At 69.4% G+C, this 57671-nt stretch carries 54 protein-coding genes and 1 pseudogene (1 of these 55 running past the window's edge); 26 read left to right on the top strand and 29 right to left on the bottom strand.

All coding sequences use genetic code 11. The features are described from left to right. Window positions 1–461, bottom strand: partial view of a WS/DGAT/MGAT family O-acyltransferase gene (locus TU34_RS02810; RefSeq protein ID WP_045821329.1) — the beginning only. Its footprint begins 943 nt before the window's first position; 461 of the gene's 1404 nt are visible here — the first part of the coding sequence; the start codon lies at window positions 459–461; its stop codon lies beyond the left edge, outside the window. 85 nt (window positions 462–546) lie between these two features. On the opposite strand from TU34_RS02810, the gene TU34_RS02805 reads away from it, so the two are divergent. The 4 genes from TU34_RS02805 (at window position 547) to TU34_RS02790 (ending at window position 4651) form a co-directional block, all read left to right on the top strand. Then, a complete protein-coding gene (locus TU34_RS02805; protein ID WP_045821328.1) occupies window positions 547–1326 on the top strand; it encodes a deoxyribonuclease IV in 780 nt (259 codons plus the stop codon). A 200-nt stretch (window positions 1327–1526) separates the two neighbouring features. After that, window positions 1527–3359, top strand: coding sequence for an acyl-CoA dehydrogenase (locus TU34_RS02800; RefSeq protein WP_045821327.1), 1833 nt, complete (start codon window positions 1527–1529; stop codon window positions 3357–3359). 125 nt (window positions 3360–3484) lie between these two features. Beyond that, window positions 3485–3739, top strand: coding sequence for a TetR/AcrR family transcriptional regulator C-terminal ligand-binding domain-containing protein (locus TU34_RS24535; RefSeq protein ID WP_045821326.1), 255 nt, complete (start codon window positions 3485–3487; stop codon window positions 3737–3739). A gap of 15 nt (window positions 3740–3754) precedes the next feature. Beyond that, on the top strand, window positions 3755–4651 hold the full coding sequence (locus TU34_RS02790; RefSeq protein ID WP_045821325.1) for a LysR family transcriptional regulator: 897 nt from the start codon (window positions 3755–3757) through the stop codon (window positions 4649–4651). An 18-nt stretch (window positions 4652–4669) separates the two neighbouring features. On the opposite strand, the gene TU34_RS02785 is transcribed toward TU34_RS02790, so the two are convergent. Further along, the gene (locus tag TU34_RS02785) at window positions 4670–5758 is read right to left on the bottom strand and encodes an alcohol dehydrogenase catalytic domain-containing protein (protein WP_045821324.1); all 1089 of its coding nucleotides are present in this window, start codon (window positions 5756–5758) and stop codon (window positions 4670–4672) included. 217 nt (window positions 5759–5975) lie between these two features. Between TU34_RS02785 and TU34_RS02780 the strand changes: the two genes are divergently transcribed. After that, window positions 5976–6758, top strand: a complete 783-nt coding sequence (locus TU34_RS02780) for an alpha/beta fold hydrolase (RefSeq protein WP_045821379.1) — start codon at window positions 5976–5978, stop codon at window positions 6756–6758. Window positions 6759–6771: 13 nt separating this feature from the next. Here TU34_RS02780 and TU34_RS02775 read toward each other — a convergent pair whose 3' ends face one another. From TU34_RS02775 to TU34_RS02760, 4 genes are all read right to left on the bottom strand, one after another. Next, window positions 6772–7548, bottom strand: coding sequence for an SDR family NAD(P)-dependent oxidoreductase (locus tag TU34_RS02775; RefSeq protein WP_045821323.1), 777 nt, complete (start codon window positions 7546–7548; stop codon window positions 6772–6774). A gap of 72 nt (window positions 7549–7620) precedes the next feature. After that, on the bottom strand, window positions 7621–8352 hold the full coding sequence (locus tag TU34_RS02770; RefSeq protein ID WP_150116359.1) for a class I SAM-dependent methyltransferase: 732 nt from the start codon (window positions 8350–8352) through the stop codon (window positions 7621–7623). Continuing rightward, a complete protein-coding gene (locus TU34_RS02765; protein WP_045821322.1) occupies window positions 8339–9028 on the bottom strand; it encodes a TIGR04282 family arsenosugar biosynthesis glycosyltransferase in 690 nt (229 codons plus the stop codon). Before TU34_RS02765 ends, TU34_RS02770 begins: the two co-directional genes overlap by 14 nt. Next, a complete protein-coding gene (locus TU34_RS02760) occupies window positions 9025–9723 on the bottom strand; it encodes a glycosyltransferase family 2 protein (RefSeq protein ID WP_045821321.1) in 699 nt (232 codons plus the stop codon). Before TU34_RS02760 ends, TU34_RS02765 begins: the two co-directional genes overlap by 4 nt. 134 nt (window positions 9724–9857) lie before the next feature. Between TU34_RS02760 and TU34_RS02755 the strand changes: the two genes are divergently transcribed. Further along, a complete protein-coding gene (locus TU34_RS02755; RefSeq protein WP_238981141.1) occupies window positions 9858–11246 on the top strand; it encodes a hypothetical protein in 1389 nt (462 codons plus the stop codon). A 12-nt stretch (window positions 11247–11258) separates the two neighbouring features. Here the strand turns inward: TU34_RS02755 and TU34_RS02750 are convergent, their stop codons facing one another. Then, window positions 11259–12287, bottom strand: a complete 1029-nt coding sequence (locus TU34_RS02750) for an NAD-dependent epimerase/dehydratase family protein (protein ID WP_045821320.1) — start codon at window positions 12285–12287, stop codon at window positions 11259–11261. Beyond that, window positions 12284–13108 carry an S-methyl-5'-thioadenosine phosphorylase gene (locus TU34_RS02745; RefSeq protein ID WP_045821376.1) on the bottom strand — a complete coding sequence of 275 codons (825 nt, stop codon included), beginning with the start codon at window positions 13106–13108 and terminating at the stop codon, window positions 12284–12286. Before TU34_RS02745 ends, TU34_RS02750 begins: the two co-directional genes overlap by 4 nt. Window positions 13109–13172: 64 nt before the next feature. Here TU34_RS02745 and TU34_RS02740 point away from each other — a divergent pair, with 64 nt between their 5' ends. Together TU34_RS02740 and TU34_RS02735 are read left to right on the top strand one after the other, a co-directional pair. Beyond that, the gene (locus tag TU34_RS02740) at window positions 13173–15050 is read left to right on the top strand and encodes a glycosyltransferase (RefSeq protein ID WP_045821319.1); all 1878 of its coding nucleotides are present in this window, start codon (window positions 13173–13175) and stop codon (window positions 15048–15050) included. Between the two features lie 41 nt (window positions 15051–15091). Beyond that, complete coding sequence (locus TU34_RS02735; protein WP_238981140.1) at window positions 15092–15307, top strand: hypothetical protein; 216 nt, start codon at window positions 15092–15094, stop codon at window positions 15305–15307. Window positions 15308–15317: 10 nt separating this feature from the next. Here the strand turns inward: TU34_RS02735 and TU34_RS02730 are convergent, their stop codons facing one another. After that, complete coding sequence (locus TU34_RS02730) at window positions 15318–16202, bottom strand: polysaccharide deacetylase family protein (protein WP_045821317.1); 885 nt, start codon at window positions 16200–16202, stop codon at window positions 15318–15320. A gap of 87 nt (window positions 16203–16289) precedes the next feature. Between TU34_RS02730 and TU34_RS02725 the strand changes: the two genes are divergently transcribed. After that, entirely contained in the window at window positions 16290–17270 is a 981-nt protein-coding gene (locus TU34_RS02725) for an ABC transporter substrate-binding protein (RefSeq protein WP_045821316.1), read from the top strand. Window positions 17271–17277: 7 nt separating this feature from the next. On the opposite strand, the gene TU34_RS02720 is transcribed toward TU34_RS02725, so the two are convergent. From TU34_RS02720 to TU34_RS02690, 7 genes are all read right to left on the bottom strand, one after another. Beyond that, on the bottom strand, window positions 17278–19074 hold the full coding sequence (locus TU34_RS02720; protein WP_045821375.1) for an ABC transporter ATP-binding protein: 1797 nt from the start codon (window positions 19072–19074) through the stop codon (window positions 17278–17280). After that, on the bottom strand, window positions 19071–20819 hold the full coding sequence (locus TU34_RS02715) for an ABC transporter ATP-binding protein (RefSeq protein WP_045821374.1): 1749 nt from the start codon (window positions 20817–20819) through the stop codon (window positions 19071–19073). The genes TU34_RS02720 and TU34_RS02715 overlap by 4 nt, the downstream gene beginning before the upstream one ends. Window positions 20820–20929: 110 nt before the next feature. Next, window positions 20930–21727: an ABC transporter ATP-binding protein gene (locus TU34_RS02710; RefSeq protein ID WP_045821315.1), complete on the bottom strand. Its 798-nt coding sequence runs from the start codon at window positions 21725–21727 to the stop codon at window positions 20930–20932. Further along, window positions 21724–22815, bottom strand: coding sequence for a FecCD family ABC transporter permease (locus tag TU34_RS02705; protein ID WP_238981139.1), 1092 nt, complete (start codon window positions 22813–22815; stop codon window positions 21724–21726). The genes TU34_RS02710 and TU34_RS02705 overlap by 4 nt, the downstream gene beginning before the upstream one ends. Before the next feature lie 11 nt (window positions 22816–22826). Continuing rightward, window positions 22827–23885 (bottom strand): FecCD family ABC transporter permease, encoded by a 1059-nt coding sequence (locus TU34_RS02700; RefSeq protein WP_408068661.1) that lies wholly within the window; start codon window positions 23883–23885, stop codon window positions 22827–22829. Window positions 23886–23891: 6 nt separating this feature from the next. Then, a complete protein-coding gene (locus tag TU34_RS02695) occupies window positions 23892–24770 on the bottom strand; it encodes a siderophore-interacting protein (RefSeq protein ID WP_045821314.1) in 879 nt (292 codons plus the stop codon). A gap of 190 nt (window positions 24771–24960) precedes the next feature. Beyond that, complete coding sequence (locus TU34_RS02690; RefSeq protein WP_045821313.1) at window positions 24961–26277, bottom strand: acetyl-CoA C-acetyltransferase; 1317 nt, start codon at window positions 26275–26277, stop codon at window positions 24961–24963. A 137-nt stretch (window positions 26278–26414) separates the two neighbouring features. Between TU34_RS02690 and TU34_RS02685 the strand changes: the two genes are divergently transcribed. The 4 genes from TU34_RS02685 (at window position 26415) to TU34_RS02670 (ending at window position 30528) form a co-directional block, all read left to right on the top strand. After that, window positions 26415–27770, top strand: a complete 1356-nt coding sequence (locus TU34_RS02685) for a 3-oxoacyl-ACP reductase (protein WP_082079775.1) — start codon at window positions 26415–26417, stop codon at window positions 27768–27770. Between the two features lies 1 nt (window position 27771). Beyond that, on the top strand, window positions 27772–28650 hold the full coding sequence (locus tag TU34_RS02680; RefSeq protein ID WP_045821311.1) for a MaoC/PaaZ C-terminal domain-containing protein: 879 nt from the start codon (window positions 27772–27774) through the stop codon (window positions 28648–28650). A 187-nt stretch (window positions 28651–28837) separates the two neighbouring features. Next, a complete protein-coding gene (locus TU34_RS02675) occupies window positions 28838–29470 on the top strand; it encodes a CsbD family protein (RefSeq protein ID WP_150116358.1) in 633 nt (210 codons plus the stop codon). 86 nt (window positions 29471–29556) lie between these two features. Further along, window positions 29557–30528 (top strand): aldo/keto reductase, encoded by a 972-nt coding sequence (locus TU34_RS02670; RefSeq protein WP_045821310.1) that lies wholly within the window; start codon window positions 29557–29559, stop codon window positions 30526–30528. A gap of 11 nt (window positions 30529–30539) precedes the next feature. On the opposite strand, the gene TU34_RS23445 is transcribed toward TU34_RS02670, so the two are convergent. The 3 genes from TU34_RS23445 to TU34_RS02660 are packed head-to-tail and all read right to left on the bottom strand — an operon-like array spanning window position 30540 to window position 33798. Continuing rightward, entirely contained in the window at window positions 30540–32279 is a 1740-nt protein-coding gene (locus tag TU34_RS23445) for a hypothetical protein (RefSeq protein ID WP_150116357.1), read from the bottom strand. Beyond that, window positions 32276–32983, bottom strand: coding sequence for a hypothetical protein (locus tag TU34_RS23440; RefSeq protein WP_150116356.1), 708 nt, complete (start codon window positions 32981–32983; stop codon window positions 32276–32278). Before TU34_RS23440 ends, TU34_RS23445 begins: the two co-directional genes overlap by 4 nt. Continuing rightward, window positions 32980–33798, bottom strand: a complete 819-nt coding sequence (locus TU34_RS02660; RefSeq protein WP_150116355.1) for a hypothetical protein — start codon at window positions 33796–33798, stop codon at window positions 32980–32982. Before TU34_RS02660 ends, TU34_RS23440 begins: the two co-directional genes overlap by 4 nt. A gap of 259 nt (window positions 33799–34057) precedes the next feature. On the opposite strand from TU34_RS02660, the gene TU34_RS22180 reads away from it, so the two are divergent. Then, window positions 34058–36580, top strand: coding sequence for an alpha/beta fold hydrolase (locus TU34_RS22180; protein ID WP_082079774.1), 2523 nt, complete (start codon window positions 34058–34060; stop codon window positions 36578–36580). Here TU34_RS22180 and TU34_RS02645 read toward each other — a convergent pair. Continuing rightward, window positions 36577–37086 (bottom strand): MarR family winged helix-turn-helix transcriptional regulator, encoded by a 510-nt coding sequence (locus TU34_RS02645; protein ID WP_045821306.1) that lies wholly within the window; start codon window positions 37084–37086, stop codon window positions 36577–36579. The genes TU34_RS22180 and TU34_RS02645 overlap by 4 nt on opposite strands. A gap of 73 nt (window positions 37087–37159) precedes the next feature. On the opposite strand from TU34_RS02645, the gene TU34_RS02640 reads away from it, so the two are divergent. From TU34_RS02640 to TU34_RS02630, 3 genes are read left to right on the top strand one after another with little or no spacing between them, the layout of a single operon-like run. Next, complete coding sequence (locus tag TU34_RS02640) at window positions 37160–39265, top strand: MMPL family transporter (protein ID WP_045821305.1); 2106 nt, start codon at window positions 37160–37162, stop codon at window positions 39263–39265. 10 nt (window positions 39266–39275) lie between these two features. After that, a complete protein-coding gene (locus TU34_RS02635; protein ID WP_052688658.1) occupies window positions 39276–40214 on the top strand; it encodes a glycosyltransferase family 2 protein in 939 nt (312 codons plus the stop codon). A gap of 51 nt (window positions 40215–40265) precedes the next feature. Next, window positions 40266–41096, top strand: a complete 831-nt coding sequence (locus TU34_RS02630) for an SDR family oxidoreductase (protein ID WP_045821304.1) — start codon at window positions 40266–40268, stop codon at window positions 41094–41096. Window positions 41097–41103: 7 nt separating this feature from the next. Here the strand turns inward: TU34_RS02630 and TU34_RS02625 are convergent, their stop codons facing one another. Next, entirely contained in the window at window positions 41104–41736 is a 633-nt protein-coding gene (locus tag TU34_RS02625; RefSeq protein WP_045821303.1) for a TetR/AcrR family transcriptional regulator, read from the bottom strand. Window positions 41737–41785: 49 nt separating this feature from the next. Beyond that, the gene (locus TU34_RS02620) at window positions 41786–42397 is read right to left on the bottom strand and encodes a TetR/AcrR family transcriptional regulator (RefSeq protein WP_052688656.1); all 612 of its coding nucleotides are present in this window, start codon (window positions 42395–42397) and stop codon (window positions 41786–41788) included. 127 nt (window positions 42398–42524) lie between these two features. Between TU34_RS02620 and TU34_RS23840 the strand changes: the two genes are divergently transcribed. Further along, window positions 42525–42692, top strand: coding sequence for a hypothetical protein (locus tag TU34_RS23840; RefSeq protein WP_160298498.1), 168 nt, complete (start codon window positions 42525–42527; stop codon window positions 42690–42692). Between the two features lie 56 nt (window positions 42693–42748). On the opposite strand, the gene TU34_RS02610 is transcribed toward TU34_RS23840, so the two are convergent. Beyond that, complete coding sequence (locus tag TU34_RS02610; RefSeq protein WP_045821368.1) at window positions 42749–43744, bottom strand: glycoside hydrolase family 3 N-terminal domain-containing protein; 996 nt, start codon at window positions 43742–43744, stop codon at window positions 42749–42751. On the opposite strand from TU34_RS02610, the gene TU34_RS24200 reads away from it, so the two are divergent. From TU34_RS24200 to TU34_RS02590, 4 genes are all read left to right on the top strand, one after another. Then, window positions 43728–43994 (top strand): hypothetical protein, encoded by a 267-nt coding sequence (locus TU34_RS24200; protein ID WP_150116354.1) that lies wholly within the window; start codon window positions 43728–43730, stop codon window positions 43992–43994. The genes TU34_RS02610 and TU34_RS24200 overlap by 17 nt on opposite strands. A gap of 78 nt (window positions 43995–44072) precedes the next feature. Next, window positions 44073–44573: a universal stress protein gene (locus TU34_RS02600; protein WP_045821300.1), complete on the top strand. Its 501-nt coding sequence runs from the start codon at window positions 44073–44075 to the stop codon at window positions 44571–44573. A gap of 24 nt (window positions 44574–44597) precedes the next feature. Continuing rightward, window positions 44598–44798 (top strand): DUF2613 domain-containing protein, encoded by a 201-nt coding sequence (locus TU34_RS02595; protein WP_045821299.1) that lies wholly within the window; start codon window positions 44598–44600, stop codon window positions 44796–44798. A gap of 13 nt (window positions 44799–44811) precedes the next feature. Then, complete coding sequence (locus tag TU34_RS02590) at window positions 44812–49143, top strand: alpha-(1->3)-arabinofuranosyltransferase (protein ID WP_045821298.1); 4332 nt, start codon at window positions 44812–44814, stop codon at window positions 49141–49143. 14 nt (window positions 49144–49157) lie between these two features. On the opposite strand, the pseudogene TU34_RS22825 reads toward TU34_RS02590, so the two are convergent. Further along, window positions 49158–50198 (bottom strand): annotated as a pseudogene (locus tag TU34_RS22825) (acyltransferase family protein); the annotation flags it as partial. A gap of 161 nt (window positions 50199–50359) precedes the next feature. Between TU34_RS22825 and pgfA the strand changes: the two are divergent. Further along, window positions 50360–51802, top strand: a complete 1443-nt coding sequence (gene pgfA / locus TU34_RS02585) for a cell envelope lipid trafficking protein PgfA (RefSeq protein ID WP_082079773.1) — start codon at window positions 50360–50362, stop codon at window positions 51800–51802. 29 nt (window positions 51803–51831) lie between these two features. Here the strand turns inward: pgfA and TU34_RS02580 are convergent, their stop codons facing one another. Then, window positions 51832–53184: a serine hydrolase domain-containing protein gene (locus tag TU34_RS02580; RefSeq protein WP_238981138.1), complete on the bottom strand. Its 1353-nt coding sequence runs from the start codon at window positions 53182–53184 to the stop codon at window positions 51832–51834. Window positions 53185–53299: 115 nt separating this feature from the next. On the opposite strand from TU34_RS02580, the gene TU34_RS02575 reads away from it, so the two are divergent. Continuing rightward, complete coding sequence (locus TU34_RS02575; protein WP_082079772.1) at window positions 53300–53980, top strand: TetR/AcrR family transcriptional regulator; 681 nt, start codon at window positions 53300–53302, stop codon at window positions 53978–53980. On the opposite strand, the gene TU34_RS02570 is transcribed toward TU34_RS02575, so the two are convergent. Then, window positions 53945–54934, bottom strand: a complete 990-nt coding sequence (locus TU34_RS02570) for an LLM class F420-dependent oxidoreductase (RefSeq protein ID WP_045821296.1) — start codon at window positions 54932–54934, stop codon at window positions 53945–53947. The genes TU34_RS02575 and TU34_RS02570 overlap by 36 nt on opposite strands. Before the next feature lie 41 nt (window positions 54935–54975). Beyond that, window positions 54976–55722 carry an SDR family oxidoreductase gene (locus TU34_RS02565; protein WP_045821295.1) on the bottom strand — a complete coding sequence of 249 codons (747 nt, stop codon included), beginning with the start codon at window positions 55720–55722 and terminating at the stop codon, window positions 54976–54978. Between the two features lie 141 nt (window positions 55723–55863). Between TU34_RS02565 and TU34_RS02560 the strand changes: the two genes are divergently transcribed. Further along, window positions 55864–56697: a helix-turn-helix transcriptional regulator gene (locus TU34_RS02560; protein WP_045821294.1), complete on the top strand. Its 834-nt coding sequence runs from the start codon at window positions 55864–55866 to the stop codon at window positions 56695–56697. On the opposite strand, the gene TU34_RS23435 is transcribed toward TU34_RS02560, so the two are convergent. Further along, complete coding sequence (locus TU34_RS23435) at window positions 56687–57145, bottom strand: carbonic anhydrase (protein WP_045821293.1); 459 nt, start codon at window positions 57143–57145, stop codon at window positions 56687–56689. The genes TU34_RS02560 and TU34_RS23435 overlap by 11 nt on opposite strands. Between TU34_RS23435 and TU34_RS24195 the strand changes: the two genes are divergently transcribed. Beyond that, a complete protein-coding gene (locus TU34_RS24195; RefSeq protein WP_238981146.1) occupies window positions 57033–57545 on the top strand; it encodes a winged helix-turn-helix transcriptional regulator in 513 nt (170 codons plus the stop codon). The genes TU34_RS23435 and TU34_RS24195 overlap by 113 nt on opposite strands. On the opposite strand, the gene TU34_RS22820 is transcribed toward TU34_RS24195, so the two are convergent. Continuing rightward, on the bottom strand, window positions 57542–57671 hold a 130-nt coding region (locus tag TU34_RS22820), incomplete at its 5' end, for an integrase core domain-containing protein (RefSeq protein ID WP_045821292.1). The genes TU34_RS24195 and TU34_RS22820 overlap by 4 nt on opposite strands.

Genomic DNA, 57671 nt, shown 5'->3' with positions numbered 1-57671 from the left:
AGCTGCGCGAGGAGGTCGGCGGCCGAGACACCGTCGACGCCCGCGTGGTGCATGCGCAGCATGATCGCGATGTTGCCGTGGGGACGCCCCTCGATCACCCACAGCTCCCACAGCGGTTTGCTGCGATCGAGCGGGACCCCGGCGATGTGGGCACAGAACTCGGCGAGTTCGGTGTCGCCGCCGGAGTCCGGCAGGGCGACCCGGTGCACGTGCCGCTCGATGTCGAACGCGCGGTCCTCGATCCACACCGGGTGGTCGAGGTTGAACAGGGAGTCGTGCAGCTTGCGGCGGAAGGTCGGCATCGCGGTGATGCGACGGTCCATCTCCCGCAGCATGCGGTCGAACGACCACCCGCCGGGGACGGTCGAGGGGTCGATCTCGATCAGCCCCACCACCTGCATGAGCATCGAGCGCGTCTCCAGATAGAGGAACGACGCATCCAAACCACTCAGTCGTTCCATCGCCCGACCATCCTCTCGCCCGCCACCGCGCCCACGTGCACTCCGCCGGGTGTCTCCACTCTGGACTACTCCTATCGTGGGAGTCATGCGATTGGGAGCACACGTACGCACCGACACCGACCCGATCGGGACCGCCGAGGACATGGGCGCCGATCTGCTGCAGATGTTCGTCACCGATCCGCAGGACCGGAAGATGCCGAAGCCGGAACCGCACCCCGACACCGACCGCATCCGGTCGTCACCGATCGACGTCGTCGTGCACTCCTCGTACATCATCAACGTCGCCAGCCTGAACAACCGGCTACGGATGCCGTCGCGCAAGGCGGTCGAGCTCCAGGCCGCCGCGGCCGCCGACCTCGGCGCCATCGGCCTCGTGGTCCACGGCGGCCACCTCGGTGACGGCGAGGACGACGCTGAGGGATTCGCCAACTGGCGCAAGCTGTTCGAGCGTCAGGCCGACAAGGGCGGGTTCGCGGTGCCCATCTTCATCGAGAACACCGCCGGTGGAGACCACGCCATGGCCCGCACGCTGGGCTCGATCGAGCGGCTGTGGGACGCCGTCGGCGACTTCGACCAGGCGGGCTTCTGCCTCGACACCTGCCACGCATGGGCCGGCGGCGAGGATCTCGTGGGCCTCGTGGAGCGGATTCGCGACATCACCGGCCGCATCGACCTGGTGCACCTGAACAACTCGCGCGACGAGTTCGACTCCGGCCGCGACCGGCACGCCAACCTCACCGACGGGCACATCGGCTCGGAGGTCCTCGTGGAGGTCGCCCGCGCGGCCGCGGCGCCGGTCATCCTCGAGACGCCCGCCGAGGGCGTGGCCGATGACCTGGCCTTTCTCCGCGAACAGTTGGCCTGACCCCAACCTTGTCCACGGGCGACGGCAGCTCACATGGGAGCGCCCGGGGGATGTTGGACACATCGGTCACAAGGGAGTTGGCAGGCGCCGGGTCCGGTTGTATATTTGGCGTTATTACTCGCGGGTAACCTACCGATCGCTCGCTTGTAGACGCCTAGTTCGCGCGTCGACCCAGCCCCGTAGAACGAAGGAATTCCCTGATGGGCCATTACAAGAGCAACCTGCGAGACCTGGAGTTCAACCTCTTCGAGCTGTTCAAGCTCGACGAGGTCCTCGCCAGCGGCGACTTCGGTGACCTGGACCGCGAGACCGCGATCGACATGCTCAAAGAGGTCCGGACCCTCGCCGAGGGACCGATCGCCGAGTCGTTCGTCGATTCCGACCGCAACCCGCCGGTCTTCGACCCCGAGAACCACACCGTCACGCTGCCCGAGGCCTTCAAGAAGTCCTACAAGGCGTTCATGGACGCCGGGTGGGACAAGGTCGGCATCACCGAGGAGCTGGGCGGCATGCCCGCCCCGCGCACCCTGTTCTGGGCCATCAGCGAGATGATCCTCGGCGCCAACCCCGCACTGTTCATGTACGGCGCCGGCACCGGTTTCTCGGAGATCCTCTGGAACAACGGCACCGACGAGCAGAAGAAGTGGGCCGAGATCTGCGCCGAGCGCGGCTGGGGCGCCACCATGGTCCTCACCGAGCCCGACGCCGGCTCCGACGTGGGCGCCGCCCGCACCAAGGCCGTACAGCAGGACGACGGCTCGTGGCACATCGACGGCGTGAAGCGCTTCATCACCTCGGCCGATCAGGACATGACCGAGAACATCTTCCACCTCGTGCTGGCCCGCCCCGAGGGCGCACGCCCCGGCACCAAGGGACTGTCGCTGTTCTTCCTCCCCAAGTACCACTTCGACTTCGAGACCGGTGAGCTGGGCGAACGCAACGGTGTCTTCGTCACCAACGTCGAGCACAAGATGGGCCTGAAGGTCTCGGCCACCTGTGAGGTCACCTTCGGCCAGCACGGCATCCCGGCCAAGGGCTGGCTCGTCGGCGAGGTCCACGACGGCATCGCGCAGATGTTCGACGTCATCGAGCACGCTCGGATGATGGTGGGCACCAAGGCCATCGCGACCCTGTCGGCCGGTTATCTGACCGCCCTCGACTACGCCAAGCAGCGCGTCCAGGGTGCCGACATGACGCAGATGACCGACAAGGCCGCACCGCGCGTCACCATCACCCACCACCCCGACGTGCGTCGCGCACTGCTCACCCAGAAGGCGTACGCCGAGGGCCTGCGCGCGATCTACCTCTACACCGCATCGCACCAGGATCCGTCGTCGGCGCAGATCGTCTCCGGCGCCGACAAGGACATGGCGTTCCGCGTCAACGACCTGCTGCTCCCGATCGTCAAGGGTGTCGGCTCCGAGCGCGCCTACGGCACGCTGACCGAGTCACTGCAGACCCTCGGTGGATCCGGCTTCCTGCAGGACTACCCGATCGAGCAGTACATCCGTGACTCGAAGATCGACACCCTGTACGAGGGCACCACGGCGATCCAGGCGCAGGACTTCTTCTTCCGGAAGATCATCCGCGACAAGGGTCAGGCGCTCGCGCACGTGGCCGGCCAGATCAGCTCGTTCATCGACTCCGAGGCCGGCAACGGTCGCCTCAAGGGCGAGCGCGCGCTGCTGAAGACGGCCCTCGACGACGTGCAGGGCATGGCCGCCACCCTCACCGGCTTCCTCATGGGAGCCCAGGAGGACGCCACCCAGCTCTACAAGGTGGGCCTCGGCTCGGTGCGGTTCCTCATGTCGGTCGGCGACCTCATGATCGGCTGGTTGCTCCTGCGCCAGGCCGAGGTCGCGCTCACCGCGCTCGACAACGGCGCCACCGGTGCCGACAAGTCGTTCTACGAGGGCAAGATCGCGGTCGCCTCGTTCTTCGCGAAGAACATGCTCCCCCAGCTGACCTCCACCAAGGCCATCATCGACAACATCGACAACGATCCGATGGAGCTCGACGAAGCCGCGTTCTGATCTGACACACCTCGCGTCAGGCGCAGCTTCGTGAGCTCGGACCCGATGGAGCTCGACGAAGCCGCGTTCTGATCTGACACACCACGCACAGCGGGCCCGGTCCTCATGGACCGGGCCCGCTGTCGTTGTATCGGGCGTCGACGCGCGCCCACCGTTCGCACGCGCGCCCCGCACGCCGCGCGTTCGCACGGGCCACGCGCGTTCAGTGGGCCGACATCGAACTCGCCATGGACCTGCTGGCCGGGCCCGTCTACTGGCGGTCCGCGGTGCGCGCGCAGCCGGTGGATGCCGCCTACCTGGACTCGGTCAGCGATGCGATCGTCGCGATCGTGACCTCCGGCAGCCACAGAGATGACGAAATCGACGCGCGCGCTCGCTGACTATCATCGATCGTCATGGACATCTCGATCTCGGGCCTGCGGGTACTCCGCGAGGTCGCCGAGCGGGGCACCTTCACCGCCGCGGCGCAGGCCCTCGGTTACACCCAGTCCGGGATCTCCCGTCAGGTCGCCGCAGTGGAGAAGGCGGCGCGCACCCGGTTGTTCGACCGCGTGCCCGGCGGAGTGGTCCTGACGCCGGCCGGCTCGCGTCTGCTGCCCCACGCGGCGCGGGTTCTCGACGAGATCGACGCGGCCGAGCGCACTCTGAGTGGGCCGTCGACGACCGGCCCCGCGATTCGTCTCGGCATGTTCCTCAGTGCGGGAGCGGTTCTCGTACCGCGAGCCCTCGCCGCACTGGGCCGCCTTCGTCCCGATCTCGTGGTCACGACGCGTGAGGGGTCGTCGCCCGCGCTCGTGCGCGCGATCCGGGCCGGTTCCCTCGACGCCGTGATCGTGACATCGCGTCCACCGCACCGTCCGCTCGACTCCGAGTCACCCGATCTGGCCGTCACGACCATCGCCGAGGTCACCCTCATGGTCGCGGTCGCGGCCTCGGGGCCGCTGGGCGACCGTGAATCCGTCACCCGCGCCGAGCTGATGGATCAGCGGTGGATCGTCGCGCCGTCGCGCACCGAGGAACCCCTGCTCGGGGCGTGGCCGGCGCTACCGGGGAAGCCACACGTGGCGCACGTGGCCCGCGACTGGATGACCAAGTCGAGCCTCGTCGCGGCGGGGCTCGGGGTGACGACCGTGGCATCGAACATGGCCGACGTCCTGCCCGCAGGCGTCCGACTGCTCCGGGTGGACGACGGACCCACCGAATCTCGTCGTGTCGTCCTCGCACGCCGGGGCAGCCGGGTCGATCCTGCGATCGCTGCGATTATCGATGCGCTCCGGGGCACCGCAGGCTGATGCGGGCAACGCGGTGCATCACCGATCATGCGGCGTGAGAACGGTTCTCGTGAACGGGCCACCGTGGCTGGCGGCGTGCGCGATGGCGTCGTTCGTGCGGCCCAACGGGAAAGTGTGGACAGCGTCTTGATCCAGGTCGAGTAGACCGGCCCTGGCCAGTTCGATCAGGCGACCGTTCGCCTCACGCGGATACATCCACTGCCCGCGGACGGTCACCGAGTTCCGCATGAGCCAGGGGTAGGGCAGCGCGAGATCGGCACCGCCGAGCATTCCCACCCCGCCCATCAGGACGACGCGGCCGTACTCGCGGACCGTCATCGCCGCGGTGCGGACCACGCCCGCATCGACGGCAGGCGGAAGGATGTCGAGCACCACGTCGAGGGGACCGCCCCCGGCGGTGATCATCGCGGACCGGTCACGCTCGGCCTCACCGGTCAGGGCCACGGTGCGAACGCGGTCGCCGAGACGCACACGAAGGTCGTCGAGGACCCGCCGATCGCGCCCCACGGCCACCACCCGACTCGCCCCCATCGCGAGCCCGACCGCGACCGCTGCGCTGCCGAAGTTCCCCGTCGCACCACTGACCAGCAACGACTCGCCCGCCCGGACGTCGGCGGCGAGCAGGCCGCCGTACGGCACGAGGTAGACCCCCAGCGCCGACCACCGCGCCGCGTCCGCCTCGTCGACGTCCCCCAGGGGGTACACGCACTCGGTGGGCACCGACATCCGCTCGGCGAACGACCCGTCGTGGAAATGGCGCGACAACCGCAGACCACCGTCGCCCCGCGAACTCCATCCCTGCAGCGTGATGTCCGGCGTGTTCGCGTCGTCCCGCGAACGGACCGTCGCGTCACACCACACGAGGTCTCCCGGGGTCAGACGTGTCGCGTCGGGTCCCGTCGTCACCACCCGCGCGATCCCGCCAAGGCCCGGGATGACCGGGGTCTCCAACGGGTAGCGTCGCTCTCCCCCGAACACCTCGGACGCGTACGGCAGGACGCACGTGGCCAGGACGTCGACGACCACCTCGCCGGCACGCACACCCGGATCGGGTACCTCACGGACATCCAGCGGTGTGCCGAATTCATCCAGTACTGCGGCCAACATGGCAGTCCTCCTCTCGTGAAACCCTTCCTCTCCCACACGCTAACGACACCGGTGGCATGCGAAAAGCGACAGCGCTGCATACCCGCCATGAGATGGACGCATGATGGGCCGAGAAGTATCCGTGCGCAGCCGGTAGCGTCGAGGACACAGCCCTTTGGTGACGCACCAGTCGTCGCACCGGGATCTCCCATCAGAAGGGTCGTGCGCCATGTCAGGCGTGGCACTCCATTTCGATCGCCGCGGTAGCGGCACCCCACTGCTCCTGGTCCATGGCCTGGGCGCGAGCTGGGAGTCGTGGTCACCGATCCTCGATCAACTCGCGCAGCACCGCGACGTCATCAGCGTCGACCTCCCGGGATTCGGCGAGACCCCGCCACTCCCGGGTGAGGTGACGATCGCGTCGCTCACCGATGCGGTCTCGGATTTCATCGACACCCACGATCTGGCGGGCATCGACACGGTCGGCAGCTCGATGGGCGCACGTATGGTTCTCGAGCTCGCGCGACGTGGCGTCGGCGGCGACACCGTCGCGTTGGGTCCCGGCGGCTTCTGGAGCCCCGGCGAACTCCGCTTCTTCAGCACAGCCCTCAAGGCGTCGTTGCCGCTGGTCCTCGGGTTGCAGCCGGTGATGCCGGCGCTCACCGGCAACCCCGTCGGACGCACGGCGTTGCTGACGCAGTTCTCGGCGGCGCCGTGGAAACTGCCCGCGTCGGTGGCGCTGCACGAGATGCGCAGCTTCAAGAAGGCGACGTCGCTGCGCGAGGCGCTCGACGCTCTGGTCGACGGTCCGCTGCAGGAGGGCGCACCGGAGGGGACGACGCCGGGCCGGGTCACCATCGGTTGGGGCCGACAGGACCGCGTGACGCTGCCCAAGCAGGCCGCACGGGCGCACGCCGCGTTCCCCGGGTCGGAGCTGCACTGGTTCGACAAGTGCGGCCACTTCCCGATGTGGGATCAGCCGGCGCAGACCGTGGAACTCATCCTCGGCCGCACCGGCTGATCCATCGCGAGATCTACTTCGGGGGCATCCGGATGCCGCCGTCGACGCGGACGACCTCGGCGTTCATGTACGAGTTGGTGATCAGCTCGATGACCATCGACGCCAGCTCGTCGGGCTGTCCGAGACGGTTCGGGAACAGGACGCTCTGCCCGAGATGGGCCTTGAACTTCTCGGAGTCCTCGCCCTCGCCGTAGATCGGGGTGTCGATGAGACCCGGGGCCACGGTGTTGACGCGGATCTTGGCGGCCGCGAGGTCGCGGGCGACGGGCAGGGTCATGCCCACGACACCGCCCTTCGACGACGAGTACGCGACCTGCCCGATCTGGCCGTCGAACGCCGCGACGCTGGCCATCGAGACGATGGCGCCCTTCTCACCGGTGGCGGTCTCCTCGCCGCGGCTCATCGCGGTGGCGGCCAGACGGATGCAGTCGAAGGTGCCGATCAGGTTGATCGCGATGACTTTCTTGTAGTTGTCGAGGTTGAACGCCGAGTCGTACTCACCGTCGCGCCCGATGGTGCGCTGCGCCGAACCGATGCCCGCCGAGTTGACCAGCGCACGCAGGGGTCCCAGCTCGAGCGACTTGTCGACCGCGGCCTTGATCTGCTCGGTGTCGGTGACGTCGACGCTCACGAAGACGCCGCCGATCTCCTTGGCGAGGGCCTCGCCCTTCTCCGCCTGTAGGTCGGCGACGACGACGTGGGCGCCCTTCGCGGCGAGCTGCCGCGCGGCGGCCGCTCCGATGCCCGAGGCACCACCGGTGACGATTGCACTTGCTCCAGAGATATCCATGAACGCAGCCTACGAGCACCGTGCCGGCCGAACCCGGACACCCCGCCCGAGCGCTCGCTCAGGGGCTGGAGATCAGGGGCGGACGAGCTCGACGAGGTGTCGTCCGGAGATCACGTGGGCGGTGCCCATCTGCAAACCGGCGCGCTCGGCGATCTCGCGTGCGGCGCCCACCCCGACTCGTGCCCAGGGGAACCAGGGCCCGGCGACGTTGCGCGACTCGACGCGGACCGCACCCGACCAGACCGACCCGTTCCACCCCGGCGCCGAGCCGACACCGGACTCGAGTTCGACGATCACGGTGCCACCGGGCGCGACGAGGTCAGCCGCCCGACGCACCACCTCATGGGGGTCGCCGCCGATGCCGACGTTGCCGTCGATCAGCAGCGCGTGATGCCAGCCGCCCTCACCGGGCATGCGCTCGAAGATGCTGCGGCGCAAAGCGACACCGCCGCGCTTGCGGGTCATCGCGATGGCGCGGGCGCTGCGGTCGACACCGAGGGCGCACACGCCGTGCTCGATCAGCTCGCTCACCAGTCGTCCCGGGCCGCACCCGAGATCGATGGTGGGGCCCGAACACATCCGGGCGATGTGGCGGTCGAAGGCGGCGTCCTCATGATCGCCGCTCGTGCCCAACCACCGGGTCACCGGTAGGCAGGTCCGCGTGCCGTCCGCCAGACGCAGCCAACTGTTCTGCCCGCGTACGGCGTCGAGGAAGGCGTCGTCGAAATGCGGGATCTCGTCGGACAGGTCGACTGCGCCACGGCCGACATTCGCTTCCGGGGAGAACTCGTCAGGAACGCTCATGGGCCACCGCCGATCTCAGTTCGGCGGATATCCGCGCGAACGCGCTCGTCGGGGCACAGGTCTCGGCCACCTCGGTCACGTCCGCCGGATGGTCCACATCGGTCAAGGACTTCAGGAACGCCACGCTACATCCTCCACGCCGCAGCGCGTCGGCAGTCCGCTCACCGGTGTCCGACTGCGACATCGCCACACCGGGCAGCACGTGCGCCCCGCGGGCACCCGAGACGGCGAGTCCCCACCAGCCGCCGTCGGTGGCGAGGCCGAGCGCGGCGTCGTGGTCGTCGAGCGCATCGAGTCCACTGACCAGCAGTTCCACCGTCACCTGGGGGGTGTCCATCCCGATCTGCATCACCCGTCCGCCGCCCACCTGCGCGGCCGCGTCGCGATGAGCGCGGTCGAGGCGATCCCCCAGGGTGTCCCCGTGCTGTTCCACCACGGTGGTTCGAGACAGACGCGTGCGCAGATCGTCGGATCCGACGGCGTCGTCGATCACACCGGCCAGCGACACCACGACGATCGCCTCGGGCACCGACAGCGCCGTGTCGAGGGTGTCGAGCAGGGCCGCCGAGGCCAGCGTCGCGGCCTCGGTCGCGGAATACCCCGCCATGAGACGCGTCTTCACCAGCCCGGGCACGGGCGCCTTCGCGACCACCAGGATCGCGCGCGAGGCGCTCACGACCGTGTCCCCGAACTCAGTGCTCCGAGGAAATCGCGAGCGGCACGGGCCGATCCGACGAACGACCCCGACACCTTCGACGTCCCCGCGGTGCGCGGACGGTAGGACACGTCGGTCTCGGCGATCGTCCAGCCGGCGTCGGCGGCACGGGCCAGCAACTCCACCGGGTAACCGAAGCGCATGTCCTCGATGGTCAACTCCAACAGTCGGTTCCGGCGCGCGGCGCGCATCGGTCCGATGTCGTGGACGTCGATGCCGAGCGTGCGTCGCAAACGCCGCGCCGCCCAGAGCGTTCCGAGACGTGAGTGCAGCGGCCACACGCCGCGTTCGACCGGTTTGCGGCATCCGACGGCGAGGTCGGCGCCTCCCTCGAGGAGCGCGACGAGGGCTCTCAGGTCGGCCGGATCCATCGACCCGTCACCGTCGATGGTGCAGACGATGTCGGTGCCGGCGGCGAGCACGCCGGCGTGCACCGCGCTCCCGTAACCCGGAACCGGTTGATACACAACGACAGCGCCGTGTGCGGTGGCGACCTCGGCGGTGCCGTCGGTGCTGCCGTTGTCGACGACCAGCGGGTGGTAGCCCTCCGGCATCCGGGCCAACACATCGGGCAGGGAACGCGCTTCGTCGCGACACGGGATGACGACCGTGACCGTGGTCGCGACGGCAGGGGTCGTACAGGCAGGGGTGTCCATCGTGTCCGAGGCTATTGGCTCGGACCGGTGTCGCGCCGCGAAAAGACCATGGTCGAACCATAACGTGACCACCGCACACCTCGCTGCGGTGCCGTCGTGGCCGAATCGAGGCGCTCGATGCCTAGATTGGAACCGTGACGGCCACACAGAGCGACGAAACGGACATTCGCGAGGAGTTGCCGCGGGGTGCATCACCCGCCGGACGGCCGAGGTGGTTCCGCGACACCGCCGCCATCCTCGCCGCGGCCGCGCTGCTGCTCACGTCGATACTCGTCCCGTTCTACGGTTCGCCGGAACTCAAACTCAACATCTTCGTGCTCGCGCCGCCGCTGTTCGGTGGGGTGGAGCCGCACGGCAACTACAGCACCGCCGTCGCGGTGGCGATCGGGCTGCTGGTGATCGCGTTCGGCCCCTGGATCGCGCGCACGCTGCGCTGGCGGGCCCTGCTGGCGGTCACGTGGATCGTGGGCATCGCGTGGACCCTGAGCCTGGCCCTCATCGACGGGTGGACCCGCGGCATCTCCACCCAGCTCGACCGACCCGACGAGTACCTCCCCACCGCACGCGGCGTGACCGACATCGGCCGCCTGATCTCCTCGTTCGACTCGCGGATCCTCGACTTCCAACCGAACTCGTGGCCCACCCATGTCTCCGGACATCCCGTGGGGGCTCTGTTGAGCTTCGTGCTGCTCGACCGGGTGGGCCTGGGCACCGGCACCCGGGCGGGGGTCTTCTGCATCGTGGTCGGCACCAGCGCGGTGATGGCGCTCTGCATCGCGGTGCGCTGCCTCGCCGACGAGACCACCGCCCGACGCCTCGCACCGTTCGCCGCGGTCACCCCGGGCGCGGTATGGATCGGGGTGTCGGCCGACGGCTACTTCATGGGCGTCGTCGCGTGGGGGATCGCGTTGCTGGCGGTGTCGGCGACCACCGACCGCGCGCGGATCCGCGCGTTCGCGGGCATCGGGGCCGGTCTGCTGCTGGCCTTCGGCATCTTCTGCAACTACGGACTCACGCTGATGGGGGTCATCGCCGTCGCGACGCTGATCGTGGCGCGCGCGTGGCGGCCGCTCCTGTGGGCGATCCCCGCCGCCCTGATCGTCGTGGCGGTCTTCGCCGTCGCGGGATTCTGGTGGCTCGACGGCTACCACCTCGTCTACGAGCGCTACTACCAGGGCATCGCGAGCAAGCGTCCGTACTCCTACTGGGTGTGGGCGAACTTCGCGGCGTCGATGTGTGCGGTCGGCCCCGCGGCCGTGGTCGGCCTCGGCCGCGCCCTACGACGGCGACCCATCGCCCGCCGCGAAGCCGTCGTGATCCTCGGCCTCGCCGGGCTGCTCGCGATGGCGCTCGCCGACCTCAGCGGGCTGAGCAAGGCCGAGACCGAACGCATCTGGCTCCCGTTCGGCGCCTGGATCCTCACCACCACCGCGCTGCTCCCACCGCGCCAACAGCGGTTCTGGCTCGCCGCCCAGATCCTCACGGCACTGCTCATCAACAGCATCGTCCGCACCCACTGGTGAGGAGGGGCCGGCTCAGTCCCGCAGGGGTGCGGTCGCGAACTCGCGGATCCCGTCGGCCGGGGTGATCTGGGCGGTGAACCCGAGGGTCTCGCGGGCGTGCGCCGGGTCGGCGACGATGTGCCGGACGTCGCCGGGTCGGAACCGTCCGGTGGTGACCGGCTCGGGGCCGTCGATCGAGCGGCACAGCTCGTGGGCGACCTCACCGATGGTGATGGGGTGTCCCGAGCAGACGTTGAACGCATCGAACCCGGGCGGCGTGTTCTCGATCGCGGCGACGTTGGCGCGGGCGATGTCGTCGACGTGGATGAAGTCGCGCATCTGACCGCCGTCCTCGAACACCGTCGGCGCCTGACCGTTCTCCAGCTGCGACCGGAAGATCGCGGCGACACCGGCGTACGGGGTGTCGCGCGGCATGTGCGGGCCGTAGACGTTGTGGTAGCGCAGAGCGGTGACCGAGCCGCCGGTCTCCAGCGTCCAGGCCTTGGCGAATGCCTCCTGCGCGGCCTTGCTCGCGGCGTAGTAGCTGCGCGGCGCGATCGGCGCACTCTCCGGGGTCAACGCCCACTGCGCCGGGGTGCCGTCGGCGAGGTAACGCTCGAAGTGTCCGGCCTCCAGCGCCTCGGTCGTGCGGGCCGGCGGGTCGACGGCGGCGCCCACCGCGTCGGTGTAGGTGCCGTCGCCGTAGACCACCATCGACGACGCCAGCACCAGGCGCGCACAGCCCCCGCGGTACATCGCGGCGAGCAGTCGGGCCGTCACGAGATCGTTGTCGGCGGCGTAGTCCGGGGCGTCGCGGGCGTCGACCCCGGCGCCCACCATCGCGGCCTGGTGGCACACCACGTCGACGCCGTCGAGCATCGAATCGATGTCGGCCGTGCGGAGATTGGAGACCTGCACGCCGTCGGGCGCCTGTGCGTCGGGGCCGTGCGCGGCCGGGATCATGCCGTCGACGGCGACCACGTCGTGGCCGCGCTCGAGCAGCTGGCGACGGATGTGCGAACCGATGAACCCGGCGGCGCCGGTGAGCAGGACCCGACTCATGACAGGCCCGGCAGCAGTGCTGCGAGGTCGTGTCCGCCTGCGGCGCAGTCACACTCACCCTCGGCGTCGACGAGGGCGACGGCGTGGGTCAGCAACCCCTTCAGCATGGCGAGGCTGCGTTCGAAGACGGCGTACACGTCGGCCTCCGACACGCCCTCCCCTGCGTTGACACCGGCGTCGTAGTCGGTGACGAGAGCGATTGGGGCGTAACACATCTGGAGTTCCCGGGCGAGGACGGCCTCGGGGTGGCCGGTCATGTTGACCAGGGTCCAGCCCTGCCGCGCGAACCACTGGCTCTCCGCGCGGGTCGAGAAGCGCGGCCCCTCCACGATCGCCATCGTTCCACCGTCGACCACCGGCGGCTTCGCGGGCACGGCGACCGCGGCCTCGTGCGCCGCGGCCCGCAGCTGCGGGCAGTACGGGTCGGCGAAGCTGACGTGCACGGCGTCGGTGTCGAAGAACGTCTGCTCACGTCCCGAGGTGCGGTCGACGAGTTGGTCGGGGACGACCACCGCCCCGGGTCCGATCTCGGCGACGAGGCTTCCCACGGCGCACGGCGCGAGCACCTGGCGCACGCCGAGCGATCGCAGCGCCCACATCGTCGCGCGGTAGGGCACGCGGTGGGGCGGGTACTCGTGGCGCAGACCGTGTCGGGGGACGAACGCGACGTCGACACCGTCGACGGTGCCCACCGACACCGGCGCGCTGGGCGCGCCGAAGGGGGTGTCGATCTCGATCTGCTCGGCGTCGGAATCGAAGAAGGAGTAGAAGCCCGTTCCCCCGATGACACCGATCCGGGCGCGGTTGTGCTGGTCGCTCATGGCGACAACACTGCCCCACCGGCGACGCCACTGCCCGCTCGGGGGTTCGCGATAGTCTGCCACGGTGACCTCCCCTGACACGGCGCCCCGACCGGTCCACGACGAGCCCGGCACCGAGACGCCCGACGGGCGGCGGGTCGTCGCCCGCGGGCTGTTCGCGGGCACCACCCCCGTCGCCAACGCCGCCCTCTATGCGGTGGTCCGCCACGGCAGCGGCGATCAGACGCGCTCGACCCTGCACCTGCAGCGCGGCGCCCGCGCCGACATGAACACGTTCTTCGGCCGCTTTCCCGCCAGCTACTGGCAGCGCTGGACGACCGCCTCGACGGTCACCGTGAGCCTGCGGGTCCACGCGTCGGCACATTTCCGGGCCGTGCTGATGGCGTCGGACATCGGCAGCCACCACCGCATCGTCGACGCCGTCGAGCTGACCGACCCGGCCGTCGACGGCCCCCAGGTCATCACGATGGACGCGCCGCTCAACGTCTTCGCCGACGGCGGCGCGATGTGGCTGAGCTTCGAGGCGATCGACGGCGCGGCCCGCGTCGACGCGGTCGAGTGGTCGGTGATCGCGGTCGGCCCACAGCGTCCCGTGTCGGTCGCCATCTGCACTCACAACCGCGTCCCGCAGTGCGCGGAGACGGTTGCGGCGCTGGCGTCCGACGATCAGGCCATGGCGGCGGTCGACGGCGTCTGGGTGGTCGACCAGGGCAGCGACACCGTCGACGAACACCCGCTGTTCGCGGAGGTACGCCCCCGGTTCGGCGACAAGCTGCACTACATCCAGCAGGGGAACCTCGGAGGCGCAGGCGGTTTCAGCCGCGGACTGCTCGAGGCGGTGCGGCGCAACCCGCAGGGCGACGTGATCCTCATGGACGACGACATCCTGTGCGAGCCGGAGACCGTGCTGCGCCTCGGCGCGTTCGCGTCGATGACCGAGTCACCGGCGATCGTCGGGGCGCAGATGTTGTTCCTGCACAACCCGACCTATCTGCTGGCGTCGGCCGAACGCGTCGATCTCGTCACCCTGCGCCGCGGCGTCGCGGGTGACAAGTACGCGCAGCAGAACAAGGACATGCTCAAGAAGATCACCGACCGCCGCATCGACGCGCAGTACAACGGCTGGTGGACGTGCCTCATCCCCGCCGAGGTCGTGGCACGGATCGGGATGCCACTGCCGGTGTTCTTCCAGTGGGACGACGTCGAATACGGTCTGCGCGCGGCGCGGTCGGGTATCCCGACGGTGACCCTGCCCGGCGCCGGGGTCTGGCACGCCGACTTCTACTGGAAGGACGTCGACGGCTTCGCGCACTACTTCGCGACCCGCAACGGCCTCATCACCGCCGCGCTCGAACCCGGGTTCGCCGCGGAGGCGGTCATCAAAGAACTCGGCCGCGACATCGTGAAGTCGATCGTGAGCCTGCAGTACGGCCTGGCGTACACCCAGCTGCGCGCGCTGAACGACTTCCTCGACGGCCCTTCGGTTCTCGACGACGGCGGCGCGGCGGCACTCGCCGAGATCAATGCCGAACGCAAGCGGTTCGCCGAGACCGTGATCACGCCGATGACCGCGGTGCCTGCGTCGGTCCCGATCCGTCGGGCCGCTCCGCCGCCGAAGCCGGGGTGGGAGAACGCCGTGCTCGCCAAGCGCGCGGCGGCCCACGCGCGCGGCCGGTTGATCGGCGGCCCGGTGGCGGTGTCGTTCGAGGACGCCGCCTGGTGGCATGTCGGGCAGTTCGATCACGTCTTCGTCACCGACGCCTCGCAGCACGGGTGTCGCGAGCGGCGCTACCGTCGCGACCTCGCCCGGGAGATGACCGATCGCCTCGTGCGGTTGTCGCTGCGGTTCCGGCGCGAGGCGCCGGCCGTGGCCGAGCAGTACCGATCGGCGATGCCCGAATTGACCAGTACGACCAATTGGGAACGGCTGTACGGGATCTGACTGCCTTGCGCTGATCGTTCGGCAGGCGAATGATCGTCTGCATGGAACGAACAATCGTACGGTGCGACAAGGGTGGGCTCTACTCGTCGATCTGGATCCCGCTGGTGTCGTTCAAGGCCATCAGGGCGAACGGCGCCCGGATCCAGTGGTGTCCGGTACACCACCGCTTTCAGCGCACCATGCCTGTCGACCTGTCGGCCTTGACCGAGGCCGAACGCACGGCCGCCGAGAGAGTCCACGATCTCCCGATCCCCTGACCGCGAGCGTTCAGTCCGGCGGGAACAGTCCGCGATAGTGGTCGGCGATGTCGCCGGCGGTCGTGAACCACACGCCGTCGGCGTGCGACGTCATGTGCTCGAGCGCCGCCCGAAAGCGCCGCAGCCGGTAGGGCTGTCCGGTGAGGAACGTGTGCGTCGAGATCGACAGCACCACCGGCTGCGCTCGTGCGTTCTCGAGCAGTTCGTCGAACGAGTCGACGATCATGCGCTCGAAGGTCTCGGCCGTGGCGTGGTGGTGGACGAACACCGGTAGGTCGTTCACCTCCTGCGGATAGGGCACGCTCAGCAGCGGCCCCGCGTCGGTCTTCAACCACACGGGTTGGTCGTCGACCGGCCAGTCGAGGGTGTAGGTGAAACCCCTCTCCGCCAACAGGTCCTCGGTGACGCGGCTCGGGTTCGCGCCCGGACTCATCCAGCCCCGCGGCGGACGACCCTCGTGGGACTCGATGGCCCGGTACACCGCGTCGATCTCGGCGCGTTCGGCATCGCGGGTCAGCGCGTTGGGTTGGGTCGAGTTGGTGCGACCGTGGGCGACGACGTCGGCGTCGAGGGCGCGAAAGGCGGCGATCACCTCGGGCGCGTGCTCGTACACCTCGGTGTTGACCAGCAGTGTGGGTCGGATACCGGTGCGGCGCAGGGTGTCCGCGAGACGGAATGCGCCGACGCGGTTGCCGTATTCGCGCCACGCCCAGTTGTAGGTGTTCGGCTGATCCATGTCCGGCGTGTAGCCGAGCCCCGGCGAGCCGGAGTCGTAGGCGAAGTGTTCGCAGTTGACGGCGACGTAGACGGCCAGGCGCGCACCGCCCGGCCAGTCGAACTGCGGTCGGTCGCCGATGGCGGAGTGGTCGAAGCGACCGTGGGAGGGCAGGGCCATCACTCCATCATGCGCCGACGCAGTCGCAGGACCGCTCAGGGTGCCCGATTGGTCGGAGTTAGGTAACCATAACCTAAAGTGACGCCCATGAACCTGAACTCCCCACGTGGTCGTCGCGTACTCGCCCTGATCGTCGCCGGTCTCGTCGGTGTCGCCACACTGTCGGCCTGCGGCAGCGGCTCCGACACCACGGCATCCGGACCGACCGTCACGATCGCGCACAAGTTCGGCGAGACGAAGGTGCCCGCCGACCCGAAACGTGTTGTGACCGTCGGATACAACGACCAGGACTTCACCCTGGCGCTCGGTGTGGTGCCGGTGACGACCCGCGCCTTCTTCGACAGCTACGACACACTCCCGTGGGTGCAGGCGCAGACCGGCGGCAGGGGCGTCCCGGCGATGCAGGGCGACAGCATCAACTACGAGGAGATCGCCACGGCGAAGCCCGACCTGATCCTCGCCATCTACGAGACCATCGACCGCAAGACCTACGACCGGCTCTCCCAGATCGCGCCGACCGTCATCCAGTCCGCCGAGTACAAGGACGAGGAGACGCCCTGGAACGTCCAGTTGCTGACCACCGGAAAGGCTCTCGGCCGCGAGGCCCAGGCGCACGCCCTGGTGACGAAGGTGACCGGCGAGATCGACGCGGCGAAAGCCGCCCATCCCGAGTTCGCGGGCAAGACCCTCGTCGTCGACTACGGCCCCGAGAACGGCGGCCACTACCTTCTCGGCGCCAACGACCCCCGACGCGCCCTGTTCGACGCACTCGGGTTCGGTGCCCAGGACACCGTGGGCGACGTGTCGGAGGAGAAGCTCGGGTTGCTCGACCGCGACGTGCTGTTCGTCGAGGGAGCCACCAGATCGCAGCTCGCGTCGTCGCCGGCGTTCACGCGCCTGAACGTGGTGCGCGAGGACCGCACGCTCTACACGCAGTTCGATTCACCGTTGGCCGGAGCGCTGTCCTACAGCGGTCCCGACGCACTGCTGTACGCGATCGACGTCGTCGTCCCTCAGCTGTCGAACGCGCTCACGGGCAAGCCGGTCGCCGACCTCGCCGGCGCCTGACCGACGATCACCGACCGGTGCCGTCGGTCTCCCATGCCCGCCACAACTGCGCGTACCGACCGGCGTCATCGGCCAACAACTGGGTGTGAGAGCCGAACTGGACGATCTGGCCGTGCTCCATCACCGCGATCGCGTCGGCCGTCGCGGCCTGGGTGAGTCGGTGCGCCACGACGAGTGTGGTCCGGCCGTCGGTGGCCGCGAGGGCGGCGTCCTCGAGGCTGCGGGCGCTGGCGCTACCCGCCTCGGCCGTCGCCTCGTCGAGCACCACCACCCGGGGATCGCGCAGCACCAGGCGCGCCAGCGCGATGTGTTGTGCCTGCGCCGCGGTCAGCGCGATCCCACCCTCCCCGACCCGGGTGTCGACGCCGTCGGGCAGCGCATCCACCCAGTCCCGGGCACCCACGGCACCGAGTGCCGCGAGGACCCGCTCCCGCGTCGCCTCGGGCGCCGCCAGTCGCAGGTCGTCGATGAGCGGTCCGGCGAAGACGTGGACCTCCTGCGTCACCGTCGCCACGTGGTCGCGGAGGCGGTCGGGATCGATGCCGGTCACCGCGACCCCACCGATGAGCGCCGAACCCGCACCGGGCGTGAGCATCCCGGAGATGACGGCGGCCAGGGTGGTCTTGCCGGCACCGGTGGACCCGACAAGCGCGGTACGTGTGCCCTCGGGGATGCGCAACGACACCCCGCGCAGCACCGGACGGTCGGGGTGGTACGCGTGGTGCACGTCGCGGACCTCGACCTCGGCACCGACGGGCGTCGATGATGTCGCCTCTGGTTTGTCGGGGCCGGGCGTGGTTTCGGGGCCGGCGGTGATGTCGAGGATGCCGACGAGTCGCGACAGGCTGGCTCCGGCCGCCTGCACCTCGTCGAAGCTGAACATCACCATGCCGACCGGGTTGAACAGTCGTTGGAACAGCAGCGCCGCGGCCGTCACCGCGCCGACGGTCACCTCCCCCTCGCGCACGAGTGCGAACCCGACGACCAGGATCGCCGCCAGTCCGATGAACTCCGCGCGGTTGATCCGTCCGCTGAATCGCGTGAACTGGGCGAACACCGCGATCGAGATGTCCCGGGCGCGAGCCGATGCGGTGCTGATCGCCTCGACGTGATGGTCGTGGCGTTCGTAGGCGTCGATGGTCGGGAGGCCCTGCAGTGACTCGACCATGACCTGGCCGCGTGCGGCGATCGCCACCCGCTCGTCGCGGTACATCGGTGCCGAGCGGGGGAGGTACCAGCGCACCGCGACCACGTAGGCCGGAAGGGCCAGCGCACCGGCGAGACCCAACCTCCAGTCGAGGCCGAGCATCCCGACGAGGCTGAGGACGCCGAGGAAGGCACCGTTGATCACGGTGGGCAGCACCTGCGAGACCGCCTTGCCGATCGCACCGACATCGGCGCCCACCCGCGACAGCAGGTCGCCGCGACCGGACTCGTCGATGGTGGTGGCCGGGAGGGTCAGGGCCCGCCGCAGGACCGACTCGCGGAGATCGGCCAACAGCACCTCGCCGAGCTTGGTCACCAGATAGGTCGAGAAACCGGTGCCCACGCCGGCGACCAGCGCGGTGACGCCGATCGCCGTGGCGAGCGGCCAGATCGCGCCTGCGTCGGCATCGTCGCGGACGCGGTCGACGAGGACACCGAGAAGATAGATGGGGACCACCGCTGCCGCGGCCGCGATCACCCCGACCAGCAGCGTGACGACGACGGTGCCGGGTCGGCGTGCCAGGTCGGCACGCATCCACGCCGCCGTCCGACGCGAGCGTGACACCGGGAGGATCGGTGCGACGTCCGGGATGGTCATCGCGACACCCACTCTCTATAGTCGGTCCGCGCGCGGACGAGATCGGCGTGGGATCCCTCGGCCATGACGGCGCCGTCGACGACCAGGACCACCCGGTCGGCCGTCGCGAGCAGCGCGGGACTGCTGGTGACGACGATGGTGGTCCGGCCTTTCTCACCGCGCACGGTCCGCAGACCGTCGGCGATCTCCTGCTCGGTGACCGCGTCCACCGCGGTCGTCGGATCGTGCAGGACCAGCACCTCCGGCGAGGCGATGAGCGCCCGGGCCAGGGCGAGCCGCTGTCGCTGCCCACCCGAGAGGCTGGCCCCGCGTTCGGTGACCGGATGATCGAATCCGTTCGGATACAACGCGATCACCTCGTCGGCCGCCGACGCGGCCAGCGCCGAGACCGTATCGGCCGATCGGCCCTCGGCCCGGTCTTGGCCCGTCGCCGCGCCCCACAGGATGTTGCTGCCCAGTGTCCCGGTGAACAGGTGGGTGTCGTGGTGTTCGACCACGATGGCGGCGCTGCGGGTGCCACGCGGGATGTCCTCGAGCAATCTGCCGCCGACGGCGACCGTGCCGGCCGGGACACCCGGGGCGCCGGCCAGCAGATCGATCAGCGCCACCGCATCGCGCGCCGCCGGCGCGACCACGGCGACGAATTCGCCTGCGGCGACGTCGAGTCGGAACCCCGGGAGCACGTCATGCGCACCACACCGCACGGTCACCGCGGCACGGCGTGCGTCCTGTGAGACCTCCGGTTGCGGCGGGCCCGTCGGCGGGTCGGCACGCAGTGACGGAGCCGAGAGGACCTGCGCGACCCGGTTGGCGCTCGCCCGGGCCTCGGCCACCCAGCTGGGGACGATCGCCAGCACCGCGAAAGGGTCGATGAGGTACTGCGCCAGACCGATGACGGTGATGAGTGCGCCGACGCCGATGTCGCCCGAGAGCGCGAAGTACACCGCGACCACCGCGACACCCATGGCCGCCAGCGCGCCCGCGGCGGCCGCGGCACCCGCGTGTGCGCTCTGGATACGGGCTGCGCGCAACGACGCCGAGAGCGATGCGCGACTCGATCGCCGGTAGCGGTCGGCGGCGGCACCGGTCGCACCGATGCCCTGCAGCGGTCGCAATCCGCTGACGAGGTCGGTGGCCATGCCGGAGGTGCGTCCCACCTCGTCCTGCTGCGCCTCGACGCGTCGGGCGATCATCGGGGCGGTGACCTGGAGGCCGAGCACCACCAGCGGGATCCCGATGAGGACGAGCGCTCCGAGGATCAGATCGATGGACAGCAGGACGATGCCGCACGCGAGGGTGCCGACCACCGCGCTGACGACCCTGGGGACGTAATCGATGACGTAGGAGGTGTTGTCGGCGTCGGTGGTCGAGATGGACAGCAACTCCCCCGCCGAGAACGCCTCGGCCCGGCCCGCCGGTGCGGCGATGCCGTCGCGGTCGAGCGCACGGGCGCTGAGCTCGTCGCGCAGCAGGTGCGATTCGCGGGCGATACCGAACATCAGTTGCCGGGCCCCGAGGCGATAGAGCGTGGTCAGCACGACGAACAGCGCCGCCAGCACCGCGATCCAGAAGCCGATCGCGGCAAACGATCCCGTCGACACCGCGCGGTCGACGATGACGCCGATGAGGATCGGCACCGACACCTCACACAGCTGCCACCCCGCGATGAGCGTCGATCCGCCCACCAGCCACCGTGCGTTGCGTGTGACGGTGCGCCGGAGGACCGCACCGCCGCTCACACGCACCCGACCACCCTTCGCCACCCGCCTCTCCCGGCCCGCGTGATGCGTCGCGCGCCTCGCTCGTACCAGGTGAGCCAACCAGACGGCAGGCGTGCGCGCGTCATCCCGGCTGCTCACGTCGTCCGGCGCGAGGCACGGGGGATCACCAGCGGCGTCCCGGTCTCGGGATCGTCGATGATGCGACACCGCAGTCCGTAGACCTCCTCGACCAGCTCGGCGGTGATCACCTCGGACGGATCACCCTGCGCCACGATCGATCCCGCCTTCATCGCGATGACGTGGTGGGCGAAGCGGCAGGCGTGGTTGAGGTCGTGCAGGACGGCGACGACGGTGCGGTCGGCCTCGGCGTTGAGGTCACCGAACAGATCGAGCAGTTCGATCTGGTGGGCGATGTCGAGGAAGGTCGTCGGCTCGTCGAGCAGGATCAGCGGGGTCTGCTGCGCGAGCACCATCGCGACCCAGACCCGTTGGCGCTGGCCGCCCGACAGCGCATCGACCGGCCGCCCGGCGATGGACGTGATGCCGGTGGCGGCGAGCGCGTCCCGCACTGCGGCCTGGTCGTCGCGGGAGTACTGCCGGAAGAGCTTCTGATGAGGGAAACGTCCGCGGGCGACGAGATCGGCAACGGTGATGCCCTCTGGCGCGATCGACGACTGCGGCAACAGACCCAGCTTGCGGGCGACGTCCTTCGTGTTGAGCGAGGCGATGTCGGCGCCGTCGAGGACGACCTGTCCACCCGCGGGGCGCAGCAGGCGGGCCAACCCGCGCAGCAGCGTCGACTTCCCGCAGGCGTTGGGTCCGACGATCGCGGTGATCGCGCCGGGGACGATGTCGACGGAGAGCCCGTCGACGATCAGATCGGTGCCGTAGCCGAGGGACAGGTCCCGGGCTCCCAGGGTGATGTCGGTCAACGGGCCCTCCTGGCCTGGACGACGAGCAGATACACGAGGTAGAGACCGCCCACCGACACCGTCACCGCGCCGACCGGCAGTTGCGCCGGGGCGACGATCTTCTGGGCGACGAGATCGCTGAGCAGGAGGAGGAACGCGCCCATGACCCCGGCCGAGACGAGGCTGACCCCCGGCGCCCCGGTCAGCCGGCGCGCGAGCTGCGGGGCGGCGAGGGCCACGAAGGAGATGGGTCCGGCGGCCGCGGCGGCCACCGCCACGAGCACGACACCGATCACGAAGAACCCGACGCGTGCCCGTTCGGGCCGCACGCCCAACGCGCCCGCGGCGTCGTCGCCCATCTGCATGATCGGCAGCTGTGGCCCCATCGCGAGCAACGCGGCGACGGCTACCACCACGCACACCAGCACCGGATACAGCTGATCCCAGTCGAGTCCGTTGAGCGTGCCCTGGTTCCAGATCGACGCGGTCACCGCCTGCGCCAGCTTGATGCGGATGACGATCCACTGGTTCACCGAGCTGAGGGCCGCACCGATCGCGATGCCCACGATGATCAATCGGAACCCGGCGATGCCGTTGCGGTAGGCCAGCAGGTACACGACGAGTGCGGTGAGGAGTCCGCCGATCGTGGCCCCGAGTGCGGTCAGGTAGTAGCCGCCGCCGAACGCCGCGATCGCGACCAGCGCGCCGGTGTAGGCGCCGGTGGTGAACCCGATGACGTCGGGGCTGCCCAGGGGGTTGCGGGTCAGGGCCTGGAAGATCGCGCCCGAGACCCCCAGCGCCGCACCGATCACCAGGGCCAGCAGGATGCGCGGCATCCGGAACTCGAGCACGACGACACGGGTGAAGGACGAGTCCTGGCCGGTGACGACGCGTACGACGTCCATCGGCGAGACGGGGTATTCGCCGATGCCGAGAGCGAACACGGCGAGCACGACACTGCCGACCGCCAGCACCGACAGCGCGACGACGGTCCGGACCGACGCACGTATCGACACGTGCCGGCCGCGTCGCAGGACGAGCTGGCGGTGCCCGAAGTCGATGTCGTCGCCCGACTCGGGACGCGGCGTCGAACGCCCCTGCCGAGACACGATCGGCGACGTCACAGGCCGGTCGCGTTCGATCGACGGATGAGCCAGATCAGCACCGGCGCGCCGAGAAACGCGGTGACGATCCCGACCGGGAGTTCACCCGGCGCGACGACGACGCGGCCGACGATGTCGGCGGCCAGCATCAACGACGGGGCCGCGACGATGCAGTACGCGCAGATCCACCGCCAGTCGGGACCGGTGAACCAGCGCACCGCGTGCGGGACCATCAGTCCCACGAAGCCGATCGGGCCGGCGGCGGCGGTGGCCGACCCGGCGAGCAGGGTCACCGCGACGAGCCCGAGCACGCGGGTGCGGATCACGTTGCCGCCCATGGCCGCCGCAAGGTCGTCACCGAGGGCGACCGCGTTCAGCGAACGACTGACATGGATCGCCAGCAGCACCCCGACGACGACGAACGGCAGGATCGCCCACACCACGGACAGCGGTCGGCCGTCGAACGCGCCGGCGTCCCAGAAGCGGAGCTTGTCGAACGCGCGCGGGTTGCGGAGGCGGATGGTGTAGCCGATCCCGTCCATCACCGCACCGATCGCGACACCGGCGAGCAGGACGCGCACCGGCGTGGCGTCGGTGCGGCCGGTCATACCGACGAGGAACACGAACACCATGGCCACCAGGGCTCCGAGAAACGCGAACCAGATGTAGGACATCAGCGAGGTGAGACCGCCGAATGCGATGGCCGAGACGACGAACAGACCTGCGCCGGAATTGATCCCGAGGATCTGGGTGTCGGCCAGCGGGTTGCGGGTGATCCCCTGGATGAGCGCGCCGCACAGTCCGAGGCAGAGACCCACCACGATGCCCAGCACCGTTCGGGGGATGCGCAGGTCGTGCACGATCCATTCGTCGCCGGTGTCGGTGTAGTCGACCACCGACCGCCAGACGGTCCCCAAACCGACCCACTGGGTGCCGATCGCGAGGCTGGCGATGACCATCACGACCAGGCTCGCGACGACGACGAGGAGACCGATCCAGCGCCTGCGGGTCAGGGCGGCGTCCGGCGGCGCGACCCCCTCGGCGGTCAGATCGGGAGGGTCGAACGTGGCGACCACGCGGGGCTAGAGGCCGACGCGTTCGAGCGCGAGATCGAACTCCTCGGAGGCGATCTTGTCGCCCTTGCCGTCGGCGAGTGCCTGCGAGTACACCGCGACCAGTTCGTCGCTCATCGACTCGAACTTCTTGTCCCAGGTCTCGGAGTCGAACCGCCAGTAGCCGATGATGTCGTACTGCTCGCGCGCCCAGTGGTGGTCGCGGCGCAGGTGTTTGCGTACCGCGCGCGATTCCGATGCCTCGGCGGCGAACCAGCAGTAGCCGCGTCCCGCAGGGTGCTCGAGGGAGCGGATGCGGTCGGCCAGCGCGCCGGCGGCGTAGCCGTTGCCGGTGCCGACCGAGGTGATGAGGGTGACGTCGGGATGCGACGGCAGGTAGGCCAGGTCGGCCTCGTCGGCGACCTCGACGATCGCGATCCCCGGAGTGTCACCGGGCCACTCCTCGATGATCCGCGCGAGGGCGGGCAGACCGGACAGGTCGGCGACGAGAAGCTGCCACTGCGCGGCGGGGTCGGGGTGGTACCAGCTGCGGGCGTGGGCAAGGACGACCTGGTCGCCGATCGACGCCGACCGGGCGAAGTCGCTGGCGATCCCCCGCTCGTGGAGCACGACGTCGACGGTGATCTGGCGTGGCCCGGGACCGGCGGTGCGGATCGAGTAGTTGCGGCCGTGCGGGGCGGTGTCGGGATCGAAGTAGGCCCAGACGCCGTCGCGGCACTCCATCGCCGGCGGTGCGGCCTTCCCGGGTTCGGGGAAGTAGATCCCGACCGCGTCGTCGCCGTCGCCGGGCAGTCCGAGATCGGCGAGCAACGGCACGTCGAACACGAGGCGACGGATACGCGGGGCGGGGTCGGAGATGGCGACGACCGCGCCGAACACTGTTCCCATGACTGTAAGGCTAACCTAAGTCCGTTTCGGCGCCACGGGGCACAAAAAAAACTTCGGCCGAGCTGCCGGGTCGGGGGTCTGGCAGCTCAGCCGAAGCTATGTGGGATATCGAGGGCACCGGGCCGGGCGTTACACAAACCGAAAAGAATTTTTCCCGGCCCGGTGACCTGCGATTATTCGTGCGGGACGATCAGGCCTCGACGATCGCGGTGACGCCCTGACCGCCGGCGGCGCAGATCGAGATGAGTGCGCGGCCGCCGCCGTTGGCGTGGAGCATCTTCGCGGTGTGGGCGACGATGCGGCCGCCGGTCGCGGCGAAGGGGTGGCCCGCGGCGAGCGAGGAACCCTTCACGTTGAGCTTGCTGCGGTCGATCGAGCCCAGGGCGGCGTCGAGTCCGAGCCGGCCCTTGCAGTACTCGTCGGACTCGAGCGCCGCGAGGGTGCAGAGCACGACCGAGGCGAACGCCTCGTGGATCTCGTAGAAGTCGAAGTCCTGCAGGGTGAGGCCGTTGCGCTCGAGCAGACGCGGGATGGCGTAGGTCGGGGCCATCAGCAAGCCGTCGGGGCCGTTGACGTAGTCGACCGCGGCGGTCTCGACGTCGACGAGGTGCGCGAGGACGGGGAGCTTCTTGTCCGCGGCCCAGTCGTCGGAGGCGAGCAGGACGGCCGAGGCGCCGTCGGTGAGCGGGGTCGAGTTGCCCGCGGTCATGGTCGCGTCGCCGAGGCCGACACCGAAGACCGGCTTGAGCTTCGCGAGCTTCTCCACGGTGCTGTCGGCGCGGAGGTTCTCGTCGCGGGTCAGACCGAGGAAGGGCGTGATGAGGTCGTCGAAGAAGCCCTCGTCGTAGGCCTTGGCCATGTTCTGGTGGCTCGCGGCGGCCAGCGCATCCTGATCGGCGCGCTTGATGCCGAACTCCTTGGCGGTGATGGCGGCGTGCTCGCCCATCGACATGCCGGTACGCGGCTCACCGTTCTGGGGGATCGTGATGCCGAGCTTGGGCAGCAGCGCGAGCACACCCTTCACGCGGTCGGCAGTGCTCTTGGCGCGGTTCACCTCCAGCAGGGCCTGGCGCAGCGGCTCGGACACGGCGATGGGGGCGTCGGAGGTGGTGTCGACGCCGCCGCCGATGCCGGCGTCGAACTTGCCGGTCGCGATGCCGTCGGCGACCAGGGACACCGCGGAGAGACCGGTGCCGCAGGCGTGCTGGACGTCGATGGCCGGGGTGTAGGGCGACAGCGAGGAGCCGAGCACCGACTCGCGGATCAGGTTGAAGTCGCGCGAGTGCTTGAGAACGGCACCGCCGGCGACGAGACCGAGGCGCTCACCCTGCAGGCTGAACCGGCTGACCAGGCCGTCGAGGGCCGCGGTGAACATGTCCTGGTTGCTGGCCTTGGCGTAGGCCTTGTTCTGCCGCGCGAACGGGATGCGGTTGCCGCCGACGATCGCGACGGGCCGCACGGTCTTCGCCTTGGCGGCGCTGGTCTTGGATTTTGCTGCTGTTGCCACTGCGGATCTCCCCGGGTGTCGGTTGGAAGCTATAGCGTATTCTTACTCGCGAGTAAGTTACTTGTCGAACCCCGCCGGGTGCCAATGCGCACACGCAGGGTGGGGTGGGGAAAACCAAACCAACAAGGAGTCATGACGTGGCAAACACCGGCCTGTACTCGCAGTTCGTTCACTCTCTTCCCGGCGCGTTCCTCGCCAAGCAGGCCGGTCTGCCGGTCCCGCCGCCGCTGCGTCGCTACAAGCCGTCGGACCCGGCGCTCACCGGTCCGGTGCTGCTCGGTGGTTCGGGACGTCTGATCGAGCCCCTGCGCGAGATGCTCTCGACGCCCGACTACGAGGTCATCAGCAACAACACCACCGGCAAGTCGGCCGACAAGTTCGGTGGCGTGGTCCTCGACGCGACAGGCATCACCTCGCCGAAGGACCTCAAGGAGATCTACGAGTTCTTCAACCCCGTGATGCGCTCGGTGACGCCCTGCGCGCGGTTCATCGTCATCGGCACCACCCCGGAGCTGATCACCGATCCCAACGAGCGGGTCGCCCAGCGCGCGCTCGAGGGCTTCACGCGTTCGCTCGGCAAGGAGCTCCTCAAGGGGTCGACCGCGCAGCTCGTCTACGTCGCGCCCGGCGCCTCGACCGGCCTGTCGGGTCTCGAGTCGACGCTGCGCTTCATCCTGTCGGCGAAGTCCACCTTCGTCGACGCCCAGGTGATCCGCGTCGGCACCGACGAGGCCACCGCCCCCGCGAACTGGGACAAGCCGCTCGAGGGCAAGGTCGCGGTCGTGACCGGCGCCGCGCGCGGCATCGGCGCCACCATCGCCGAGGTCCTCGCCCGTGATGGCGCGCACGTCATCGTGGCCGACATCCCGGCCGCCGGTGAGGCGCTGTCGAAGACCGCCAACAAGGTCAACGGCACCGCGTTCCCCATCGACGTCACCGCCGATGACGCCGGCACCAAGCTGGCCGAGCACGTCAAGGAGCGCCACGGCGGCCTCGACATCATCGTCAACAACGCCGGCATCACCCGCGACAAGCTGCTCGCGAACATGGATGCGGGACGCTGGGATTCGGTCATCGCCGTCAACCTCATCGCACCGCAGAAGCTTGTCGACGACCTCGTCGCCGCCGACGCGCTGAAGTCCGGCGGTGCCGTCATCGACGTCTCGTCGATCGCCGGTATCGCGGGCAACCGCGGCCAGACCAACTACGGCACCTCGAAGGCCGGTGTCGTCGGCCTCGTCGACGCCTACGCGCCGGTCCTCGCCGAGAAGGGCATCACCATCAACGCGGTGGCGCCCGGATTCATCGAGACCGCCATGACCGCCGCGATCCCGCTGGCCACCCGTGAGGCCGGTCGTCTCATGAGCTCGCTACAGCAGGGCGGTCAGACCGTCGACGTCGCCGAGACCGTCGCCTACTTCGCCAACCCGGCGTCGTCCGCTGTCACCGGCAACGTGGTCCGCGTGTGCGGCCAGGCTCTGCTGGGCGCCTGACATGGCCAACACCGTTGCACTGAAGTCGCTCCCGGCGACCGCCGACGTCTACCGCAGCGCGGTGCTGGGCATGCTGCCCGGTATCGGCAAGGGCGGTTCGATTCGTCCCGACGCCACCCTGCCCGACACCGTCTACACGGTGTCGGCGCTCAAGACCGATGCCGAGAAGGTGCGTCAGTATTGCGCCGCGACCGGGCAGCAGTTCGGTGAGCACCTCCCGCTCACCTACCCGTTCGTCGCACAGTTCCCGCTGATGATGCAGACGATGGTCGCCCCGGCGTTCCCGTTCGGCGCCGTCGGATCGGTGCACCTCGAGAACCGCATCCGACGCGTTCGCCGGATCGCGCTGGGTGAGCCGTTGAGCATCGCCACGCACGCCGAGAATCTCCGTGAGCACCGCAAGGGCATGCTCGTCGACATCGTGAGCCGCATCAGCGTCGGCAGCGAGCTGGTCACTGAGCAGACCTCGACCTTGCTCAAGCAGCAGCGCACGTCGCTGTCGGGCGGACCGAAGTCGACGCCGCCGAAGGACCACCGTCCCCCGGCGCCCGACGTGACGCTGGCCGTGGATCTCGGGCGCATCCGCTCGTACGCCGCGGCGAGCGGTGACCGCAACCCGATCCACATGGCGAACCTGACCGCGAAGGCGTTCGGGTTCCCGCGGGCCATCGCCCACGGCATGTGGACCGCGGCCGCCGTGCTCGCCAACGTGGAGGCCTACCTCCCCGACGAGGTGACCTACGAGGCGAAGTTCGGCAAGCCGATCCTGCTCCCGGCGAAGGTCAACGGCTACGTCGACACGACCGAGGGCGGCTGGGACGTGTCCGTCCTCAACCGCAGCAAGGGCTACCCGCACCTCACGGGCACCCTGCGAGGCTGAGCCTCTTCTCTGGCCGAACTCCCCACCCGGCGCCGGGAACGCAGTGAGCGGGCCGAACTCCTCACCGTGATACGTATCACGGTGAGGAGTTCGTGCACATCGGCTGTCCGTTACGACTCAACAGACAAGTACTACGAGAGCGGCTCGAAACCCAGCGGGCCCGGTGATCACAAAGGAGTGGATTCCCATGGCTGCAGATTTCATCGACAAGGCCCAGAACAAGGCACAGGAAGTGGCCGGCGAGGCCAAGAAGGCCGTCGGCGACGCCACCGACAACGACGACCTCAAGGCCGAGGGCACCACGGACAAGGCGGGCGCGAAGGCCAAGCAGGCCGGCGGCAAGGTCTCCGAGGCCGCGGACAAGGCTGCCGACGCCGCCGGTGATGTCGCCGATGAGGCGAAGGACAAGGCCTCCGAGGTCGCCGACAAGACCAAGGACGCCGCTACCGACGCCAAGGCGCAGGCCAAGGACGTCGCCGGTCAGGTGAAGGATGCCGCCCAGGGCACCAAGGAAGAGGCCAAGGACATCGCGGCCGACGCCAAGGCCAAGGCCGAGAGCGCCGCCGACGACGCCAAGGAGAAGGCCTCCGAGGTCGCCGACAAGGCCAAGGACGCCGCGGCCGACGCGAAGGCCCAGGCCAAGGACGTCGCCGAGAACGCGGAGAAGAAGGTCAACGAGGTCGCCGACAAGGTGGCGTCGAACATCCGCAGCATCGACAGCAACGACGTCGAGAAGGCCGCCACGAACCCGGCACTGCTCGCCGGTGTCTTCGCCGTGATCGCCGGCATCGTCGCCGCGATCATCTTCAAGCGCCGCTGACACTGTCGTTCGCCACGAATGGCGCCGCCCCCGAAGCCGGGAGCGGCGCCGTTTCGCGTTCGGGCGCAGCGGAGTACAACGGGGACATGCGGACAACCACCCTCGGGGAACTCGAAGTAGGACGAATCGGACTCGGCGCCATGGGCATGTCCCACGGTTACGGCGGAGCGGGCAGCGACGACGAGGAATCGATCCGGACCATTCATCGCGCCATCGAGCTCGGCGTCACGCTGATCGACACCGCCGAGGTGTACGGGCCGTACATCAACGAGGAGTTGGTCGGTCGCGCCCTGAAGGGCCATCGCGATGCGGTTGTGCTGGCCACCAAGTTCGGCCTCATCTCCCACCAGGGCGGCGAAGGCGCCGACAGCAGTCCCGCGAATGTCCGCGCGGCGGTGGAGGGTTCGTTGCGCCGGCTCGACGTCGACCACATCGACCTCTGCTACCAGCATCGCGTCGACCCGAACACGCCCATCGAGGACACCGTCGGCGCCATGGCCGAACTGGTCGCCGAGGGCAAGGTGCGGTACCTCGGCCTGTCGGAGGCGAGCGCCGGCACCATCCGCCGAGCGCACGCCGTGCACCCGATCACCGCGCTGCAGTCGGAGTACTCGTTGTTCACGCGCGATCCGGAGGACGGCGTCCTCGCGGTGTTGGCCGAGCTGGGTATCGGATTCGTGCCCTACTCGCCGCTGGGTCGCGGGTTCCTCACCGGCCAAATCCGTTCCGTCGACCAGATCGCATCCGACGACTTCCGTGCCGACAACCCACGTTTCGTCGCCGAGAACTTCGCGCGCAACCTCGAACTGGTCGGGATCGTCGAGGCGGTCGCCGCGGAGGTCGGTGCGACCGCCGGTCAGGTCGCGCTCGCCTGGCTGCTCTCGCGCGGCGAGCACATCGTGCCCATCCCGGGCACCAAGCGACGCGAGCGCGTGGAGGAGAACGTCGGCGCCGACGAGATCACGCTGACCGCCGACCAACTCGAACGCCTCGACTCACTCCCGCCCGCCGCCGGAGCCCATCACAACGAGGCCCAGATGCAGATGATCGAGCGCTGAAAGCTGATGCGCTAGCGCGACGATCGTGGTGGGGCGGGCTTGTCGTCGGAGGTGTCGAGGTTGAGGCCCCCGAGGACCGTGGGTGCGACGTCGTCGAGTTCGCCGACGATCTCCTCGCCGTTCTCCGTAGACCGCAGGTAGCGCGCAGTCTTGTGCTTTCCGTCGCCCTCGCCACCGGCCTGCGCGCCACGACCACCCATCGGGGCGGCCGACGTTCCGGCCGGCCCGGCCTTCGACGTCGCAGCCTGTTCGGCAGCCATCGCCTTCTCGGCCGCGGACATCGCACTGGCACCGCGTGCACTCAGCGCGCTCTCGCCGGCGCCGGCCTTGCCGAGCCCGCCCGCGCCGGCTCCACCACCGCCACCGCCTCCACCGGCTTTGGCGGCCTTCATCGCAGCCTTCTCTGCAGCTGCCTTCTCGGCGGCCGCCGCACTCTTCAGCGCCTCAGCACTCGACGACCGCGTCGACGGCGAGCCCAGCCCTCCACGCGTGAGGCCTTCAGCAGACTTACCCATCTGCGATGCGGCGGACGCCGGATTCCCCGCACCCGACGACGGCGCGGAACCCGGTTTCGCACCCTCAGCGGCCGACGCCGCAGACGGAGCAGTCCCGCTACCCGCCCTCTGCAGTTGCGAAGCGCCACCACGGCTTGCCGCCGCAGCGGCACCACCACCTCCACCTCCGCCGCCGGATCCGCCTCCACTCGAACCGCCTCCGACAAACTGCGACCCACCCAGAGCGCTGCCGTCACCCGAAGCAGCCTTGGGTCCCATACCCGGCAGATACAACGGCGTCCCCACCACCGGACTCGTCGGGTCGGACAAATTCACCATCGACCCGTTCATGCTGCCGATCGGCGGATTCCACGTCGCACTCAACTGTGACTGCGAAAGCCCGTCATACAGCGCGTGCACATTGAGACCGTTCTCAGGAGTCGCGGCCGCCAACGCGGTGGCGCGGTTCTGTTCAAGCATATGCACCTGCGACTGCGACTGCCCCACCGACTCGGCCCATGTATTGATTGACGCCGAATTTGCTTGAGCTTCGGTTGCAATCTGCTTGCCTCGGCTCGAGAACAAGTCGAGAGAACCCTTCATTTTCGACGCTGCCTCACCCGAGAATACATCGGTACCAAGAATCGAGATCTGGTGGTCAAAATCGAAAAATGCGGCATTTAGCGCATTGGCAAGTTGGAGCCACTGCTGAGCCAAAGTGGTCAAGGCTGAAGGTACCGCGGGGCCTAACGCGGCGATTGCCGGATCGAGTGAGAAGTTCGTAATCGGCTCGGGCGTCAACCCCATCGGAAAGTTGCCAGACGCAGGCCCGGTGGCAGGTTTTGAAGGAGTGGTGGGCTGATTCGCAATTGTTGGCTTTGAATCAGACGTCAGCGGCCCATCCGGTGTTTGCACCTTGGCCATAGGATCAATGCCATCGGGCGCATCCAGCGCTCGGGCTATTGATCGTTGGCTCGCGTCATCCTGGTTAATCAATGCTTGCCCCGCTCCGCGCGCAGCCTTTTCCGCGCTTTCGATGGCTTCAAGCAGCATATTCAGAGCATTGACAGCCACTTCGCCGAGCTGAGATAGCTTGCCGTCTACGCCGGATCCCGAGCCGTAGAGACCGCTTGCGCGGACGCTGGTTAGGTTCCGCGCAAGCAGTCTCATATCGTCGAACGCAACGCCAAGAACCGCGCAGGCGTTGACAATCTTGGCCGCTCCAGCTGGATCTAATCGAAGTTCTTCCCCCGTCATGACGTCGGCCTCATCTGCGAAGGCGATTTAGGAAGCAAGGGCTGAAGAATCTTGGCAGCAGCGACCGTCCGGTCACAGATTCCTTCCTCACTGTTATCGTCAATTATATTAATGCTTGCCGTGCCATAAAATGTTCCCCACGCAACTTCGCACGAGTACGGTCCACCGGTCTTATTGGTTGCGCGATCCCGCAATTCGTAGGCCTCGACCTTCGGCGCTATGCTCACCCCTGATCTGATTAGCGCATCTCTAAGAGACGGGGCGCCGAGGTGCTCCTGAATATTGTTGACAAATATCCCCGCACCCAGCGTGAAATCTGTCGTGAACGACGCTGCAGGACGAAGTAGGCAGGCCTGGTAGACAAGTGGGGAGCCGTAAAATCCCTTCTTTTTGGTCTCTACCCCGAGTTCAGTCATTGCAGCGGGCGTGATGAAGTTGCAGATGTCGGGCATATTTTTGTCATAGGGACTCTTGCCGATGGGGACGGTGGTGACGACGCCGGTCATGTCCTTGGTGGAGTTCAGGTCGAGGACCGAGTCCTTTTCGACGCCCGGCGCGACAGATGCCGACTGGATGCTGGCCGAAGATGAGGCCGCAGGCTCCGCCGAACCACCTCCGGAACTGCACGCCGACACCGTCAGCATGGTCGCTGCCAAGACACTGACGAAAGCTCCGCCGACTCCGATTTGCTTGCGCACCATCATCCCCATTCCGCGCTCGCGCGCGCGTCGTATCGCTTCTTCACGGCGTTCACTGCACGTCTCATGCTCGAGGCCATCTTGGCATCATCGACCCCCACAGCAGTCCCGGGAGTGTCGATCACCAGCAGATATCGTCCGTCCTTGTCGATGTCGCGGTATTGGATCGTGAGCCGCTCCGGTCGCCGACCGTCGACCTCAGAACCGACCTGCACTCGAATCGACCCGCAGGTGGTGGGCTTCTCGTGCACGAAGACACCGGCAGCAGTGGTTTTCGGCGCGTCTGCCGAGACCTGACGGAGCACCTCCACATCGATCGGGAGGTCGTAGAACGGCACATTGGCATCGGCCGGTAAGCGACCAGCGGCCGTCGATGCCGGCAGCAGACGAACCAGATCATCGGTCCACGTGTCGAGGCGGGATCGCGTCACCGACACCTCGCCGCCATGCGAGGGCGACGGGCCGGGCTTCTGGCGCACCACGATCACATGGTCACCTTCGCCGCCCCACGCGCTCACCACCCGCACATGACTCGACGTGTCGGACAGAGGCTTCCGCGCGTCGAGACCGAGCAGCCCGATCGTGTAGCGGGGACGAGTGAGCGCAGCAATCGCTTCGGATTTCGCCGGGGTCATCGCGGCCCGCAGACGGGTGAGCTCAGCATTCTCCGCTGCGACCTGGTGATCGGCGGTGTCGTACTTCTCATCACCGAAAGCACAGAGCTCCGTCGGGAACTGCGCCCCCGCCGCATCACCCCACAGCAGCCGAAACTGCAACGGAGACAGCGTCCACGCCGACGCTTCCGACGTCGATTCAGCCACCGGCAGACACGCCCTCGTGGACGACCACAAACCAGCAGGCCGACGAGTACACCGCGACACACGCCACGCGTCCGACCCCCTCCGACAGCAGGGGCGCTGCCCGTCAGCGCCGCCATGATCGTACACATTTGCAGTTCTAACGGTCAGTCGCTCATCCACAGGCTGATGTCCCGCAATGACGCATCCACAGATGCGGTCTGTCCACAGCCCGGAAGTCGCATCGGCGGGCTTTGTCGTACCCCTTTTCTAGGGTTGGTTCATGCACGATGGGGGTTGGGCTGGGGTGGATGCGGGGTCGGTGGGGTTGCTCTCCGATCACGTTGCTGCGCCGGTGAACGCGCTGTTGGGCAACATGGTTCACGCCGCCGCCGGTCAGGCGTTCCTGGAGTGGATGCGCTACCGCGATGCCGGTGAACTGCACCGGCAGTTGGTGGTTCCCGATGAGGCGTCGGACCGGCGGACGTTCGACGCGACCATGCAATGCGCGGCACGGATCGCGATCACCCACTCCATCTCCCAAGGCGCGGCCGAACGGATCGTCGACACCGCCGTCGCGTTACGCGACCGGTTACCGAAGGTCGCCGAGTGTCTGCGCGACGGGAAGCTCGCGCCGCGGTATGTGCGGGTGATCGTCGAACGCACCGACCTCGTCACCGATCGTGACGCCCAGCAGATCGTCGACGGCGAGATCGCAGCCGCATTACGGCGTCGGGGGTCATGGTCGCCGTCGCGGATCCGGGACATGGTCGACCGCAGCGTGTACCGGGTCGACCCCGACGCCGTGCGTGCGCGCCGCAAAGCAGTAGTCGACGCCCGCGGATTCTGGACCGAACGCCTCGACGACGGCATGGCACGGGTGGAAGCGACGTCCACCGCGGAGAAAGCTATCGCGATCTCCCGGCGGGTCGACGCCCTGGCCCGCGCGGTGTGTGACAAGGACGGTCGGTCGTTGGCGGCCCGGAAATCCGATGCGCATTTTTGTCTGATCATGGGTGTGGTGTGGGAATGCCAGTGCGGCAGTGACGACTGCGACGCTCCGACGGTCGCAGATGATGACGAGCCCTCTGCCCGCACGGTGCCAGGAACCGGCAGCAGCATGACGCTGCACGTGATCTGTGACTTGGAGACGGTTGCCGGGGACGGCGAGACACCGTGTTTCCTGGACGGCTACGGCGTGATCTCCCCAGCCCATCTCGAGGAACTGATCGACGAGCCTGGTGTGACGGTCGCCCCGATCGGGCATTCCGATGACCCGCTCGCACCGCACACACCCGGTGATCCGTATCGGCCGTCCACCGCGTTGGACACCCTTGTGCGGGCCCGGTCGTTGTATTGCGACGTCGCCGGATGTGAACGTCCCGCCTGGGTCTGCGACATCGACCACGTCCGCGAGTACGACCACGATCATCCGGCCCATGGTGGGCAGACGTGCCCGGGGAACACCGGATCCAAGTGCCGGCTGCACCACAACCTGAAAACCCACACCGCGTTCCTCGATGATCAGACCATCGGCCGCGACGGCCGCATCGAGTCAGTGATCATCACCCCCGAAGGCCTGACGGTGGCCGGGCCCGCATTCGACGGCACCGACCTGTTCCCCGCGTTGAAAGACATTCGTTTCACCGCACCACAGAACGCACCACCCGCCGCGGACAACGCCACAGAACCTGCACCCACCAGACGCCGACCACGCCTGGCAGACAAACACGCCCGCAGACAGACAGAACGCGAACACAACCGCCGCACCGCGAAACCGAGGAACAGGCCCGGGCCACTGACCCCGCCAACGACGAACTGCCGCCCTTCTGAGCAGACCGGCGGCCTAGACTCGCGTCCGATGGCCCCCGACACGTCCGCAGCCGAGACCACGCCTCCCGAGCAGTTCCTCCGCGTGGGCGCGGTGACGCTGTGTTTCCAGGTGTTCGAGCCCCACCCCGACACCGCGGTGCCGACCGAAACCCCGACCGTCGTGCTCATCATGGGGCTCGGCCTCGACATGCTGTGGTGGCGCGACGACTTCTGCCACGAGCTGGTGGCACGAGGTCTTCGTGTGGTGCGCTTCGACAACCGCGACGTCGGCCGGTCGACCCGCTTCCGCGGTCCGGTACCCACTGCGCTGCAGTACCTTCGGCGCACAGCGCCGGTGACCTACACCCTCGAGGACATGGCCGACGACACCGCCGGCCTCATCCGGGCCGTCGCACCTGCCGGCGCGCACATCGTCGGCGTCTCGCTCGGATCGATGATCGCGCAACAGACCGCGATCCGGCACCCCGACAGCGTCCGATCACTGGTGTCGATCATGGGTCGCACCGGCGACCGCAGACACGGGAAGTCGTCGAAGCGATACCTGCTGGCCGCCCTGCGCATCCCGAAGCCCGACCCGGTCGAGGACATGATCGCGGCCTTCGAACGCATCGGCTCGCTCGGTCGAACCGAGGCCGACACCGCCGACGTCCGCGACATCATGCCGCGGTCACTCGCGCGGTCCACCGACGAATCCGGCTCGGGCCGTCAGATCGCGGCGATCTTCGCCGAGACCGACCGCACCCCGGGCCTGCAGGCATCGACAATGCCCGCGCTCGTCATCCACGGCGACCGTGACCCGGTGATCGCGCACTCCGGCGGCGAGGCGACGGCCCGCGCCCTCCCCGACGCCGAACTGATGATCGTCAACGAGATGGGTCACGATCTGGCCCGTCGCTTCTGGCCCGAGATCATCGACGGCATCGAGCGGACCGTTCACCGGGGCGAGTCGGCCGTGAACAGGACCAACCGCTAGCTCGGCGACTCGCCGAGGTCGCGCGCGTAGCCCCGCAGCGCGTCGATCAACACACCGAACACGCGGTGCGCGGTCGCGAGGTCGGAATCGTCGAGGTCGGCGAGCGCGGCGCGGGTGACCGCTCCGAGCGGACCGAAGAACTCACGCGCCACCTCCATGCCGTGGTCGTCGTAGCGGAGGATGACGCGGCGCCGATCGCTCGGATCCGGCTCGCGCCGAATGTGTTCGGAGTTGATCATCCGCTCGACCAGGTAGGTCATCGCCGCCGACGACATCCCCAGCGACGAACCCAACTTCCCGACGGTGAGTGGCTCCCCGTCCACGTCGGCGACCATGATCCGCAGCAACGCCTGGAAATCGTTGGCACTGAGACCATGCCGCCCGGCGAACACGCGGCCGATCTGCTCCGACGCAGCGGACAACGCACGCAGGTCCGACGCCATCGCCGATTCGAGACCCGTGCGGTCGAGCGCCCCACCGCCGTCGTCCGTCGCTTTGTCATGCATCCCGTCAGGTTACGACGAACCCGCCCTAAAATCTCACTTGCTGAACAGTTAAAAATCTGAGAGTGTCTGATTCATGACCACCGCATGGGATCGCTTCGCCTCCGTCGTGACCGGACGGCGCTCGTGGATCGTCGGACTCGTCGTCCTGATCCTCGGACTGGCCGCCATGGGTGTCGGCGGCGAGAGCAGCTCGAGCGACGATTCACCGAACTCGCTCCCCGACTCGGCACAGTCGGCCCGCATCGACGACTACCTCGCGACGTTCCCCGACGCGAAGGTCGCGAGCGTGATCCTGGTGATCGACCGGGCCGACGGCGCCGCACTGACCGAGTCCGATCGCGCCGCGGTGGTCGCCGCCCGCGAGCGCATGGTGGGCGTCGACCGGTCCACCGACTCCGCCCCGACCGGCCCGGCGGCGATCGTCTCCCCCGATGGCAAGGCGGCCATCACCTCGGTGCCGCTCTCGTCGGTAATCAGCGGATTCACGCTGCGCGACACCGTCGATTCCCTGCGCACCGCCGCCGACAACGGTCTGCCCGACGGCCTGCAGGCCCACGTCACCGGCGGCCCGGCCTTCGCCGCCGACATCGCGAACTCGTTCTCCGGCGCGAACGTCACGCTCCTGGCGGTCACCGCCTTGGTCGTCGCCCTGCTGCTCATCGCCACCTACCGGTCGCCGGTGCTGTGGTTGGTCCCGCTCATCGTCATCGGTGTCGCCGATCGACTCGCCGCAGTGGCCGGTGGAGCACTGTCGGAGGCAACAGGTCTCGCCTTCGACGGCTCTACCTCGGGCATCACGAGCGTCCTCGTGTTCGGCGCGGGCACCAACTACGCGCTGCTGATCATCTCGCGCTATCGGGAGGAGCTGCGCCGCCACCGCGACCACCGCGACGCCCTGCGCGCCGCGGTCCGCCGCGCCGGCCCGGCCGTGCTGGCCAGCAACGTCACCGTCGTCCTCGCGCTGCTGACCCTGCTGTTCGCAGCACTGCCCAGCACCCGCAGCCTCGGCGCGAGCGCCGCCGCCGGACTGCTGCTCGCCATGGCGTTCGCCCTGCTCGTACTGCCGCCGGCCTTGAGCCTGTTCGGACGAAAGCTGTTCTGGCCGTTCATTCCCCGTGTCGAGGACGACCTCGTCGAGGACGGGACCGCCGACCTGCACGCGACCGGCGCATGGCATCGGATCGCGTCGACCGTGGTCGCCCACCCGACGCGCTCGCTCGTCACCGCCGTCGTGGTCCTCGCGGTTTGCGCGCTCGGTTTCCTCGGTACCTCGATCGGCCTGAGCCAGACCGAGCAGTTCCGGGTCACGGCCGACTCGGTGACCGGCTTCGACGTCCTCGACGAGCACTTCCCGGCCGGCCAGTCCGACCCGACCACCGTGGTCGCCCGCACCTCCGCCGCGCAGGCGGTCGAGCAGGCATTGCGCGCCGCCGCGGGCGTCGACACGGTGACCCCCACCGGAACCTCACCGGGCGACAGCCCTTCGGGGGGCTACAGCCGGTGGAGCGTGGTGCTCACCTCACCTCCCGCGTCCGACGGCGCGTTCGACACCATCGCGGCGCTCCGCTCGTCGACCGCGCGTATCGACGGGGCCGACGCACTCGTCGGCGGCAGCGACGCCCGCGCGTACGACACCCGCAACGCCGCGGCCGACGACCGACTGCTCGTCATCCCCTTGATCCTGGCGGTGGTGCTGCTCGTGCTGTTCGCACTGCTGCGCGCGGCCATCGCACCGATCCTGTTGGTGCTCGCCACCGTCCTGTCGACGGTCGCCGCGATCGGGCTCGGCACGTTCGTCGGCATCCACCTGTTCGGCTTCCCCGCGCTCGACAACAACACGGTGCTGTTCGCGTTCCTGTTCCTCGTCGCCCTCGGTGTCGACTACACGATCTTCCTGGTCACCCGGGCCCGCGAGGAGAGTGCACGACACCGGGTCCCCACCGCGATGATCCGCGCCGTGTCGGCCACGGGCGGCGTCATCACCAGCGCGGGCATCGTGCTCGCCGCGGTGTTCGCGGTCCTCGGCGTGCTGCCGTTGATCACGCTCACCCAGCTGGGCATCATCGTGGGCCTGGGCATCCTGCTCGACACGTTCGTCGTGCGCACCGTGGTGGTTCCCGCACTGTTCACCCTGGTGGGCGAACGCATCTGGTGGCCGACCCACCCCGGCCACCGATAGCATCCCCGGGGTGGCGCCCCTGACGGTGATGATGCCGGCACGCAATGCCGAGTCCACCGTCGCGACCGCGATCCGATCGATCACCCGGGCACTGCCTCGCGACGGCCGCGTCCTCGTCCTCGACGACGCCAGCGAGGACTCCACCGCCGCCGTGGTCCGCGATCTCGCCCGTCGCGACCGACGCGTCGGACTACTCGAGTCCCTCTCCACCCGAGTGGGGGTCGTGGCCGCCGCCACCGCACTACTCGACGCGGCCGACACGCCCCTCGTGGCACGCATGGACGCCGATGACATCAGTCTGCCGTGGCGTTTTCGTACCCAGCTCGCACTGCTGCGACGCCACGATCTGGACCTCGCCTTCTCTCCGCTGGTGTTCATGGGCCCCGGACGGTTCGCCGTCGAGCCCCAGCCGTTGCTGTCGGCGGGCCCCGAGTCGGTGGGTCTGGAGCTGGTGCTCAACTGCGCGGTCGCGCACCCCACGATGACCGGCCGCCGAGCCGCGATCCTCGACGCCGGCGGCTACCGATCGGCGCCGTCGGAGGACTGGGACCTGTGGATGCGGCTGTCCCTCAACGGCGCTCGGCTCGGACGGACATCGTGCCCCGGACTCGCCTACCGGCGCCACAGCGGGCAGACGTCGGCGCAGCCGGCCTGGAAGGCCGCCCTGGCGTCGGACACCACCAGCGCCGGGGTCCATCGCGATCTGTGTCGCGCCGTCCTCGGCCGCGGGTACGACCCGGGCCCCAGCGCCTACGCCGCCCTCGCCGGACCCGGCGCGCGACCGGAGCAGGTCGCCGCCGCCGAACGTCTCATCGACGACGTCGCCGCGCAGGCATCACGTTTCCCCCTCGCGCAGCGGTTGTCGCTCGCCGTCACCGCGCACGGGGTGCGCCTGCTGCTGCGCAAGAACTACCCGTACGCGGCGTCGGGCGCGCACGAGCCCGGGTGATCCGACCCCGGATCGGGCCCCGGGGCGGCGCGCGGTGTCTAGTCTGACCCCATGGCCGAAACTGACACACGTTCTACTTTCACCGACCGCTTCCGCCTCGACGGGCGGGTCGCGATCGTCACCGGCGCCGGGCGCGGCCTGGGGGCGGCGATCGCCGTGGCCTTCGCCGAGTGCGGCGCCGACGTGGTGATCGCGTCGCGGACCCGCGAGCAGCTCGACGAGGTCGCCGAGACGATCCGCGGACTCGGCCGGCGCGCCGTGGTGGTGGCCGCCGACCTCAGCGATCCGGAGGTCACCGCCGACCTCGCGCGCACCGCGAAGGAGGAGTTGGGGCGCCTCGACATCGTGGTCAACAACGTGGGCGGCACCATGCCCGCGGGCCTGCTCGACACCTCCGTGGCCGCCCTCGAGGGCGCGTTCCGGTTCAACGTCTCGACCGCCCACGCACTCACCTGCGCCGCGGTGCCGCTGATGCTCGAGAACGACACCACCGAGCACAACAGCCACGGCTCGATCATCAACATCACCTCCGCGATGGGACGCCTCCCGGGCCGTGCGTTCGCGGCGTACGGCACCGCGAAAGCCGCACTCGCGCACTACACCCGACTCGCCGCCGAAGACCTCTCGCCGCGCATCCGGGTCAACGCGATCGCCCCCGGCGCGATCGCCACCTCGGCGCTGGAGATCGTCACCGGCGACGAGGGGATGCGCACCGGACTCGAGAAGGCGACACCGCTGCGACGGATCGGTGATCCGGCCGAGATCGCCGCGGCCGCGGTCTATCTGGCGTCGTCGGCGGGGGCGTACACCACGGGCAAGATCCTCGAGGTGGACGGCGGCATCATCAAGCCGAACATGGAACTGCCGCTCCCCGACCTCTGAGGCCGGTTCAGCTCTTCGCAACGCCGGAGGCGTGATCGCTCATCATCCGCGCGCCGCCGGCGAGGCCGCGCCAGCCCATGCTGACCATGAGGTCGGCGGCGGTGTCGAGGTCGATGTCGCCCTCGGAGATCCGGTCGGCGACGGCCTCGCCCGCGCCGACGAGCGCGACGGCCATGAGTTCGAAGTCGATGTCGGTGGCGCCGTCGACCGTGGTGCCGCGACGCAGGAGGTCGGCGATCATCTCGATCAGGCGTGAACGACTCGCGTCGACCAATGCGATGAACGCGGCCTGACCGGTCGCGACACGGTAGAGCACGCGCCACGACGCACGATTGGCGTCGACGAAACGCAGGAACTCGTAGATGACCGTGCGGGCCTGGTCGCGCTGACGGAGTCGTGGGTCGAACCCGGTGGTCATCGCCTCGATGAACCGGCCGCCCTCACGGCTCAGGCACGCGGCGAACAGCTCGTCCTTCGACCCGTAGTACAGGTAGAGCATGGGCTTGCTGATGTCGGCGGCCGCGGCGATGGCGTCCATCGAGGTCTCGCGGAAGCCCTTCTCGGCGAACACGGTGACCGCAGCGTCGAGCATCTGCTGCTCGCGCACGGCGCGCGGGAGTCGCTTGGTTCCACCCGCCATCGCTCACCGCCTCTCGCTGATCCCTCAGCTTAACTTACCAGGCAGTAAGTTAGGGGTTCTCCAGACGAGTGGCCCCGGCGGCGCGGAAACGGACGGCGTCGAGCGCCGAGGCGACGGTGACCGCGACCATGGCGTCGTCGACCGGGCCCAGCGACGGCATCAGCGTGCGCAGCAGGAGTGGCCCGGTGAGCAGGTCGCAGACGAGATCGGCGTCGGTGTCGCCGGTGATGTCACCGCGTGCGGTGGCCTGCTCGAGCGCTCGGCGCACGGCCGAGCGGCGCGGACCCATGAAGTCGTCGAGCAGCCGGATGCGCAGGGTCTCGTTCCGGGAACTCTCTTCGATCAGTCCCGGCATCGCCTTGACCACCAGCGGATCGGTGAAGAACGCGACCTGCTGCGTCTGCAGGACCTGCAGGTCGGTGGGGAGATCGCCGGAGTCCATCGTGGGATCGAAGACGATCCTCGAACTCATCGCCGCGGAGACGACCTGCGCGAGCGAGGCGTACCGGCGGTAGACCGCCGGCCTGGTGGTCCCGGCGGCGCGGGCGACCGCGTCGATGGTCGTCGCGCCATAGCCGTTCTCGACGACCATCTTCGCTGCCTCGTCGAGGATTGCATCGTCGATCGTCGAATCTCTTGGTCGTCCGGTGTTGACCATCATTCATTACAGACTGTAACGTAACGATGCATGAGGGCGAGAGTAGCAGCGCGAGGGGACGTTCGTCCCGGGGGGAGCTGCTGTCTCGATCGGATCGGGGGGTCCGATGGGTGACGCCTGGGTATGGCTGATGAGCGCCGTGATCATCACGGTCTCGCTGGTCATCTCGACTGTCACCCTCCTCGTCATTGCGCGGCTTCGGGATCTGGGGGGAGATCCCGGAGCCGCCGATGGTCGGGAGCTCTGGCCTGTGCCAGATCTCCCCGTGACCGCCGAGCTGCGGGCACTACGCGAATGACGAACGAATTCTACGTGGGGTACTTCGTTCGTTGATCGCGTAGTGCCCGCCGACGGTCAGCAGTATGCCGTCGAGTGGAGCACTCGAGCCGCGGATCTGTCGATTCGATCCTCGGCGAGTCGCCCCGATCGCACGGCGGTTGTGAGCGCGGCCAGCACCTCGGGCACGTCATCGGTGCTCAGCCACAACGCCATGTCGGCACCGGCGCTCACCGCCCGCACCACCGCCTCGGTGATCGGGTACTTCGCGCTGATCGCGGCCATCCCGCTCAGGTCGTCGGTGAAGATCGGTCCGTCGAACGGCCGACCGCCGTAGCCCGCACCCGAACGCAGCAGCCGCATCGCGGCGGGCGAGATGCTCGCCGGCAGTTCGTCACCGGTCAGACCGGGCACGATGAGGTGGCCCACCATCACTCCCGTCGACGGCACCTGCGGCGTCGACCGGCCCGGCAGCAGCGTGCGATACGGCACCAGATCGTCGGTGCGCAGCTGCGACAGCGACGGCGTCCGCACCGTCCCGGTGTGCGAGTCACCCGAACCGTGGCCGTGGCCCGGGAAGTGTTTGAACACCGGCATGATCCCGGCGTCGCGCAGACCGTCGGCGAACGCCCCGGCGTACCGCGCCACGATCGCGGGATCGTCGGAGAACGAGCGATCGCCGATCACCTCGTCGTCGGACTCGTCGCTCACGTCGGCGTCGGGCGCGAAATCGACCGTGATGCCCAGGTTCCGCAGTCCCTGACCGGTCGTCCTCGCGATGGCCCGGACCTGCGCGGGGGTCTTCGTGCGCGCCAGCTCGCGCGCGGAGGAGCTGTCGATGCCGAGGCTCGTCAGTCGCGAGACGCGACCGCCCTCCTGGTCGACGGTCACCATCAACGGACGCGGCGAGGCCTTCTTCACCGCCGCGAGACCACCGTCGGCGAGGATCGACTTGTCGGTGAAGCTGCCGATGAAGATGCCGCCCACGTGGAACCGCGACACCACGTCGCGCGCGTCGGCCTGGCCACTGACGCCGACCACCAGCAACGTCGCGAGCTTGTCGCGCAACGACATCGACGACACCGCCGAGGTGCATGCCGCCGACATCGACGACGCCGTCGCCGACGGGGATGCCGCTGCCGCGGAAGCCGATGACGAGGTCACCGGGCTGCTCGCCGTCGCCGCGGTCGAGGTGCCGGGAGCGGCTGCGGGTGGGCCGTCGGTGGCGCAGGCGGCCAGTGTGGCGACCAGCAGACAGGTGCCGACGACCCGTGGTGTCGTCCTGGCGCGGGAGACCGCTCGGGTACGCATCCGACGAGTCTGACATGCGCCGATCTGCGGACCGACACGGGCGAAGAGGACTAAAATCGGACGTCAGCGGGGTCAGACGAAGGGACATCCGATGACCGCAACCGACGACCTGATCATGATCGCCTACGACGGCAGCGACAACGCCGATCGCGCGATCGACTGGGCGGGGCGGATCTGGGCGGGCCGCGGCGCGGTCGTCGTCACCGCCTGGGAGACCGCGCTGCACCAGACCGCGCGGATGTCGAGCATGTCGGGGATGCAGCCAGTGTTCGGCACCGCGCTCGACAGCGAGACCGACCAACTCCTCCGGATCGAGGCAGGCACCCTCAACGATCGCGGCGTCGAGCGCGCGGCCTCGTGCGGGCTGCGATCCCGCGGGCACCTCGTGGAGGTGACCGGGACGGTGTGGGGCGCGCTGATCGACGTCGCCGACGAGATCGACGCCGACGTCCTGGTGACCGGCACCCGCGGCGCGACCGGCCTGCGCGCCCTCATGCGCAGCAGCGTGGCCGAACAGGTGCTCAAACACTGCAGCCGGCCCGTCCTCGTGGTGCCGGCCCGGTGCACCGGGCCGGGCACACCGGTGACATGAGCCACGAATGGTAGCTTGACCGGCATGACCGACAACCGTCTCATCGCCGGAGCCGTGGCCGGGATCATGGGCGTGATCGTCGCCATCGCGGTGGTCTTCCTCGGGGGGTACCTCGCCTCCGACGACACCCCGTCGACGTCGGTGAACAGCTTCAACGCCGACAACGGTTTCGTGAAGGGCTCGGTCGACTACGGAACGCGCGACAACGCCGGCGTCTCCAACTGACCTGAGGCCACTCATGGTGGCCGATCGGCTCTCACGCCGAGGGGTCGCGGTCGTCGCGCTGGTGGCGCTGATCGCCTCGTTCGTCCAGTCGCCCGGCGCGGTGTCGGCCGACACCAAACTCGACCTCACCGCCGATCCGCTCGGCTTCCTCTCCCGCGCCACCCACCTGTGGTCGTCGGTGGCGCCGATGGGCCAGGTGCAGAACCAGGCCTACGGTTACTTCTTCCCGCACGGCGCGTTCTTCGTCCTCGGTGATGTCATCGGCCTGCCCGGCTGGGTCACGCAGCGACTGTGGTGGGCGCTGCTGCTGACGGTGGGCTTCATCGGCATCGTCCGGCTCGCCGAGGCGCTCGGCGTCGGCAGCCGCGGCTCGCGCCTGTTCGCCGCGACCGCGTTCGTCGTGAGCCCACGCGTGCTCACCACCATCGGGTCGATCTCGTCGGAGACGCTGCCGATGATGCTCGCGCCGTGGGTGCTGATCCCGGTCGTGATCGCCCTCGACCGCTCCGATCACCGCTCGTCGGTGCGGCAGCTCGCGTTCCGCTCGGCCTGCGCGGTCGCGCTGATGGGCGCGGTGAACGCCGTGGCCACCGCCGCCGCCTGTGCCGCAGCGGTGCTGTGGTGGGCGCTGCACGTCCCCACCGGACGCGAGGGCGCCGCCCGGTGGACCCTGTTCACTGGGTGGTGGGCACTCGGTGTCGCGCTGGCGTGCGCGTGGTGGGTGGTGCCGCTGCTCATCCTGTCGCGGGTCAGCCCCCCGTTCCTGGACTTCATCGAGTCGTCGCGGGTGACCACACGATGGACGTCGCTGACCGAGGTGCTGCGCGGCACCAGTTCGTGGACACCGTTCGTCTCGCCCGACAGGGTGGCCGGGTCGCTGCTGGTGTCGTCGCCGGTTGCCGTGCTCGCCACCGGATCGGTCGCGGCCGCCGGGCTGGCCGGGTTGGCGATGCGGTCGATGCCCGCCCGCGGACGACTCGTCACCCTCGCGGTCGTGGGTCTGGTCATCATGGGCTGCGGCTGGTCGGCCGGCACGAGCGGTTGGGGCCTGGGTTCGCCTGTCGCCGACCAGGTCCGCGCGTTCCTCGACGGCGCCGGTGCGCCACTGCGCAACATCCACAAGTTCGACCCGCTGATCCGCATCCCGATCGTGCTGGGCATCGCCCACCTGCTGGCACGGGTGCCGCTGCCCGGCGCGGTGCGATGGCGCACGGCTGCGACGGCGTTCGCCCACCCCGAACGATCGCGACCTGTCGCGGCGACGATGGTGCTGACGGTCGTGCTGTTCGGCGCCGGGTCGTTGGTGGTCACCGGGCAGTTGGCGCCCTCGGGCACGGTGCGGTCGACGCCGGACTACTGGCCGCAGACCGCGGCGTGGCTGCGGGAGCACTCCGGCGACGCCGCCCATCCCGCGGACTCCGCCCACCCCACCCGGGCACTGGTGGTGCCCGGGGCACCGTTCGCCGTGCAGACGTGGGGTCTCACGCGCGACGAACCGCTGCAGCCGCTCGCGACCACACCATGGGCGGTGCGGGACGCCATCCCGCTGGTGCCACCCGGTGCGATCCGCGCGATGGACTCCGTGCAACGACAGATCGCCTCGGGCCGTGGGTCGCCGGGGCTCGCGGCGACGTTGGCGCAGCAGGGAATCGGATACATGGTGTTGCGCGCGGACCTCGCCCCCATCCGGTCGCGGTCGGCCCGACCGATCGTGGCGCGTGCGGCGCTCACCGCCTCCCCCGGGTTGTCGAAGGTCGCCGAATTCGGGCCGCTCATCGGGCCCGGCCGGGTGAAGGGCGTCGTCGGCGACGACGGGCTGATCCCCCCGATGCGGGCCATCGAGATCTACCGGGTCTCCTCGACCGTCGGATTCGACGGCACCGCACCGGGACTGGTCGACCTGGCCGCGATGCCGCGGGTGGTCGGTGGCCCGGAATCACTCGCTCGCCTACAGGAACACGCCGCACGCACCGGCGGCCCCGCCCTGGGTCCCACGCTCCTCGACGCCGACGCGCGCCGCGCGGGGGTGGACGACACCGGCACTTCGGGTGCGGTCGTCACCGACACCCCCGCCGACCGCGAGGTCGACTTCGGTCGGGTCGACGACCACAGCTCGGCCATCCGCGCGCCCGGCGATCCCCGACGTACGCAGAACGCCGCACCCGACTACCCCGTCGACGGGGCGGGCCTCGTCCGCGGACAGTGGCTGCTCGACGGCCGGCCGAACGCGGTGTCGGTGACGGCGTCGGGATCTGCCTCCGACGCAACGCAACTCGGACAGACCTCGCCGGCGAACTCACCCGCCGCCGCCTTCGACACCGACGCCAACACCTCATGGGTGAGTCGCGGTCTCGACAGCGCCGTCGGACAGTGGTTGCAGGTCGACTTCACCGCGCCGCGCTCGAACCTGTCGGTGACGGTCACCCCCGGTCAGGCGCTCGGTCCGGCCGTGACCGGTCTCCTGATCACCACCGACAGCGGCACCTCGGTGGCCCAGGGCATCTCCCCCGGGCAGCCGGTGACCGTCGTGGCCCCGAGCGGCCCCACACGGTCGTTGCAGGTCCGCGCCATCAGCACCGAGAACGGCACCGCGGGAAGCCAGTTCGCCATCGCCGAACTGGCGCTCACCGACACCCGGACCGGCGCGCCGCTGACCATCACCCACCGCACCGTGCTCCCCGTGCAACCCGCGGGGCGCTCCGTCGCGCAGTGGGACCTGGGCCAGGACCTGCCCGGGCGCACCGCCTGCGCACCCGGCCCCGACATCACCCGCTGCTCGTCGGCGCTCGCGCTCTCCCCCGAGGAACCGGGACTGTTCTCGCGGGTGTTGTCGGTGCCGGCCGACACCCGCGTCACACCGCGGATCTGGGTGCGCGGCCGGCCCGGGACGCCGTTGAACACCTTCCTCGCGCCGACCGACGCGGCGACCGCGACGGGCACGTCGTCGGTGCCCGATCAACGCGCCTCGGCCGCGGCCGTGATCGACGGGGACCCCGGGACCACCTGGATCGCGCCCGATGCCTCCACCCGCCCCGGTGCACCCCCGGCGTCGGTGCGGATCACGCTGCCCGCACCGCGACTGGTCGACTCGGTGACCATCACCCGCCCCCGCGGCCTCTACCCCGCGGCGCCACGCCGCGTCGCGATCGACCTCGGCACCGGCCGGCAGGTGCGGACGGTGCCCGCCGACGGGCGGATCCGCCTGTCGGCTGCGCGCACCTCGACGATCACCGTGACCGTGCTCGAGGCCACCGACCTCGTCGACGTCAACAGCCTGGGCTTCGCCGCGACCGCGCCGGTCGGCATCGCCGAGATCGGTCTCGGTCCCGACAGCGGGCCGATGCCGGTCGCGTCACCGGACCGATTGGTGCGCATCGGGTGCGACGCCGGCCTGACGATGTCGCTGGGGGCGACGACCGTGCCGCTGTCGGTGACGACCACGGCGCGCCAGCTGGTCGCGGGCTCACCCGTCGCGGCGACGGTGTGCGGATCCGACGCACCGTTGTCGCTGCGCGCCGGCGCACAACCGCTGTCGGTGAATCCGTCGGGCGCGTTCACCGTCGACTCGGTGACCCTCACCGCCACCACCACGGCAACACAGGCGGGCACCGCCGCCGCCCCGGCGTCCGACCGCCTCGAGCCGGTGGCGACCGGGACGTGGTCGGCCGATCACCGGACCGCGACGGTGGGTGCCTCGGACCGGGACCGGGTGCTGGTGGTCCCCGAGTCGGAGAACTCCGGGTGGCACGCGAGCCTCGCCGGACGCAGGCTCACCCCGATCGTCGTGAACGGCTGGCAGCAGGGCTGGATCGTGCCCGCGGGACTCGCCGGCACCGTCACCCTCGACTACCCGCTCGACGCGCCCTACCGACTCGCGTTGCTGCTCGGGCTCCTCGCGGTCGCGCTGCTGTTCGTGCTGACCGCGATCGGCGCACGACGTCCCGGCGCCCGACACGATCCGCTGTCGGTCGGCCCGCCGCCGCGCGCGCCGGGTGTCGCCTGCGTGGCCGCGGTGGCGGCGGTCGGGGTGCTCTCGGGCTGGGGCGGGCTGCTCATCGGTGCGGCGGTCGCCTCCGGCGTCCTCGCCCTGCGCCGGAGACGACCGCGTGCGGTCCCGGTCGCCGTCGCCTCGGCCTTCGCCCTCGCGTGCGCCGGTCTGTCACTCGGTCCGTGGGGTTCGGGTGGTCCCTACACGGGATTCGACTGGTGGGTGACCGCTCCCGCGCTCGCCGCGGTGGTGGCACTCGTGACCGTCGTCGCGGTGCCGGAGTCGGCATCGGTGCGTGTGCGCGCCTTCTCCCAGGCACGCAGGCGACGCCGCGCGGGCTCCTCCACGAGCCCGTAGCTCGCCGCGGCCACCCCGATCGAGACGATCACCGTCAGCGACCACACCCACCACGGCGAGCTGCCGTACGCCGCGAAGCCGAAGAGTCCCAACACCGCGGCCAGCACCGCGAGATGCCAGATGAAGATGCCGTACGACCAGCGCCCGAGCGTCTGCATCACCGTCGAGGTGAGCACGCGGTGGCGGTGGTCGCCCAGGACGATCGGTGCCAGCAGACCGAACGCGACCGCGGCGCCGAGCACCGTCTTGGTCGCGAACTCGGCGCTCGACACCGCTGCGAGGCCGATCGGGCCGGCGATCGGGGTGCACGCCAGCGCGTACGCCACCACGGCGAGGACGGCCATGATGCGGCGGTCGGCCGCGATGCGACGCGGCCATGACCCCGTCTCGTGCACGTCGCTCACGCTCTCGGCGAGGACCATGCCCGCGACGAACCAGGCCAGGTGGCCGGGTAGCCAGTTGTCGACCGCGACGCCCGGGGCGAGCGGCAGAGTCGACGCGACCCACGGCCACGCCAGGCACACCACGGCCGCCGCGACGAGCACCGGCGACCGCCATCGCGCACGATCACCGCGCAGCCGCGCGACGGACACGGCGATCACCGGGAGCAGGAGGTAGAAACTGACCTCCACCGCGAGCGTCCACATCTGGGTGAGCCCCGAGGTGAGTGAGTAGGGGACGTAGATCTGGGCGACGAACAGGTTGGCCAGCCACGTGGTGACACCGGCACCCCGGGCCGCCGGGAGCAGCGACAGCACCACCACGACGACCACGAGATACGCCGGCCAGATCCGCACCACCCGGTGCCGGAGATAGCGGATCGCCGAGGGCGCCTCCCGCAGACCCCGGGCCGCGGCGGCATGCGGGCGCCACAGCAGGAAACCCGAGAGCGCGAAGAACACCGCCACGGCCAGGTCGAGACGGCCGAGCACCGATCCGACGACCGAGGAGTCGAACCAGCGGGTCTGGAACGCCACGTGCGTGGTGAGGACACCGAGCGCCGCCAGCGCACGCATCCCGTCGAGCGCGGGGACGTGTCCGGACGTGGCGCGCATGGATCCGAAAGTACCGCGCTGTCCGCGCCCGGCCTTCGATCCCGTGAGGCTGCGGGGCCGACTGTTAGTCTCGCTCGCAGGGTGGGACCGCTCACGTCGGCTCTGCGGGACGACGTGGCGACCACCGGCCGGACACATCGTTCTCCGAAGGAGTCTTCGCCATGGCGTCAAGCCGTATGTCGGTCCGAGAGCTGGTGGGGCCCGTCCTCATCTTCATCGGGGCGCTGTTCGTGGTCGCCGCCATCGCGATGCCGCTGTACCTGGTGGGTCAGTTCCAGAAGACCCCGATGGACACCGATTACACGACCGTGTCGACCTCGCAGCGCACGGACGGCTCCTCGGGGAGCCAGGCGTTGCCCGCGCAGATCCTCAACCGGTGCTCGCTCACGTCGTCGAAGCCGGAGGTGTCGCCGGCGAACCTGACCCGCCAGCAGCGCGTGGTGGTCGTCAAGCCGGCGAACAGTGACCGCGTCACCTTCCAGGCCGGCACCTCGGTGCGCATCAACCAGGTGCAGATCTCGGGTGAGACCGTGACGCCCAGTTCGGATTCGACGAGCGGCGGCGGCTGCCTCGGTGCGCTGCTGAGCGCGACCAAGGACCGTGTGACCACCAACCGCACCACCGGCGCACCGGCCCTGAGCGGGGGCGGCAGCTCCGAGGTGCAGCTCGACTCGTCGGACAAGACGGTCACCATCCCCGATCGCCGCGGACTGCAGTACCGCTTCCCCTTCGACACCGACAAGGGCAAGAACTACATCTACTTCGATCTCGCGAGCCGCACCACCAGCCCGCTGAAGTACGTCGACTCGACCGAGATCAACGGCGTGTCGGTCGACCATTTCTCGCAGGAGGTGCCGGAGGCGAACCTCGCGTCCCTGAAGGACGCCAACGGCGGCGTCCCGCAGGGCACGCAGCTCACCCAGACCGCGTCCTGGTACGGCGGTTTCCCCGGCATCGACGGCAAGCAGGTGCTGCCCGCCGACCTCTACCGCAAGACCACCCGCGACCTCTACGTGGACCCCACGACCGGGACCATCGTGAACGATCGTGAGCGAGTGCAGGAGTACTTCAAGATCTCGGGCATCAGCGACGACGCACCCGATGCGCTGAAGAACTTCTCGCTGACCAACCTCGACGCCACCTTCGCCTACGACCAGAAGACCCAGGAGCAGCGCGCGGCCGACGCGAAGGACCTCGCGTCACCGATCAAGCTGTGGGGACGGTGGATGCCCATCGTGTTCGGCATCCTCGGTGTGCTGGCGCTCGCCGCGGGCATCGTGCTGTTGCTGCGCGGACCGCGTCGCACCCCCGCCACCGCCGGCGGCGAGGACCCGTACTACCCGGTGGCCACCCAGGACACCGACTCCGCCGCCACACGCGACGACTCCGGCGCCTTCGGCGGCTCGGATGACGCCACCTCGACGTTCCCCGACCTGAGTAAGCGCGGCGGTGGGGCATCCGGCGCCGGTCCGACCGACGACGATGCGACACAGAACATCCCGCGCGTCACCGGCGACGAGCCGCACGGATGGTCCGAGCCCGACGAGAACGGCCCCGGATCGGCGGAGACCCGTCGCGACGACGACCCCTGGAAGCGGACCTGACCTGACGACCGATCAGGTCGGGCGACCGGTCAGTTCGGTCGTCGGCCGGGGCCCGTCGGGGTCGGCAGGCAGGTGATGGCGAAACATCCCGGGTTGCCCTGCAGGGGTGCGCGCAGCGGGGTGTCGCCGCACCGCACCAGGGTGCACCCCTTCGGCGCGTAGGGCCCGAGCCCGAACGCGCCCACCGCGATCGAGGGATCGGCGAACTGATCCGGATCGACCGTGAGGTTGAACGTCGGGCGGTAGGGCCCGGGGTCGGGCAGTCGCGGCCGGACGATCGCCGCGGCCAGCAATCGCAGGAAGTCGTGGTAGAGCTCGCTGTTGAGGCTCCCGCTGAGCAGCGTGATCGGATCCCGTGACACGTCCCCGAACGCGCCGGTCCAGCTGACCAGCAGGTCGAGGCTGGGGATGATGAAGTTGTTCTGCTGCATCAACCCGACCATCGCGTAGGCATCGGCGGGCATGCCGGCCAGCGGTGCCACGTCCTGCGTCTGGCGCGAGGGGATGGACGGACCGGTGCACGGGGACCGGTTGAGCCAGACCAGGAATCCGTAGCACGGGTTCGTCGCGGTCGGTGTGCGCAGCGCCGCGACGTAGTCCGACGCGATCACGCGACGACCGTTCCACGACCCGTCGTCGAGCATGAGGAGTCCGAGGCGCGCGAAATCACTCGGCGGCATGTAGAGGAACGCGTACCCGTAGGTGTTGCCGCGTCGGTCGCGGTTCCAGAACCAGTCACCCCGGCCGATGCCCAGCGGCGCGAACAGCGTTCTCTGCGCGTAGGTCTGGAAGTCCTCCCCCACCGCCGACTGCACCACGTGGGCGAGGAGATCGGCGTTGTGTTGCCCGTATTCGAAGAAGGTGCCCGGGCGGTGCACGATCGGCAGGGCCAGCGCCTGCCCGACGATGTCGGTGTCGAGATCGAGAGCGGCCGGGATGCCCTCGCTGACGATCGACTGCTTGAGACCCGATGTCTGCGTGAGGAGATCGCGCACGGTGATCGCGCGATGGGCGGCGTCGCCCTCACCGGCCGGCAGGTACCGCCCGATCGGTGCGTCGAGCGCGAGTCGCCCCTCGCTGTGGGCGACGCCGGCCACCATCGACACGACCGACTTCGTGCCGCTCCACAGATTCCACGGGAGGTTGTCGGTCACGGCGTTGAACGGCCCGCGACCGACGAGGCAGTCGTTGCGGAAGACCGTGATGTTGGTGCGCAGCCGGGAGCTCGCGAACGCGATGGCGGCGTCGAGCCTGCCCGGATCGATGCCGACCGATGCCGGAGATGCCGTCGACGGGGCACCGGAACCGGGCAGCGCGCAGCGGCTCACCGCCGATGCCGGGGCCGCGGTCGCCGACGGCGTCGAGCCGATCGCGGGGGTCACGGCCGTCACCGTTGCGAGGGCGATCACCACGCCGACGGCGAGACGAACGTGATCCAGAACACTTGACCTCATGGTAAACAGATAGCATCTGCTGACCCGTGAGTAAAGTGATGCGGTGATCGAGCGCGATGCACGCAGGCGAAAGCCCGGGCCGGAGGCGGTGCCGTTGGACCCGTTGCTGTCCGCGGCCGCCGAGGTCTTCGCCGAGCAGGGTTTCGCCGACGCCACCGTCGCCGCCATCGCGACCCGGGGCAACACCACCAAACCGACTCTGTACAAGCACTTCTCCGACAAGGCGACGCTGTACGAACGGTGCCTCGAGCGCGAGTTCGAGCACGCTCGGCAGCATCTCTTCGCCGCCTACGGCCGTGCCGAGGACCTGACGATCGACGACGAGGTCGCCGCCGACGTCGCGGCGTTCTTCGACTACGCCGCCGCCCGGCCGCACGGCTTCCGGCTCATCGTGGAGATGCGCGACGCCGGCCCGCCGAGCGATCTACGTGACCGCTTCAACGAGGCGATCGTGTCCCGCGTGGCCGACCGGATGGGCGCCGTCGTCGGCGTCGACCCCGAGGCGCCGGCGATCCGTCAGCTCGCGGCGATGGTCGTCGGCGCGTCGGTGTACGCCGCGCGGGAGTCCCTGCTCGTCTCCGGGGTCGACCCCGGAGAGGCGATCGCGATCGCCGCACGGTTCATCGCCGGCGGTCTCCGCGCGCTGATGGAGTCGGCGCCGAACCCGGCCGTCAGCCCGTCGGCCCCATCAGCCCCGTCCGCTCACGAGGGGCTTGAGCGCTGACGCCGCCATCTCGACGGTTCCCGGGATGTGGCCGTTGGGAACGAGATTGATGATCACGCCGTCGACACCGGGATCGAGCACGCGACGCTGGATCTGCTCGGCGACGTCGTCGGGGGTGCCGACGAACATCCGGTCGGTGGCCTGCGCCCACCCGTCGGCGTCGAGTGCGTCGACGTTCACACCGGTCTTGATCAGATAGTCCCGCTGCATCTGTCGGGCCTTGTCGCCGTCGGCGTCGACCATCACGAAGGCGAGGAAGCTCGTCTCGATGCTGCCGCGGTCGCGACCGGCCTCCTCGCACCGCGCGGCGAGGGCGTCGAGCTTGCGGGGCAGCTCGCTCGCGTTGCAGATGATGTTGAGGTGATCGGCGTACCGCGCGGCCAGACCGAACGTCTTCTTCTCGCCGCCACCACCCAGCATGATCGGCAGCGTGTCGCGCACCCGCGGCTCGTTGAGGGTCGAATGTGCCTGATACCACCTGCCGTCGAGTTCGGGATGACCGCCGCGCAACATCGGTTCGATGATCTGCAGGGCCTCGTCGAGACGCTCGAATCGGTCGGTGAAGGTGCCGAACTCGTAGCCCATCTGCTGGTGCTCGAGCTCGAACCACCCCGCGCCGATCGCCAGGACCGCGCGACCCGCACTCACCAGGTCGAGGGTGGTGACCGTCTTCGCGAGCATCGCCGGGTTGCGGTAGGTGTTGCCGGTGACCAGCGTCGACAACTGGATCGACTCGGTCGCCCCGGCGATCGCCGCGAGAAGCGTGTACGCCTCGAGCATCGGTTCCGACGGCTCACCCAGCCCGGGGAGTTGGTAGAAGTGGTCCATCACCAGTACGGCGTCGAAGCCACTGGCCTCGGCCTCGCGGGCCTGGGCGAGCACGGTCGGCACGATGTCGGCCGGCGTCCCGGGGTAGGTGAAGTTGGGGATCTGGTAACCGAGGCGGATGCTCATGCCTCCACGGTAGGCCTCACCCCATGCCCCCACCAGAGTCGTCAGCCGATGAGATGCGCCAGCTGCTCCATGAGCTCCCCGCGCGTCCCGTCGACCTCCGAGTTCCGCAGAGCGCGGGCGTTGCGGACCACGATCTCGTCGTCGTCGCCGGCGAGCAGATCCATCACCTCGGCGACGAAATCGGCGAGCGGCATCGCCCACTCGGCGTCGGCCTGCCCGTCGAAGATGTCGGTCTGGACCGCCGGCGGGACGAGCTCGCGTACCCGGACACCGCTGTCGCGCAGCTGGATCCGGAGCGAATCGGTGAAGGCGTGGACGAACGACTTCGTGGCCGAGTAGGTGGGCGTCACCGGCATCGGCGTGAACGCCAGACCGGACGAGACGGTCACCACGGTCGCATCGGGCACCGTCGCGAGGTGTTCGGTGAACGCGCCGACGAGACGGATCGTCCCGAGGACGTTGGTGGTGACGATGCGTTCGGCGGTGTCGACGAAGTCGGCCGAGGTGAGGTCCTCGGAGCCGGCGACACCGGCCATCGTGATGAGGACGTTGAGCGCCGGGAAGCGGGCGAGCACGGCGGCGGCGACGGCGTCGATCGACGCCGGGTCGGCGACGTCGAGGCGCGCGGTCTCGATGCCCGGGTGGCGGGCGGCGATGTCGTCGAGGCGTTCCTGGCGGCGCCCGGCGATCACCACGGTGTTGCCGGCGTCGTGCAGGGCGACCGCGAGGGCCTCGCCGATTCCCGAGGTGGCGCCGGGAAGGAAGATGGTGTTGCCGCTGATCTGCATGAGGATCTCGTTTCTCGTGTGCGGTGGCCGTGTGGCCCGGTGACACCAGTCGACACCGGACCGACACGGGCAGGAAGGCACCGTTCATCGGGGGATCGGCGCTCCCTGGATGCGGCGCGCGGCGTCGCCCATGATGGTCGGGTGGACACCGATCGCGCCGGGCTCGCCGAATTCCTCACGCGTCGCCGGGAGGCGTTGGCGCCCGAGGACGTGGGGTTGCCGCGCGGGCAACGACGCCGCACCCCGGGCCTGCGGCGCGAGGAGGTCGCGATGCTCGCCGGCATGTCGACCGACTACCTGTCGCGACTGGAACAGAAGCGCGGCCCGCAGCCGTCGGACCAGATGCTCTCCGCGCTCGCCCGGGCGCTGCACCTGTCGCTGGCCGAACGCGACCACCTCTTCGTTCTCGCGGGCCACCATGCGCCGCAGCGGATCACACGGAGCGACCACGTGCCGCCGGGACTGTTGCGCATCGTCGATCGACTCGGCGACACCCCCGCGATGGTCGTCAACGGCGCCGGCGAGACCCTCATCCAGACCCGTCCGGCCATCGCCCTCCTCGGCGACGAGACCGAGTACACCGGGGTGCACCGCAGCGTCGTGTACCGCTGGTTCACCGACCCCCGCCAGCGGGCACGCGTCCCCGAGGCCGATCACGACCACCACGCGCGGGCGCACACCGCGCGTCTGCGACGTGCGGTCACCGTCGAGGGGCCGACATCCCGCGCCGCAGAGGTGAGTCGGACACTCGCCGAGGTGTCACCGGAGTTCGTCGCACTGTGGTCGCAGCACGATGTCGATGTGGCGCTCGACGTGTCGACGAAGCGGATCCTGCACCCGGAGCTGGGGACGATCGAGGTGAACTGCCAGACGCTCACCGAGCCCGACCAGGGACTGCTGCTGCTGGTCTACACCGCCACGCCCGGCAGCGAGAGCCACCAGAAGCTGTCGATGCTCGCCGCGGTCACGGCCTGACCGCGTCGACGAGTCCCGTCGTCACGTCGTAGACCATCCCGGAAACCCGCAGGCCTGCGCCGAGACGGGTCTCGCCGTCCAGGATGCCGACGTCGTGCGCGACCGCGGCCCGCGGATCGCCGACCGACTTCGACCCGACCTCGTCGGCGCGCACCCCGAGGAAGCCCGCCAGCGTCGCGTCGTCGCCCGCGAGTCGGGTGATGCCGCAATCGGTGTGCTGCAGCACGATCACCTCCCACCCTGCGCCGAGATCGCCACCCGCCGCCTGCGTCACCGACCGGAGCATCGCGAGCTCGTCGAGCACACCGGGTGTCACCCGACCACCCACGTTCCGGATCACGGCCACCTCGCCCACCTGCGCGCCGAGCAGCAACTCCGGATCGACACGGGGATCGACACAACCGATCACGATCGTCCTGAGCGCGGGCATCAACGCCCTGGCGGTCATCGGGGAACGTCCTTCGCTCCCGCTGCTGCGCGAGCTCGCCTACGGCTATCACCGGTTCTCCGAGCTCGTCGCCCTGACCGGTGCACCACGCACCCTGCTCGCCGGCCGATTACGGAAGCTCGAGGAGAGCGGCGTCGTCGTGCGGACCCGGTACTCCGATCACCCGCCACGTTTCGACTACCACCTGACCCCCGCGGGCGAGGATCTCGTGCCGGTCATGTTGATGCTCAAGGAATGGGGCGAACGGCATGTCGGCGACGACGCGCCGAAGGCCGTCTTCCGCCACAGCTGCGGTGCGGAACTGCACCCGGAGACCGTGTGCGCCGCGTGCCGCCAGACCGTGGCACCGGGCGACTTCGAGGTCGTCGGGGGGACACACCCCCCGGTCCTGCGTCCCTAGTTGTACTGACCCGACAGGTTGGTCAAACGGGTGATGGGTGGCTTGTTGCTGCAGGCGGTGTGGGGTCGGTGGTGATTGTATTCGTGGATCCATCCGCTCAGAGCGGCGCGCCGTTCGGCTTCGGAG

Source organism: Williamsia herbipolensis (assembly GCF_000964005.1).
Lineage (GTDB): Bacteria > Actinomycetota > Actinomycetes > Mycobacteriales > Mycobacteriaceae > Williamsia_A > Williamsia_A herbipolensis.
This window is presented reverse-complemented; position numbering and strand designations above follow the sequence as displayed.

What these genes read in the sequence shown, in the direction of transcription:
- TU34_RS02735 (WP_238981140.1), top strand. Translation starts at nt 15,092, where the DNA reads ATGGAACGAACAATCGTACGGTGCGACAAGGGTGGGCTCTACTCGTCG.
- TU34_RS02695 (WP_045821314.1), bottom strand. Translation starts at nt 24,770, where the DNA reads ATGGGAACAGTGTTCGGCGCGGTCGTCGCCATCTCCGACCCCGCCCCG.
- TU34_RS02570 (WP_045821296.1), bottom strand. Translation starts at nt 54,934, where the DNA reads ATGAGCATCCGCCTCGGTTACCAGATCCCCAACTTCACCTACCCCGGG.
- TU34_RS23440 (WP_150116356.1), bottom strand. Translation starts at nt 32,983, where the DNA reads ATGATGGTGCGCAAGCAAATCGGAGTCGGCGGAGCTTTCGTCAGTGTC.
- TU34_RS02620 (WP_052688656.1), bottom strand. Translation starts at nt 42,397, where the DNA reads ATGATGGTCAACACCGGACGACCAAGAGATTCGACGATCGACGATGCA.
- TU34_RS02645 (WP_045821306.1), bottom strand. Translation starts at nt 37,086, where the DNA reads ATGCATGACAAAGCGACGGACGACGGCGGTGGGGCGCTCGACCGCACG.
- TU34_RS02790 (WP_045821325.1), top strand. Translation starts at nt 3,755, where the DNA reads ATGGACATCTCGATCTCGGGCCTGCGGGTACTCCGCGAGGTCGCCGAG.
- TU34_RS02745 (WP_045821376.1), bottom strand. Translation starts at nt 13,108, where the DNA reads ATGAGCGACCAGCACAACCGCGCCCGGATCGGTGTCATCGGGGGAACG.
- TU34_RS02800 (WP_045821327.1), top strand. Translation starts at nt 1,527, where the DNA reads ATGGGCCATTACAAGAGCAACCTGCGAGACCTGGAGTTCAACCTCTTC.
- TU34_RS02725 (WP_045821316.1), top strand. Translation starts at nt 16,290, where the DNA reads ATGAACCTGAACTCCCCACGTGGTCGTCGCGTACTCGCCCTGATCGTC.
- TU34_RS02805 (WP_045821328.1), top strand. Translation starts at nt 547, where the DNA reads ATGCGATTGGGAGCACACGTACGCACCGACACCGACCCGATCGGGACC.
- TU34_RS02760 (WP_045821321.1), bottom strand. Translation starts at nt 9,723, where the DNA reads ATGGACACCCCTGCCTGTACGACCCCTGCCGTCGCGACCACGGTCACG.
- TU34_RS23840 (WP_160298498.1), top strand. Translation starts at nt 42,525, where the DNA reads ATGAGCGCCGTGATCATCACGGTCTCGCTGGTCATCTCGACTGTCACC.
- TU34_RS02630 (WP_045821304.1), top strand. Translation starts at nt 40,266, where the DNA reads ATGGCCGAAACTGACACACGTTCTACTTTCACCGACCGCTTCCGCCTC.
- TU34_RS02670 (WP_045821310.1), top strand. Translation starts at nt 29,557, where the DNA reads ATGCGGACAACCACCCTCGGGGAACTCGAAGTAGGACGAATCGGACTC.
- TU34_RS02720 (WP_045821375.1), bottom strand. Translation starts at nt 19,074, where the DNA reads ATGACCATCCCGGACGTCGCACCGATCCTCCCGGTGTCACGCTCGCGT.
- TU34_RS02785 (WP_045821324.1), bottom strand. Translation starts at nt 5,758, where the DNA reads ATGTTGGCCGCAGTACTGGATGAATTCGGCACACCGCTGGATGTCCGT.
- TU34_RS23435 (WP_045821293.1), bottom strand. Translation starts at nt 57,145, where the DNA reads ATGACCGCCAGGGCGTTGATGCCCGCGCTCAGGACGATCGTGATCGGT.
- TU34_RS02770 (WP_150116359.1), bottom strand. Translation starts at nt 8,352, where the DNA reads ATGAGCGTTCCTGACGAGTTCTCCCCGGAAGCGAATGTCGGCCGTGGC.
- TU34_RS02640 (WP_045821305.1), top strand. Translation starts at nt 37,160, where the DNA reads ATGACCACCGCATGGGATCGCTTCGCCTCCGTCGTGACCGGACGGCGC.
- TU34_RS02565 (WP_045821295.1), bottom strand. Translation starts at nt 55,722, where the DNA reads ATGCAGATCAGCGGCAACACCATCTTCCTTCCCGGCGCCACCTCGGGA.
- TU34_RS02675 (WP_150116358.1), top strand. Translation starts at nt 28,838, where the DNA reads ATGGCTGCAGATTTCATCGACAAGGCCCAGAACAAGGCACAGGAAGTG.
- TU34_RS02595 (WP_045821299.1), top strand. Translation starts at nt 44,598, where the DNA reads ATGACCGACAACCGTCTCATCGCCGGAGCCGTGGCCGGGATCATGGGC.
- TU34_RS02680 (WP_045821311.1), top strand. Translation starts at nt 27,772, where the DNA reads ATGGCCAACACCGTTGCACTGAAGTCGCTCCCGGCGACCGCCGACGTC.
- TU34_RS02610 (WP_045821368.1), bottom strand. Translation starts at nt 43,744, where the DNA reads ATGTCGTTGCGCGACAAGCTCGCGACGTTGCTGGTGGTCGGCGTCAGT.
- TU34_RS02730 (WP_045821317.1), bottom strand. Translation starts at nt 16,202, where the DNA reads ATGGCCCTGCCCTCCCACGGTCGCTTCGACCACTCCGCCATCGGCGAC.
- TU34_RS02590 (WP_045821298.1), top strand. Translation starts at nt 44,812, where the DNA reads ATGGTGGCCGATCGGCTCTCACGCCGAGGGGTCGCGGTCGTCGCGCTG.
- TU34_RS02625 (WP_045821303.1), bottom strand. Translation starts at nt 41,736, where the DNA reads ATGGCGGGTGGAACCAAGCGACTCCCGCGCGCCGTGCGCGAGCAGCAG.
- TU34_RS23445 (WP_150116357.1), bottom strand. Translation starts at nt 32,279, where the DNA reads ATGACGGGGGAAGAACTTCGATTAGATCCAGCTGGAGCGGCCAAGATT.
- TU34_RS22180 (WP_082079774.1), top strand. Translation starts at nt 34,058, where the DNA reads ATGCACGATGGGGGTTGGGCTGGGGTGGATGCGGGGTCGGTGGGGTTG.
- pgfA (WP_082079773.1), top strand. Translation starts at nt 50,360, where the DNA reads ATGGCGTCAAGCCGTATGTCGGTCCGAGAGCTGGTGGGGCCCGTCCTC.
- TU34_RS02750 (WP_045821320.1), bottom strand. Translation starts at nt 12,287, where the DNA reads ATGAGTCGGGTCCTGCTCACCGGCGCCGCCGGGTTCATCGGTTCGCAC.
- TU34_RS02775 (WP_045821323.1), bottom strand. Translation starts at nt 7,548, where the DNA reads ATGGATATCTCTGGAGCAAGTGCAATCGTCACCGGTGGTGCCTCGGGC.
- TU34_RS02600 (WP_045821300.1), top strand. Translation starts at nt 44,073, where the DNA reads ATGACCGCAACCGACGACCTGATCATGATCGCCTACGACGGCAGCGAC.